Annotated in this window: 38 protein-coding genes and 1 tRNA gene; 24 read left to right on the top strand and 15 right to left on the bottom strand. The window is 60.7% G+C overall.

Annotated elements, in window-relative coordinates; translation table 11 throughout:
- Positions 1 to 126: 126 nt before the first annotated feature.
- Complete coding sequence (locus AC1RO0_RS31280; protein ID WP_498596407.1) at positions 127 to 639, bottom strand: disulfide bond formation protein B; 513 nt, start codon at positions 637 to 639, stop codon at positions 127 to 129.
- A 16-nt stretch (positions 640 to 655) separates the two neighbouring features.
- Complete coding sequence (locus AC1RO0_RS31275) at positions 656 to 1,249, bottom strand: YqaA family protein (RefSeq protein WP_007693662.1); 594 nt, start codon at positions 1,247 to 1,249, stop codon at positions 656 to 658.
- A gap of 1,159 nt (positions 1,250 to 2,408) precedes the next feature.
- Between AC1RO0_RS31275 and AC1RO0_RS31270 the strand changes: the two genes are divergently transcribed.
- Positions 2,409 to 2,597 (top strand): hypothetical protein, encoded by a 189-nt coding sequence (locus AC1RO0_RS31270; RefSeq protein WP_498596406.1) that lies wholly within the window; start codon positions 2,409 to 2,411, stop codon positions 2,595 to 2,597.
- Between the two features lie 114 nt (positions 2,598 to 2,711).
- On the opposite strand, the gene AC1RO0_RS31265 is transcribed toward AC1RO0_RS31270, so the two are convergent.
- The 3 genes from AC1RO0_RS31265 to AC1RO0_RS31255 all read right to left on the bottom strand — a co-directional run bounded on the left by AC1RO0_RS31265 (position 2,712) and on the right by AC1RO0_RS31255 (position 5,791).
- Positions 2,712 to 2,796 (bottom strand) — tRNA-Leu (locus tag AC1RO0_RS31265).
- A gap of 130 nt (positions 2,797 to 2,926) precedes the next feature.
- Positions 2,927 to 4,123, bottom strand: coding sequence for an FkbM family methyltransferase (locus AC1RO0_RS31260; RefSeq protein ID WP_498596405.1), 1,197 nt, complete (start codon positions 4,121 to 4,123; stop codon positions 2,927 to 2,929).
- A 372-nt stretch (positions 4,124 to 4,495) separates the two neighbouring features.
- On the bottom strand, positions 4,496 to 5,791 hold the full coding sequence (locus tag AC1RO0_RS31255; RefSeq protein WP_498596404.1) for an MFS transporter: 1,296 nt from the start codon (positions 5,789 to 5,791) through the stop codon (positions 4,496 to 4,498).
- A gap of 236 nt (positions 5,792 to 6,027) precedes the next feature.
- Here AC1RO0_RS31255 and AC1RO0_RS31250 point away from each other — a divergent pair, with 236 nt between their 5' ends.
- Entirely contained in the window at positions 6,028 to 6,615 is a 588-nt protein-coding gene (locus AC1RO0_RS31250) for a TetR/AcrR family transcriptional regulator (protein ID WP_498596403.1), read from the top strand.
- 7 nt (positions 6,616 to 6,622) lie between these two features.
- Here AC1RO0_RS31250 and AC1RO0_RS31245 read toward each other — a convergent pair whose 3' ends face one another.
- Complete coding sequence (locus AC1RO0_RS31245; RefSeq protein WP_498596402.1) at positions 6,623 to 7,417, bottom strand: class I SAM-dependent methyltransferase; 795 nt, start codon at positions 7,415 to 7,417, stop codon at positions 6,623 to 6,625.
- Positions 7,418 to 7,807: 390 nt separating this feature from the next.
- A complete protein-coding gene (locus AC1RO0_RS31240) occupies positions 7,808 to 8,788 on the bottom strand; it encodes an aldo/keto reductase (protein ID WP_498596401.1) in 981 nt (326 codons plus the stop codon).
- Positions 8,789 to 9,036: 248 nt separating this feature from the next.
- On the opposite strand from AC1RO0_RS31240, the gene lepB reads away from it, so the two are divergent.
- Together lepB and AC1RO0_RS31230 are read left to right on the top strand one after the other, a co-directional pair.
- Positions 9,037 to 9,990 carry a signal peptidase I gene (lepB, locus tag AC1RO0_RS31235; RefSeq protein ID WP_498596400.1) on the top strand — a complete coding sequence of 318 codons (954 nt, stop codon included), beginning with the start codon at positions 9,037 to 9,039 and terminating at the stop codon, positions 9,988 to 9,990.
- Between the two features lie 102 nt (positions 9,991 to 10,092).
- On the top strand, positions 10,093 to 11,739 hold the full coding sequence (locus AC1RO0_RS31230; protein WP_498596399.1) for an AMP-binding protein: 1,647 nt from the start codon (positions 10,093 to 10,095) through the stop codon (positions 11,737 to 11,739).
- Here the strand turns inward: AC1RO0_RS31230 and AC1RO0_RS31225 are convergent.
- A complete protein-coding gene (locus tag AC1RO0_RS31225; protein ID WP_498596398.1) occupies positions 11,736 to 13,007 on the bottom strand; it encodes a GNAT family N-acetyltransferase in 1,272 nt (423 codons plus the stop codon). The genes AC1RO0_RS31230 and AC1RO0_RS31225 overlap by 4 nt on opposite strands.
- Before the next feature lie 2 nt (positions 13,008 to 13,009).
- Positions 13,010 to 14,425: an oligosaccharide flippase family protein gene (locus AC1RO0_RS31220; RefSeq protein ID WP_498596397.1), complete on the bottom strand. Its 1,416-nt coding sequence runs from the start codon at positions 14,423 to 14,425 to the stop codon at positions 13,010 to 13,012.
- Positions 14,426 to 14,684: 259 nt separating this feature from the next.
- Between AC1RO0_RS31220 and AC1RO0_RS31215 the strand changes: the two genes are divergently transcribed.
- Positions 14,685 to 15,314: a glutathione S-transferase family protein gene (locus tag AC1RO0_RS31215; protein ID WP_498596396.1), complete on the top strand. Its 630-nt coding sequence runs from the start codon at positions 14,685 to 14,687 to the stop codon at positions 15,312 to 15,314.
- Between the two features lie 151 nt (positions 15,315 to 15,465).
- Here the strand turns inward: AC1RO0_RS31215 and AC1RO0_RS31210 are convergent, their stop codons facing one another.
- The gene (locus tag AC1RO0_RS31210; protein WP_498596395.1) at positions 15,466 to 15,675 is read right to left on the bottom strand and encodes a 4-oxalocrotonate tautomerase; all 210 of its coding nucleotides are present in this window, start codon (positions 15,673 to 15,675) and stop codon (positions 15,466 to 15,468) included.
- A gap of 124 nt (positions 15,676 to 15,799) precedes the next feature.
- Here AC1RO0_RS31210 and AC1RO0_RS31205 point away from each other — a divergent pair, with 124 nt between their 5' ends.
- Positions 15,800 to 16,693 (top strand): LysR family transcriptional regulator, encoded by an 894-nt coding sequence (locus AC1RO0_RS31205; protein WP_498596394.1) that lies wholly within the window; start codon positions 15,800 to 15,802, stop codon positions 16,691 to 16,693.
- A gap of 115 nt (positions 16,694 to 16,808) precedes the next feature.
- Here the strand turns inward: AC1RO0_RS31205 and secA are convergent, their stop codons facing one another.
- Complete coding sequence (gene secA, locus AC1RO0_RS31200; protein WP_498596393.1) at positions 16,809 to 19,529, bottom strand: preprotein translocase subunit SecA; 2,721 nt, start codon at positions 19,527 to 19,529, stop codon at positions 16,809 to 16,811.
- Positions 19,530 to 19,775: 246 nt separating this feature from the next.
- On the opposite strand from secA, the gene AC1RO0_RS31195 reads away from it, so the two are divergent.
- From AC1RO0_RS31195 to mutT, 4 genes are all read left to right on the top strand, one after another.
- On the top strand, positions 19,776 to 20,678 hold the full coding sequence (locus tag AC1RO0_RS31195) for a peptidylprolyl isomerase (protein ID WP_153368567.1): 903 nt from the start codon (positions 19,776 to 19,778) through the stop codon (positions 20,676 to 20,678).
- 62 nt (positions 20,679 to 20,740) lie between these two features.
- Entirely contained in the window at positions 20,741 to 21,982 is a 1,242-nt protein-coding gene (argJ, locus tag AC1RO0_RS31190) for a bifunctional glutamate N-acetyltransferase/amino-acid acetyltransferase ArgJ (RefSeq protein WP_498596392.1), read from the top strand.
- Positions 21,963 to 22,772: a GNAT family N-acetyltransferase gene (locus tag AC1RO0_RS31185; RefSeq protein ID WP_498596391.1), complete on the top strand. Its 810-nt coding sequence runs from the start codon at positions 21,963 to 21,965 to the stop codon at positions 22,770 to 22,772. Before argJ ends, AC1RO0_RS31185 begins: the two co-directional genes overlap by 20 nt.
- Entirely contained in the window at positions 22,769 to 23,182 is a 414-nt protein-coding gene (gene mutT, locus AC1RO0_RS31180; RefSeq protein ID WP_065696139.1) for an 8-oxo-dGTP diphosphatase MutT, read from the top strand. The genes AC1RO0_RS31185 and mutT overlap by 4 nt, the downstream gene beginning before the upstream one ends.
- A gap of 2 nt (positions 23,183 to 23,184) precedes the next feature.
- Here the strand turns inward: mutT and AC1RO0_RS31175 are convergent, their stop codons facing one another.
- Positions 23,185 to 23,511 carry a hypothetical protein gene (locus AC1RO0_RS31175; protein WP_498596390.1) on the bottom strand — a complete coding sequence of 109 codons (327 nt, stop codon included), beginning with the start codon at positions 23,509 to 23,511 and terminating at the stop codon, positions 23,185 to 23,187.
- A 385-nt stretch (positions 23,512 to 23,896) separates the two neighbouring features.
- Between AC1RO0_RS31175 and AC1RO0_RS31170 the strand changes: the two genes are divergently transcribed.
- Complete coding sequence (locus tag AC1RO0_RS31170; protein ID WP_034522100.1) at positions 23,897 to 24,211, top strand: hypothetical protein; 315 nt, start codon at positions 23,897 to 23,899, stop codon at positions 24,209 to 24,211.
- Between the two features lie 78 nt (positions 24,212 to 24,289).
- Positions 24,290 to 24,472 carry a Flp family type IVb pilin gene (locus AC1RO0_RS31165; protein ID WP_498596389.1) on the top strand — a complete coding sequence of 61 codons (183 nt, stop codon included), beginning with the start codon at positions 24,290 to 24,292 and terminating at the stop codon, positions 24,470 to 24,472.
- A 31-nt stretch (positions 24,473 to 24,503) separates the two neighbouring features.
- Here AC1RO0_RS31165 and AC1RO0_RS31160 read toward each other — a convergent pair whose 3' ends face one another.
- Positions 24,504 to 25,388, bottom strand: coding sequence for a class I SAM-dependent methyltransferase (locus tag AC1RO0_RS31160; RefSeq protein WP_498596388.1), 885 nt, complete (start codon positions 25,386 to 25,388; stop codon positions 24,504 to 24,506).
- Between the two features lie 113 nt (positions 25,389 to 25,501).
- On the opposite strand from AC1RO0_RS31160, the gene AC1RO0_RS31155 reads away from it, so the two are divergent.
- The 5 genes from AC1RO0_RS31155 to AC1RO0_RS31135 are packed head-to-tail and all read left to right on the top strand — an operon-like array spanning position 25,502 to position 28,458.
- Entirely contained in the window at positions 25,502 to 26,278 is a 777-nt protein-coding gene (locus AC1RO0_RS31155; RefSeq protein WP_498596387.1) for a ComF family protein, read from the top strand.
- Between the two features lie 31 nt (positions 26,279 to 26,309).
- Positions 26,310 to 26,567, top strand: coding sequence for a glutaredoxin 3 (gene grxC / locus AC1RO0_RS31150; protein ID WP_498596386.1), 258 nt, complete (start codon positions 26,310 to 26,312; stop codon positions 26,565 to 26,567).
- Positions 26,568 to 26,591: 24 nt separating this feature from the next.
- Entirely contained in the window at positions 26,592 to 27,449 is an 858-nt protein-coding gene (locus AC1RO0_RS31145; RefSeq protein WP_498596385.1) for a carbon-nitrogen hydrolase family protein, read from the top strand.
- A complete protein-coding gene (locus AC1RO0_RS31140; RefSeq protein ID WP_498596384.1) occupies positions 27,446 to 27,874 on the top strand; it encodes a DUF1178 family protein in 429 nt (142 codons plus the stop codon). Before AC1RO0_RS31145 ends, AC1RO0_RS31140 begins: the two co-directional genes overlap by 4 nt.
- Positions 27,874 to 28,458, top strand: coding sequence for a DUF3291 domain-containing protein (locus AC1RO0_RS31135; protein WP_498596383.1), 585 nt, complete (start codon positions 27,874 to 27,876; stop codon positions 28,456 to 28,458). Before AC1RO0_RS31140 ends, AC1RO0_RS31135 begins: the two co-directional genes overlap by 1 nt.
- Before the next feature lie 19 nt (positions 28,459 to 28,477).
- Here the strand turns inward: AC1RO0_RS31135 and ubiG are convergent, their stop codons facing one another.
- Positions 28,478 to 29,224 (bottom strand): bifunctional 2-polyprenyl-6-hydroxyphenol methylase/3-demethylubiquinol 3-O-methyltransferase UbiG, encoded by a 747-nt coding sequence (gene ubiG / locus AC1RO0_RS31130; protein ID WP_037218836.1) that lies wholly within the window; start codon positions 29,222 to 29,224, stop codon positions 28,478 to 28,480.
- Between the two features lie 360 nt (positions 29,225 to 29,584).
- Here ubiG and AC1RO0_RS31125 point away from each other — a divergent pair, with 360 nt between their 5' ends.
- The 7 genes from AC1RO0_RS31125 (at position 29,585) to AC1RO0_RS31095 (ending at position 39,767) form a co-directional block, all read left to right on the top strand.
- Positions 29,585 to 30,859: an aspartate kinase gene (locus AC1RO0_RS31125; RefSeq protein ID WP_498596382.1), complete on the top strand. Its 1,275-nt coding sequence runs from the start codon at positions 29,585 to 29,587 to the stop codon at positions 30,857 to 30,859.
- Positions 30,860 to 30,961: 102 nt separating this feature from the next.
- Positions 30,962 to 33,229 (top strand): phosphoenolpyruvate--protein phosphotransferase, encoded by a 2,268-nt coding sequence (gene ptsP, locus AC1RO0_RS31120; RefSeq protein ID WP_498596381.1) that lies wholly within the window; start codon positions 30,962 to 30,964, stop codon positions 33,227 to 33,229.
- Positions 33,230 to 33,260: 31 nt separating this feature from the next.
- Positions 33,261 to 34,340, top strand: a complete 1,080-nt coding sequence (gene prfA, locus AC1RO0_RS31115) for a peptide chain release factor 1 (protein WP_498596380.1) — start codon at positions 33,261 to 33,263, stop codon at positions 34,338 to 34,340.
- The gene (prmC, locus tag AC1RO0_RS31110; protein WP_498596379.1) at positions 34,337 to 35,212 is read left to right on the top strand and encodes a peptide chain release factor N(5)-glutamine methyltransferase; all 876 of its coding nucleotides are present in this window, start codon (positions 34,337 to 34,339) and stop codon (positions 35,210 to 35,212) included. The genes prfA and prmC overlap by 4 nt, the downstream gene beginning before the upstream one ends.
- Before the next feature lie 346 nt (positions 35,213 to 35,558).
- Positions 35,559 to 36,257, top strand: a complete 699-nt coding sequence (locus tag AC1RO0_RS31105) for a DUF4167 domain-containing protein (RefSeq protein WP_498596378.1) — start codon at positions 35,559 to 35,561, stop codon at positions 36,255 to 36,257.
- Between the two features lie 251 nt (positions 36,258 to 36,508).
- Positions 36,509 to 39,109 carry an ATP-dependent chaperone ClpB gene (gene clpB / locus AC1RO0_RS31100; protein WP_498596377.1) on the top strand — a complete coding sequence of 867 codons (2,601 nt, stop codon included), beginning with the start codon at positions 36,509 to 36,511 and terminating at the stop codon, positions 39,107 to 39,109.
- Between the two features lie 148 nt (positions 39,110 to 39,257).
- Positions 39,258 to 39,767, top strand: a complete 510-nt coding sequence (locus AC1RO0_RS31095; protein WP_498596376.1) for a P-loop nucleotide/nucleoside kinase family protein — start codon at positions 39,258 to 39,260, stop codon at positions 39,765 to 39,767.
- A 39-nt stretch (positions 39,768 to 39,806) separates the two neighbouring features.
- Here AC1RO0_RS31095 and AC1RO0_RS31090 read toward each other — a convergent pair whose 3' ends face one another.
- Positions 39,807 to 41,756: a peptidoglycan DD-metalloendopeptidase family protein gene (locus AC1RO0_RS31090; RefSeq protein ID WP_498596375.1), complete on the bottom strand. Its 1,950-nt coding sequence runs from the start codon at positions 41,754 to 41,756 to the stop codon at positions 39,807 to 39,809.
- Positions 41,757 to 42,181 lie beyond the last annotated feature (425 nt).

Here is a 42,181-nt window from a genome sequence, read left to right as displayed (position 1 = left end):
GGTCTTCCATCCGCCACCGCGAGGCCAATAGTAGCACACACGGTCTGTTCTAAGTTACAAGGGCTAGGGTGAGGGGCCAGGCATCTAGCTGCGGCCCCACTGGCTCTCCTGACTATCTCAGTTTGCTCAACCAGCCTTCTTCACACCAACAAACGCAATCGCCGCCAGGATCACGCTGGCGACCACGTTCCAGCCGGCCATCGAGATGCCGAGGACGCGCAGTGCCGCTTCCGTGCAGGATGGGCCTTTGACGGTGCTGAGCTCGTTCAGGAGGTCGCCGGCATTCTGCGTCAAGCTGCTGGCCGAGGTGGAGCAGGTCGCCGGTCCGGCCCAGAAATGCCATTCGACACCGGCGTGATAGACGCCGATGCCGCCGCCGTACACCATCAGGAGGCCGGCGATCGCCAGCAGCGTGCGGGTGATCCAGGAAGGCAGGCGGAGGACGGCCGTCAGGGCTGCGACGATCGCGACGGGAATGCCGTAGTAATAGGGCTGGCGCTGCTCCAGGCAGAGCGCGCAGGGGATGTAGTGGCCGATATACTGGAAGCCGAGCGCCGAGCCGACGACGATGATCATGCCGATCGCAAGCAACGCCGAATAACCGAGGCCGGCGCGAGAGGAGGTCAAAGTCTGGGACATCAAAGGGGCTCCGTGGTCAGTTTGCCAGAGCAAAATGGAAGATGCCGTAGAGGGCGATGAGAATGCCGGCGGCGGCCATGGTGATCTGGCCGAGGCGCTTCTCGATGAAGTGGCGGATCGATTCGCCGTAGCGACGCAGCAGAAAGGCGAGGAAGAAGAAGCGGGCGCCACGGGCGACGATGGCCGAGATGATGAACAGGCCGAGATCAATGTGAGCGACGCCGGAGAGGATCGTCACCACCTTGATCGGCGGCAGATGCGCAAGGCCGGAGGTGACCAGCAGCAGAACGATCCATTCGTAGGTGACGCCTGCGCTCATCTGGTTGAAGGCGTCGAGCTTGCCGTAGAATTCCAGGATCGGCTTGGCGATGGTCTCGAAGGCGTAGTAGCCGAGCGCCCAGCCAGCGATGCCGCCGAGCACGGAGGCGATGGTCGCCGTCAGTGCATAACGCCAGGCCCGCTCGGGCTTGGCGAGCGACATGGGCAGAAACAGGACGTCCGCGGGGACAAGAAAGACGGAGCTTTCGACGAAGGCGATAACGGCCAACCAGACTTCCGCCGATTTGCGGCCGGCCAGCGACATGGTCCAATCGTAGAGTCTACGTAGCATGGTACCCCCTTTTGCTGCGTTGCACACCTTTAGGGACGAGGATTGTGGCTGTAAATGGCCGCAGGCTTGGGCGGGCAGCACAAAGTCAAAATTTTTCGTGAAGCCGGGGTGATCGGCGTCGCTGCGTTTTTGTTTAGTGTTTTCTTATGTTTCGGGTTCCGAACACTGCGCTAATGACAGTTTTTTCGGTCTCCATGTTCAGTCGATATCTATCTTTGTGGCGAATTTTCCAAAGAAATTAAATATTTCCGGGTAATCCATGTTATGTTGAGGCAATAATTAAAATAATCAGACAAGGAGAATTTAGATGAGGCGGTTTAATTTATTTTTCACCGGACGACAGTACGCGATTTTCTTCATCGAAACATCGGTTCTATCCGCTGGTATTGCTCTCATGCTCATTGCTAATCTTCCTGTGATTCACTGAATTCTGCTGATCGCCGTCCGGATGGGTGGCGCCTGTTGCAGGGCTGATGCCTTTATCACATGTACCCTGCCGTGCTTTGGAACTTTTTCTGCATCCAAGGGTTTATGGTTCGTGATGTGGAGGAGTATCGCTATGAGCAACGATTTCAATAGACCAAATCCAGACCTCGGAACGCCGCCGCTGTCACGTCGCCCGCCCTGGGCATCGTGGCTGGTTATCCTGGCGGCGGCTGTGGTAGCCGCATTGGCGTGGAACTTCTGGCCTCACACGAGTTCGATGGAAGCAACCGCTCCGTCGTCTCAGAGCACAACGACCCAGCCGCCAGCGACGACACAGCCACCGGCAACGTCAACGCCGCCCGCGACGGCACCCGCTCAGCAGTAAGGAAAGCCCGCCAGCAATGGCGGGTTTTCCATCCGCAGGATCCCGGCCGCACCTTGAGGGAGCGCTTCGTTCCTTCAAGGCATGGCCGGGTTCTTGCGTGCATGTTCAATGAGTTACGCTGATATAAAAGTTAATGTGAAATTAAAGTAAAATATTCCTGGAAAACCGTGCTATGACAGCTCTCATAGGAAACGGTTTCCGCTTTTGTGCGGAAGTGAAATCGTCTTCTTCCCTCTTGGCATGCAACGATAGGTGAGAGCCGTCAGCGATGACGGCGGGCGCCATCATGATGCCAGCGGTGAAAGCCCTTGCCCAACCGACCAGCAACTCAAACGGAGGATGCAGATAATGCCAGTCCATATCGCTCCAACCTTGAAAACCCGCAAGGGATTCAAGTGCAAGATCAGTGAAAAGACCGACACAGTGTTTCGCGAGATCACCACAGGCAAAGTCCCTCAACGGCTGGAGAAGGCTGCTCTTCTTAAAGCACTGCGTATAGAGCGGGAACGGCCAACACGCCCGCAGCGCCCGGCTTGAGGACATCTTGAGCGGCCGCCCGAAAGGTACGCTCAGCCAATTGAATGTTCGAATCGGAAAGCCCGCCGCGAGCGGGTTTTTTATTGGGTAAAATTTGGCTGTTCGGCCGGATGGTGGTGCCCCATGCCGGAGTCGAACCAGCACTTCTTTCGAAACTCGATTTTGAGTCGAGCGCGTCTACCAATTCCGCCAATGGGGCATCATGACGTAGCTCCACTAGATGGAGACAGCCATGAAGTCAAGGCGAGAAGATGAGGCATGGCTCAATGAGGTCGGAAAGGGAATCTTGGGGTCGAACGTGTTGTTTTTGCCCCACATGTCGCGAATGATCACCGCGCGGCTCTTACCGCATAACACAATCCCGCGTGAGGGTTGGATAGCTGGGTCTTGTCAAGCACGATGAAGCCGGCCTTAAGCAACGGAGCAATGAGGTCCATCTGGGTCAGCTCCTTGGACCACCATTTGTGCCATTCGATCACCATGGCATCGATGGAGCCGAAAAGTTCGTGCTGCGCCAGCGTCTTGAAAATCCCAAACTCGGATCCCTCGCAATCCATCTTGATAACGAGGTCCATGCCCGCCTTCCTGGCGCGCTCGGCCAGCGGGCCGATGACAGAGGCGGCTTCCTTGATACGGATTGTCTCAGGTTTTCCGGCATCGGCCCCCCTTACAGAGATGCCGATCGTTGCATCGGAGTGGACCAAGACTTCCGTCTGCTCGTCTTTTTCGCCCAGTCCGAATTGGTTTGGCTTGATCTTGGTGGCGGTCTTCGGGTTCAGCGCGAAATTCTTCAGTGCCCTGGCATGAGGTAGCGAGAAAGGCTCGAATGCATACACCTCCCGCACGGTCGGATCCTTCGCCATGAATAGCGATGCTAGGCCGGCATTCATGCCGATGTCGACGACAATCTTGTCGCGCCCGGTGATGAAATTGTATTCGTTGTGAATGAAAATCTCATGCAGGACCTGGAGATCTTCTTCATTGTAGACATAAAATCTGGTTCCGGAAAAATCAGCGATAATATCCTGCGCGGTGACTTGGAAGGTAAAGCCGTTCTTCTCGAAATGCTTGAATTTGTCGGCATGGTCCTTGAATAGTGGATTGGCCATCTCCGGTAGGACGACTTCCAGTATCTGGTTGCCCTGAAGGTCGATCCGCTTCAAGGGGCGATCGACCTTTACGGTGAACGCTCCCGCCCCGGTTGAAACGACTCGGAATTCAAAGACGTCTTCCTCATCCGCATCGAACTGCAGGGCAACGCGCTTATCCGATCGTAGCAGCTCAGCGCCGGTGAGGCGCTTTTGTACCAGAGTCCGAGAGCCGAAACCTGCAACGACATCGATATTGCAGCAAACTGTGTCAACCGGCACGGCCGGGTCGGCCTCGATAGGAAATTCGACGATATAGCGTCCCGGTGAAAGGGTCACATAAGGGCCATAGAGTACCCATCCTGCTTGCCCCTTCTTGACAGACACACGCTCGTTCCCTTGTTCATTCACAACTTGCCCAGTCTTGGAATGGATCAAAACCTGTTTCCTTATTGACGAGGGAGACGGAAGTGGGTGTCCCGCAGGGATGCTGTCGCAACCTTGAGGCGAGCGAGAGGTTGCTATCTAAGATCATGTTTGGCAAGACTAATTTTCGAGGGGCTACAATATTGCCGTGTTCTGTCCGGCTTAGACGCAATATGTCTCCAACCATCTGCAAGGTACGAGACAACGGAAATGATATCCGTTGAAACGCCTTATTTTTCGAATGTCATCAGAGGCAGAATACTAAGGGCGCTTGCTCTATGATCGAGCGCGCAAGTCGGGTGCGCGAGTTATTGCGAGTGTTCCGCAGGGTTGCGGCTCGGCCCATGGCGATAGTTTGTCGCCATGGGCATTTCTCTGTTTGCCTCAGTGCGCCATCGCCGGAGCCCTATCCGTCGAGCCGGGCTTGCTGATGGTCAGCGCCAGGATGGCGGCGAGCACGCAGAAGGCGCCGGCGACGAAGAAGGCGGGGAGGTAGGTGTTGAGTTCGGTGCGGGTCAGGCCGGCGCCATAGGCGGCGGTCGCGGCGCCGAGCTGGTGGGCGGCAAAGACCCAGCCGAAGACCAGGCCGGCCTTTTCGCGGCCGAAACGGTCGGCGGCGATCTTGACGGTCGGCGGCACGGTGGCGATCCAGTCGAGGCCGTAGAAGACGGCGAAGATCGACAGGCCATAGAAGGTGAAGTCGCTAAAGGGCAGGTAGACCAGCGACAGGCCGCGCAGGCCGTAATACCAGAAGAGCAGCCAGCGATTGTCGAAGCGGTCGGAGAGCCAGCCAGAGCCGATGGTGCCGAAGAAATCGAAGATGCCCATGACGGCCAGCACGCTGGCGGCGGCCACCGGCACGATGCCGAAATCACCGCAGAGCGTGACGAAATGCGTCTGGATCAGGCCGTTTGTGGAGAGCCCGCAGATGAAGAAGGTGGCTGCCAGGATCCAGAAGGTCGAGCTCCTAGACGCTTCCTTCAGGATGACGATCGGTGAGGCGAGCGCCGCCTTCAGGCTCTTGGCGGGTGGCGGCGGCGTGACGTGGATCTCGCCGACGAGCGGCAGGTTCATGTCCGACGGGCGGTCGCGCATCAACAGCAGCACGATCAGGGCTGCGACGACGATCATGCCGCAGACGAAGATTACGGTGGTGCGCCAGCCGTAGTGGGTCGTCAGCTCGGCCATCAGCGGCAGGAAGACGAGCTGGCCGGTGGCGGAGCTTGCCGAGAGCATGCCGATGACGAGGCCGCGATGCTTGGTGAACCAGCGCGTGGACACCGTGGCGGCGAGCACCATGGCGGTCAGCCCGGTGCCGAAGCCGACGATGATGCCCCAGCAGAGCAGCAACTGCCAGACTTGCGTCATGAACAGCGAGCCGATGAAGCCGACGCTGATGGTGGCGAGCGCAAAGACGATGACCTTGCGGACGCCGAAATAGTTCATGAAGGCAGCAGCGAAAGGCCCCATCAGGCCGAACAGCACCAGACGGACGGCAAGCGCCGAGGAAATGGACGAGGTGCTCCAGCCGAACTCGTCTTCCAGCGGCTTGATGAGCACGCCGGGGGCGCCCATGGCGCCGGCGGTGACGAGCATGGTGAGGAAAGTGGCGCCGACGACGACCCATCCGTAATGGATGTTGCGGCGGGCCAGCGTCGAGGCGAGAACTGTGGAGACCATGGGATGCGTTCCAGTGGGGTTTCGTGTTTCGGCATTCAAGATCGGCAAAGGTCGGCGGCTGCCAGCCTGAAAAGAGTCGGTGATGTCATATTCGCTCGTATCGCAATGCCCTTCTCCCGGCTTGAACGATTGTGCAAAGGCATTTAGATGATAGCGATCATATTTGTTGCATATTCATGATGGTCATCATATAAATTGTCAATTCATATTTATTGAAGCTCTGATGGAGTTTTTTGATGAGAGTGAGCCGGGAAAAATTCGCCGAGAACCGTGAGAAGATCCTCGCTGTGGCGGGTGAGCTTTTTCGTGAAAAGGGTTTTGACGGCATTGGCGTCGCGGACATCATGAAGGCGGCCGGGCTGACGCATGGCGGCTTCTACGGCCATTTCGAATCGAAGGACGAACTGGCCTGCGAGGCCAGCAAGGCGGTGGTGTCTCGCTCGCTGGAGCGCTGGAAGGAAGTGGTCGACGGTGCGCCGGGCGAGCCGCTGGATGCGCTGCTCACGCATTATCTTTCACATCGCAATGTCGTCGAGCATGCGACCGGCTGCGTCTTCGCAGCATTGACGCAGGAGGTCAGCCGTCACGGTCCGAAAATGCAGTCGACCTTTACCGGCGGCCTGATGGGCATGGCGGCGATCCTCGAGGAGATCACGCCCGGCGAAACGCCGGAAGAGCGCCGCCGCAAGGCACTCGTCAGCCTTTCGGCCATGGTCGGCGCCGTCATCCTGGCGCGGGCAATGGACAATCCCGAGCTATCGCAGGAATTCCTGGCCGCCACCCGGCAGGAGCTGACGCCCGCGCCGGAAAGCGGCAAGGAGTGATGTCAGATTAGTCGCGGAAAGCCAGTAGCCCGTTGGCCTCGACGATCTCCGTGATTTTGCCGTCGGGTGCGACTTCCAACAGTTCGGCCCGCAGCGCCGCCTCGAAATCCGTCAGCTTGTCGCCAAGCGCTTGCGGCGAGGTGGAGGACATCGAGAAGACGCGGCCGACGATGTCCTCGATGTCCCGCTCATATTCCCTGACGATGCCGATGCGCTCGAGATTGCGGAAGGGCGAGGCGAGCAGCATTGTCTCATGCGGCGCCCATGTCTTGCCCTTGCGCAGCAGGCGCTCCTCGTGCCGCTCCGGTGAAAAAGTCTCCGCCAGCTTTTCGACGATGCCGCGCCAGTCGGGCGTCGCCAGTATCGTCTTGTCGTGGAACAGCACGACCGCCCCATCAGGCTCGATCAATTGGTCGAGGGCTGCGAGTGTGGCCGGGCGGTCCATCCAGTGGAACGAACGGCCCATGATGCAGAGGCGCAGCTTGCCGATGTCAGGGGCAAGATCATAGGAAGACCCTTGGCGGACGGTGATCCCGACGCCGGCTTCTTTGGCGCCGGCTTCAGCGGCGGCGAGCATTTCCGGCTCCGGATCCATCGCGGTGACTGTGGCGCCCTCGAGCCGCGCGAAGGCGATGCCGAGCTGGCCGGGGCCGGAGCCGAGGTCAAGCACATGGTCGCCGGCCTTCAGGCCGCTGCGCTCGGCAACGCGGGCGATCAAGGTGTCCGGATAGGGAATGCGATAGCGCAGGTAATAGGCCGCGGTGGATTGGAAACGCCGCGCTTCGAAGGGCATGGTGGTCATGGGTGGATCCTCGGGGTAGGGAGCCTTACCCTGTTATGACCCAACTGTGACCGGGGCGTGAAATAACGTTTGCGCGATTTGCCGCGGGTGCAATTGGCTTTGGAGATTGGGACCGCCAGTGCCGCAACTCCTTCTCCCCTTGGGGAGAAGGTGGCCCGAAGGGTCGGATGAGGGGGCTAACCGCTCTGAACCCATCCGCTTTTGCGCTCCTGGCACCCCCTCATCCGCCTGTCGGCACCTGACCGGGGTTGAGCCACGGGTCTCAACCCGTCCTTCGGACCCCCGAGGGGAGAAGGGGTTGCGCGGCAACGATCCCATCTCATATGCAGGGTGAGGGGCCATGCACAAGGTCGCGGCATCACGGCCCTTAACTGCCCAGCTCCAAAACCCTCACTTGAACCCGGCAACCCCATGCGGGACGTAAGGCGATTCCAGTGCCTCGATCTCTTCCGGCGTCAATTTGACGGCCAGCGAGGCGACGGCGTCAGTGATGTGGCCGGGCTTGGAGGCGCCGACGATCGGGGCGGTGACGGCGCTTTTCTGCAGGATCCAGGCGGTGGCGACTTGGGCGCGGGCAATGCCACGCGCCTTGGCGATCACGCCAACAGCCTCGACGACCTTGCGGTCGGATTCGAGCGCCTGTGTGTAGAGCGTCTTGCCGAACTCGTCCGATTCCGTGCGCGCCGTCGCCTCGTCCCAGTCGCGGGTGAGGCGACCACGGGCGAGCGGGCTCCAGGGGATGACAGCGATTTTCTGGTCTTCGCAGAAAGGCAGCATCTCGCGCTCTTCCTCGCGATAGAGCAGGTTCAGGTGATCCTGCATGCTGACGAATTCGGTCCAGCCGTTGAGACGCGAGGTGTAGATCGCCTTGGCGAACTGCCAGGCATACATCGAGGAGGCGCCGATATAGCGGGCCTTGCCGGCCTTGACGACATCGTGCAGTGCTTCCAGCGTTTCCTCGATCGGCGTCGTGTAGTCCCAGCGATGGATCTGGTAGAGGTCGACATAGTCGGTGCCGAGGCGGCGCAGGCTGTTGTCGATCTCGTCGAAAATCGCCTTGCGCGACAGGCCGGCGCCGTTCGGGCCGGGACGCATGCGGTTGAACACCTTTGTCGCCAGGACGATGTCTTCGCGGCGGGAGAAATCCTTGATGGCGCGGCCGACGATCTCTTCCGACGAGCCGTTGGAATAGGTGTTCGCCGTATCGAGGAAGTTGATGCCGGCCTCGATCGCCTGCCGGAGCAGCGGGCGGCTTTCCTCTTCCTTCAGCGACCAGGCATGGGTGCCTTTATTGGGGTCGCCATAGGTCATGCAGCCCAGGCAGATGCGGGACACTTCAAGACCGGTTTTGCCAAACTTCACGTATTCCATCGATCGTCTCCATCCTGTTCTGGATATCCGATAGGCAGGCGCTCCGCCGCTGCAATGGGGCAGAGTGGATGTACCATCATAATCAGACTAGCGGAGCAAAGCTCCGCCGATTAGCTCAATAATTCGCGATAGGCTTTGAAGCAGCACTAAACAAAGATGGCGCAGTTTGTGGGGATTGCCATGCCAGGGCATTCAAACACAGGCATTGGTTGTGTAATGATGGTGGTTCGAGCAACCGGAGAGCTTCCATGCGTTTCATTCGATTCTTCCGAGATCGCCGCCCGCTTGCCGCCGGGATCATCGGCCTGATCCTGGGGCCTGCTATTGTCATGGCCTATCTCGGCAAGGGGCGCCTGGCCGTCGTCTATCTCCTGCTCTCCAATCTGGCGCTGTTTTTCGCAGTCTTTGCGCTGCCGCAATTGACTTTGATGGCGGCTGCTGCGGTAGCGGCGGCGTGCTTCCATCTGCTTGGCTGCATCCACGGCTATTTGCTGGCGCGAAGAGGAACGGTCGATTGGCAATATCGCTGGTTCTCCCGCTGGTACAATATCTTCCTGTTCTTCTGGCTGCTGCCGATCGTCGTCGCGCTCCTCATCCGCTCCTTCATCGCCCAACCTTTTACGATCCCTTCCGGTTCGATGATGCCGACGTTGACGCCGGGCGACTATGCCTTCGTGACAAAATTCAATTACGGTTATGGGCGCTACTCCTTCCCGTACCGGGCCGACTGGATTCCGCTGAAAATGTTCGGCGCGAAGCCCAAGCGGGGGGACGTCGTCATTTTTGCCTATCCTCCGGCGCCGGAGGTCGACTACGTGAAGCGCGTCATCGGGTTGCCCGGCGATCACATCCAGATGAAGGATGGAATCCTTTTCATCAACGGGCAGGCCGTGCCGCGCGATGCCGAGGGTACGATCACATCGACCTACAGCATGGAATCAGGTGTGCTTCCCGTCTTCGGCGAAGTGCTGGACAACGGTGTCCGCTATCGGACGCTCGATCTCGCGCCGAATTCGCGGGGAGACAATACCGGCGAATACATCGTGCCCGAGGGGAATTATTTCGTCATGGGCGACAATCGCGATAATTCCAACGATAGCCGCTTCGATGTCGGCTTCGTGCCGGAGGCGAATATCTACGGCAAATTCTGGCTGTTGTTTCACCGCGATGGAACGAAGACCGGCTGGTCCCTCGTGCGCTAGGCTTGGCGTCGCGTTCGGCGGGATTGGGCTATCCCAATTGTTTTCTTGAATAGCCAGCTCAGGAAGTGTTAGCTGCACTGCAACATTTTTCCGGAATTCCGCATGCAACTGCCCCCGCTCGACACCTATGAGGCCCTTTATCGTGATTTTCGCTGGGAGATTCCGGCGAAATTCAATATCGGGCGTGCGGTCTGCGACGATTGGGCCGAGCGGGAGCCGGACCGGATTTGCCTCGAACATTTCAGCCCGGATGGCCATCATCTCACCCTGACCTATGGCGAGCTGCGGGATCGGTCCGCCGCCTTCGCCAATGCTTTGACGACGCTTGGTGTTCAGCGTGGCGACCGGGTGGCGCTGCTTTTGCCGCAAAGCTTCGAAACGGTCGTGGCGCATGTGGCGATCTACAAGATGGGGGCAATCGCCCTGCCGTTGGCATTGCTGTTCGGCGTGGAAGCGCTGGAATATCGGCTGAAGGTCGCGGGTGCCTCGACAATTGTCACGAACCGCTTCGGCCTCGATCGGCTGCGGCCGATCCGCGACCGCCTGCCGGAACTAGCCCATGTGATCAGCATCGACGGCGGCGAGGAGGGTGTGACCGGTTTTGCCGATCTGATCGCCGCGCATCCGCCGCTCTTCGAGGTCGCCGATACCGGGCCGGACGATCCGGCCCTGATGATTTTCACCTCCGGCACCACCGGGCCGCCCAAGGGCGCGCTGCATGGCCACCGTGTTCTGCCGGGGCATATTCCCGGCATGCAGTTCGCGCATGAAAGTTTTCCGCAATCAGGCGATAAGCTCTGGACGCCGTCGGACTGGGCCTGGGCGGGCGGTCTTCTGAACGCGCTGCTGCCGAGCCTGATGCTTGGTGTGCCCGTCGTCTCCTCGCCTGCGCAGAAATTCGATGCTCACACGGCCTTCCGCATCATGGCCGAGATGGGCGTGCGCAACGCCTTTATCCCGCCGACGGCGCTGCGGCTGCTGAAGTCTGTCGACAATCCCCGCGCTCTTTATGACCTCAAGCTGCGCACCATCGGCTCTGCCGGCGAGGCGCTCGGGCGCGAGACCTATGAATGGGCGCGGTCGGCGCTGAGCGTTACCGTCAACGAATTCTTCGGACAAACCGAGTGCAATTTCGTTCTGTCCTCAAGCGCCGCTTTCGGCGTCAGCCGTGGCGGGGCGACGGGCAAGCCGGTGCCCGGCCATCGTGTCGCCATCGTCAATGCCGAGGGGCGGGAGGTGCCGGTGGGCGAGAGCGGGCAGATCGCCATAAAGCGGCCTGATCCGGTGATGTTCCTCGGCTACTGGCGGGACGAGAAGGCGACGGCGGCAAAATTCGCCGGCGACTGGATGCTGACCGGCGATCTCGGCCGGCAGGATGCGGATGGCTATATCTCCTTCATCGGCCGCGACGACGATGTCATTACCTCCTCCGGCTATCGCATCGGCCCGAGCGAGATCGAGGACTGCCTCGGCGGTCATCCAGCCGTCCAACTGGCGGCGGCCGTCGGCAAGCCGGATGCCGTGCGCACCGAGATCGTCAAGGCCTATGTGGTGCTGGTGCCGGGCTACGCGCCAAGCAAGGCACTGGCCTCTGAAATCCGTGACTGGGTGAAGACCCGGCTCTCCATGCATGAATATCCGCGCGAGATCGAATTCGTCGACGAACTGCCGCTTACGACCTCGGGCAAGGTGATCCGCCGGTTGCTGCGCGAGCGGGCGGTCGCCGAGACCATTGAGACGAAGGACTAACGCTTCGTCAGCGACAAGATCTTCTGGCGCAGCAGCTTTGCCATGTTACGGGTGCTGCGATACATATGCAGCTGCGCCGCGACCTGCCGCACATCGCGGTCGCCGTTCTGGGTCAGGCCGATGATCAGTGTGCCCATGTCCTCGCGCTCCTGCCAGAAGCGGCTCATGACGGGATGGTCGGGCGCGGCGCAGGAATCGGAGCGGACGATGTTGGCGTCGTCGAGATGCCATTCCGTCAGTTCGCCCAGCAACAGCTTGCCCGGCGAGAAGCGGGCGTATTCCTCGTTGTAGGCGGTCTTCCAGGTATAGGCTTCGCCGCCCATCATCAGCACGATCATCGAAGCGATGGCCCTGCCGTTGAGGTCGATGGTGTGAATACGTACGGCGTCGACGGCGGCAAGGTTGGAAACGGCTTCGCGGGCAAAGGCTGCGTGATGGCGGTCGGTCACCAGCGCGCTGCGCTTCTTGCCCTTCCAGCCGCTCGCCTCCAGCGCCAGAAATTCCTCCATGCGCTGATGGATCTCGCGCGGCTGGCGGGCGACGGAGTAGACGACCTCGCCATGGCTTTCCAGCAGGCGCCATTGGCGGCGCATTTCGCGCAGGTGCGCGTTCGAGATCGTCCGCTTGAGATAGGCAAGCGCATCGTCGCTGCTGTGAAGCATCGGTCGCCGATAGGGGTTGGCAACGGTCAGCGGCAGGTTGCGGCCGATGGCGACGGCCTTTGCCATCTGCGCAAAACGACCGTTCAGGCGGATATCCGGCAGCACCAGCATCGTCGGCAGTTGCAGCTCGCGCTGGATCAGCGCCTCGAAGAGATTGTCGAGCGTTTCGCCGGCCTCCTCGGCATCCACCAGCGGCGTGCCGAGCGGACCGAAGGAATTCGACCAGACGCGGATGATCGAGGGGCCGATGGCAAAACCCGGCTTGTCGACAGTGAAGGGCATCAGCAGGCGCATGCGGCTGCGGGCGCCGCTTTGGTCGCGCATCAGCGCAAGGCGAATGTGCCGGTCCTCGAGGCGAGGCATGGCCGGCGCCAGGAAGCGGCCGGAGAAGAAGACATTCGGCTCCATCGCGCGGTTGGAGAGGAAATCCAGCTCGTCTTGCAGCTCGTAGCCGAGCTTGCCGGGATAGAGGCAGAGTTCACGGCCGGTCCGGCCGACCTCGACGCGGGCCTCGGCCTTGGGCGGTTCGAAATGTAGCGCCGCAAGCGTATGCGTGAGCGCGTTCACTTGGCTGTCGGTGCTTTCGGTGAAGGGAGCGCGCGCCATGGTCAGAGTGCCCCGCTGGTTGCTGGTGTCATCGGTCTGCGGATGAGGGCGAAAAGCACGATGCCGAGCGCGCGGCGCACGGCGATGTGCAGCAGCACGGCCTCGACCGCCATGGCACTCGCCGTGGCGATGGCTGCACCTTCGATCCCGAAATGCGGAATGAGCAGGAGGTTGAGACCGATATTGGCGACGAGCGCGACAGCATAGAGATAGACGCAAAGCATCTGCCGATCCGCCATCATCAACAGTATCTCCGCCGGGCCGACCAATGCCCTCACAAGAACGCCGGCAAGCAGAATGGCGATCACCACCTGGCCCTCTGTGAAGGCGGCGCCGAAGAGCGAGAGCAGGAATTGTCCGGCGGCGAGTACGATGAGCCCGACGGCCAGTGCCGGAAAGAAGGTCCAGCGCGTGGCCTCGGTTGCGTAGGCTGCGAGCTTGGTGCGGTCGTTTTCAGCGATTATCGCGGCGAAGCGCGGCCCGATGGCGGCCTTGACGGCGAAATAGACGAAATGCACCAGCGCCATGATCTTGGCGGCGGCGAAGTAGACGGCGACCTCGCCTGGATCAAGGAAGATGCCGACCACGACGACATCGGAATTGGTCAGCAGATAGCCGACGCCTTCGACCAGGAAGACCGGAAAGGCGACGGCGAGCCAGGCGTTGAACTCGATGGCCTTCGGGCCGTTCGGATAATGACGGCGCAGGCGGAAGGTGACCGCGAGATATTGGCACAGCACGGTTACGAATGCGGCTGTAAGCGCTGCCGTCATGGCGGTGACCGCATCATGTGCGGCGCCGGCGAGGATCGCGGCCAGCATGAAGAGCAGGATCAGTGTCGGGCGGATGAGGAAGGTCGGGCTCAGCGCCATGACCGGCCAGTGATTGGCGCGCGCCGTGCCGTCCAGAACGTCGCCGAGCGCGATCATCGGCACGGCGATGAGGCCGAGGAAGATCGGCATCACATAATAGCTCTCCACCATGCCGCTGAAGGCATGGAGTGCTGCCATGCCGACCAGCGCCAGTCCGCCGGCAACGGAGAGCACGAAGAGGCGCGCGGTGCGGTTCAGGCCGCGAATGGCGTCATGATTGCCGCCGGCATCATATTGCGGCAGGAAACGGATGATGGCGGTCGGAAAGCCGAGGCAGGCGAGATTGCCGAACAGGATCATCAACACCCAGACAAAGACGAAGATACCGTATTCGAAGCGGCCCATCATGCGGGCGAGCGCGATCTGCGAGATGAAGGCGAGGGCGGCGCCGGCGATGCGGATGACGAAGGCGATCAGCGCCATGCGTTGGGAGACGGATTTTTCGTCAGTGCCGGTGAGAAGAGGGGCGAGTTTGCGCAAGTATGGCGACAGCACGGCCCGCAGCCCGGACGGCAGCATTCTCTCTGCTGTTTGAAAGACCGTCATGATCGTTACGCAATACTTTAAATATGAGCCCAACCTCGCGATAGCTTTGGCAGAGGAGGGTTAAGAATAGGTTCTCCCGGCAGGTAAAAATGACATGGCGGGTGCGGCGGGGCAATGTGTTCACCGAATGCACCATCCGGAGGTAGCCGCGATCGACGCACCGGCATGCTCGCTGTCGTTTCTATAGCCTCTGCGCAGGAATCGGGTGGTTTGTGGCGGGTTGGCATGCAGAGTTGACGAAATACGATTGGAGGATCGGATGCTCTCGCTTTACGATTACATGCCATCGCAGAACGGCTGGAAAGCCAGGGTCCTATTTGGGCTGCTGAACATTCCGTACCAGAGCCGCCTGGTGTCGATTTTCGAGGGTGAAGGTCGCACGGATGCCTTTCTCGATCTTAACCCGGCAGGCGGCATTCCCGTTCTTGAACTGGAGGATGGACGAACGATCGCTGAATCAAACGCAATCCTTGCCTATCTTGCCGAAGGCACGCCATTCTTCCCGGCGGAGCGCTATCAGCGCGCCAAGGTCATGCAATGGCTGTTCTTCGAGCAGTATCACGTCGAACCGGTCATCGGTACACTGCGCTTCTGGACATTGACGGGACGGCTTGAGTTAAATCAGGCCATGGTCGCCGCCAAACGCACAGCCGGCGCCCGTGCTCTCGCCGCGCTGGAGCGTGGCCTTGCCAATACACCGTTTCTTGTCGGCAAGGAGTTTTCGATCGCGGATATCGCCGTCTATGCCTATGGCCACCGAGCAGAGGATTGCGGTTTTGCTCTCACCGATTATCCAGCACTTGCCGCCTGGTTTGAGCGTGTGCGGCAGGTCATCGGTTCTGGCTATCCGATCTATCCATACAGCGACGATCCGCATTCTGCTGTCTGAGCGCGCTGAGCTTGCTTGCGAGCCGCTGCTAGTTCGAACTCATTAGGCAGGGTCATTTCCGATCGTTGCACAGACAAAATGCCGCCCGGGGCGGCATTTTGTGGATCAATAGATGGCAATGCCGCTGCAGCTGCTGCGGACGATCATCGCGTCATCGCGCGGTTTTTTGGGGCACATCCTTATCCGATACGAGCTGGCCGCCCTTGGCCCAGTGTTCGCGAGAAATCTCGCTGATCAACACATCCACACTGTCCGTCGGGCAGGCAAGCGTTTCAGCGGTAATCTGGGTGACCTTACGGACGAAATCACGCTTTTGCTCGAGTGTTCGGCCTGGATGCATTTCGAGGTGAATTGTCGGCATTGGAGAGCTCCTGTTTCACTGCCTTCTCGAACTGAGACGGCTGAGGCAAGGGAACTATGACTGCTGGCTTGCCTCCGATAAACGTGCTCTATGTTCATTCATTTAGAACCACTGGGTTTATAATATGGATAAATTATCCGGCATGACTATGTTCGTGCGGGTGGTCGAACATGGCAGCTTCAGCGCCGCGGCCGACGCTGCCGGCGTGTCGCCGACCATGGCGGGCAAGCAAATCCGGGCAATAGAGGCAAGCTTGGGAGCTCGCCTGCTGCACCGGACCACGCGGCGGCAGCAGCTCACCGAAATCGGCCGCCTCTATTACGAACGCTGCAAGCAAGTGTTGGCCGACGTGCAACTAGCTGATGCGAGCGCGAGTGAATTGCAGGCCGAGCCGCGTGGTCTCCTGCGCATCGTCTCTCCCGTTACTTTCGGAAGTCACCGCCTGATGCCGGCACTGTCCGACTTTCTGGCCATGTATCCAGCCGTGAGCGTTGACGTCATGCTGGACAATGGGACGCCGGACCTGTCGCGGGAAGGCTGTGAACTTGCCATCCGGATAGGCAAGGTCGCCGAGGCCGATCTGGTGGCGCGTCCTCTCCAGCCGTATCGAAGAATAATGGCTGCCTCCGCGGCCTATCTGGAGCGGCGAGGCACGCCGGTACACCCAAGGGATCTCTCCACGCATGACTGTCTCGGCCTCTCCTATTGGCGCCGCCGGGACCAGTGGTACTTGTTCGGCCCGGATGGTGAATGGCGGTCGGATGTGAGCGGGCGATTGTCCGCCGACAACGGGGACGCACTGCGCGTAGCGGCCTTGAATGGCGCCGGTATCGTTCTTCAGCCGGAAGTCATGCTTGCTGATGATCTCGCCAGAGGTCACCTTGTGCAGGTTCTGCCCGAATGGACGCCCGTCGCCTCGCCGATGTACTTGCTATACGCCCTGGACCGGCGGCCTACCGCGAAACTGCGCAGCATGATCGATTTCCTGCTGAAACGTTTTGGCGCATCTGCTGAATAGCGATCCCGCTGCATGTCGTTCGGGAGTTTCGGGCGAATAACGCTAGTGTGCACTGCGCATAAAAAATGCCGCCCTGAAGGCGGCATTTTGATTGTTGCTGAGAGGTTGCGAAGCCTCAAACCACTTCGTTGTTCTCGAATGCCCCGTGGCAATGCTTGTACTTCTTGCCGGAGCCGCAGGGGCAGGCCTCGTTGCGGCCGATGCGGCCCCAGGTCGTCGGGTTCTGCGGGTCGCGGTTTTCCGGAGAGACGACGGTTTCGTTGATCATGCCGAGCGGCGCGAACTCGTCTTGGCCGGTGGTGGCGTCGATATGGCTTCCATGCATCGCCGGGGGCTGCGGTTCGGCCGGCTGCTGTACCAGCTCGACGCGCGAAAGCTGCGCGGTGACGGCCTGGCGAAGATTGTTCAACAGGGCCTGGAAAAGCTCGAAGGCTTCGGCCTTGTATTCCTGTAGCGGGTCGCGCTGGGCGTAGCCGCGGAAGCCGATGACGGAGCGCAGGTGATCGAGGTTGACGATGTGCTCGCGCCAGAGATTGTCCAGCGTCTGCAACACGATGGAGCGCTCGACATAGGTCATGATCTCGGGGCCGAAGCGCTCGGCCTTTTCGGCGGCGGCCTTTTCGGCAACTTCCGTCAGACGGGCGCGGATGTCGTCCTCGGCAATGCCTTCTTCCTTGACCCAGTCGTGGATCGGCAGGTCCAGGTCGAAGAAGTTGGCGACGGCGGTCTTCAGGCCGTCGGCATCCCACTGCTCGGCATAGGCGCGTTCGGGAATGTGCTTGGATACCAGATCCTCGATGACGTCGTGGCGCATGTCGCCGACGGTCTCGGTGAGATCGGTCGCATCCATCAGCTCGACGCGCTGCTCGAAGATGACCTTGCGCTGATCGTTCAGCACATCGTCATACTTCAGAACGTTCTTGCGGATGTCGAAGTTGCGGGCTTCGACCTTTTTCTGGGCGCGTTCGAGCGCCTTGTTGATCCAGGGATGGACGATGGCTTCGCCTTCCTTGAGGCCGAGCTTCTGCAGCATGCCGTCCATGCGGTCGGAGCCGAAGATACGCATCAGGTCGTCCTGGAGCGACAGGTAGAACTTTGAGCGGCCGGGGTCGCCCTGACGGCCGGAACGGCCGCGCAGCTGGTTGTCGATGCGGCGGCTTTCATGGCGTTCGCTGGCGATGACGTAGAGACCGCCGGCAGCGATTGACCGCTGCTTGAGCACCTGGATTTCCTCGGCGATCCTGGCGATCGCAGCGTCGCGCTCGGGACCGGGCTCGACCTCATGCAGGTCGCGTTCGACGCGCATTTCGAGGTTGCCGCCGAGCTGGATGTCGGTGCCGCGGCCGGCCATGTTGGTGGCGATCGTTACGGCGCCGGGAACGCCGGCCTGGGCGACGATATAGGCTTCCTGCTCATGGTAGCGGGCGTTCAGGACCTGGAAGTTGGTGAAGCCCTGCTTGCGCATCAGCTCGGCGAGAAGTTCCGACTTTTCGATCGAGGTGGTGCCGACGAGCACCGGCTGGTCGCGCTTATGCGCCTCCAGGATTTCGGCAATGATCGCCTTGAACTTCTCTTCATGCGTACGATAGACCTCGTCGTCCTCGTCGATACGCTGGATCGGCAGGTTGGTCGGCACTTCGATGACGTCGAGGCCGTAGATGTTGCCGAATTCTTCCGCTTCCGTCGATGCCGTGCCGGTCATGCCGGCGAGCTTGCCGTACATGCGGAAGTAGTTCTGGAAGGTGATCTGCGCCAGCGTCTGGTTTTCCGGCTGGATCTGCACCCGTTCCTTGGCTTCCAGGGCCTGATGCTGGCCATCCGAATAACGGCGGCCCGGCATCATGCGGCCGGTGAATTCGTCGATGATGACGACTTCGTCGTTGCGGACGATGTAGTCCTTGTCGCGCTGGAAGAGCTTGTGGGCCTTGAGCGCGTTGTTGATGTGGTGGACGATCGCGACGTTTTCGACGTCGTAGAGCGATTCACCCTTCAGGAGGCCGGCTTCGCGCAGCATGTTTTCCAGCTTCTCTGTGCCGTCTTCAGAGAAGTTGGCCGAGCGCTGCTTTTCGTCGATCTCGTAGTCTTCCTTCGTCAGGCCCGGAATGAAGGCGTCGATGGTGATGTAGAGATCGGAGCGGTCGTCGAGCGGGCCGGAGATGATCAGCGGCGTGCGCGCTTCGTCGACGAGGATCGAGTCCACTTCGTCGACGATCGCGAAATTGTGACCGCGCTGCACCATCTGGCCGCGATCGTACTTCATGTTGTCGCGCAGGTAGTCGAAGCCGAGCTCGTTGTTGGTGGCGTAGGTGATGTCGCAGGCATAGGCGTCACGGCGCTCGTCATCCGACAGGCCATGGACGATGACGCCGGTACGCATGCCAAGGAAACCATAGAGGCGGCCCATGGTGGCGCTGTCGCGCTGCGCCAGGTAATCGTTGACCGTGACGACATGCACGCCCTTGCCGGCAAGCGCGTTCAGATAGACCGGCAGCGTTCCGACCAGCGTCTTGCCTTCACCGGTCTTCATCTCGGCGATGGCGTTGGAATGCAGGATCATGCCGCCGATGAGCTGTACGTCAAAAGGTCGCATGCCAAGGACACGCCGCGAGGCTTCGCGCGCCACGGCGAAGGCCGGAACGAGAATATCGTCGAGCGTCTTGCCGTCGGCAAGCTGCTGGCGAAACTCCACCGTCTTGGCGGCCAGAGCTTCGTCAGACAGCGCACGCATCTGCTCTTCGAGCGCGTTGATCGCAACGACATTCGGCTGGTACGACTTGACCCGGCGGTCGTTGGACGAGCCAAACAACTTGCGGGCAATTCCACCTAGGCTGACCATCTGAATGGTCCTTTCTGAGATTTCATCCTGTCGTTTTCTGCTTCATCCATCTCCGAAAAAAACGGGAGTTCAGCACAAAACGCCCGGAAACTGTTCTGGACGCGAGGTTGCGTGACAGATAAGAGGGGGGTCGATTGATGTCAACGGGAATTGGCCGATACAGAAAGGCCACATTCTCCTGCTGAAGGCTTTTTTCCTGCCGGATTCACAGCTTCGAGCCGGTCGAGACCACCGAAAGGTTATTTTATGTTGAACTACAATAAACTTGCCGCGGTTGCTTTCGCAACATTTGTTACGTTGCATGCGCCGGTTTTTGCCGATGACGCGAAGGATCCGGTTGTCGCCAAGGTCGGCGATGTCGAAATCCATCAGTCCGAACTCGATCTCGCGATCGCCAATCTCGACCCGCAGCTCGGCCAGCTTCCGGACGACCAGAAGAAGGTCGCCGCTCTTTCGGCTTCGATCGACGTGAAGCTGCTCGCCAAGAGCGCCGCTGCCGAAAAGCTCGACCAGACGCCGGACTTCCAGTCGCATATGGCCTATCTGCGCGACCGCGAGCTGCACAATGCCTATTTCAAGGCCCATGTCGCCGACGGCATCACCGACGCCGAAGTCAAGGCTCGCTACGACAAGGAAGTCGCAGCCCTGCCGAAGCAGGAAGAAGTCCATGCCCGCCACATCCTGGTGAAGACCGAGGACGAAGCCAAGGCGATCATCAAGGAACTCGACGCCGGCAAGGATTTCGCCACGCTCGCCAAGGAAAAGTCCACCGACCCGAACAAGGCCGATGGTGGCGATCTCGGCTATTTCGCCCATGGCCGCATGGTCAAGGAATTCGAAGATGCGGCCTTTGCGCTGCCGGTCGGCACCTACACCAAGACCCCGGTCAAGAGCGATTTCGGCTGGCACGTCATCAAGGTCGAAGACAAGCGCGTTGCTCCGCCACCGCCGTTCGACCAGGTGAAGGATCAGGTTCGTCAGCTCGTCATGCGCGACAAGTATCTTGAGCTTCTCAACAAGGCCAAGCAGGACACCAAGGTCGCGATCAGCGACCCGGCGCTCAGCAAGGCCTATGAAGATGCGCAGAAGCAGCAGGATGCAGCACCGGCGGACGACGCCATTGCTCCTGACGCCCAGCCGCAGCAGTAAGTCATAGCAGTCACAACCATCTGGGCCCGGTTTTTCCGGGCCCTTCACTATCAGGTGGCCTCATGTCCGGTTCCGTCTCTCCGCTTGCTCCCAAATCCTTCGTTGCCATGCCGGCCTTGCGCGGCGTCCGCATGATCACGGCATCCGCCGGTATCAAGTACAAGAACCGGACCGATGTCCTGCTCATGGTGTTCGACAAGCCGGCCGCCGTCGCGGGTGTCTTTACCCGCTCGAAGTGCCCGTCGGCTCCCGTCGATTTCTGCCGCTCGAACCTGGCCCATGGCAACGCCCGCGCCGTCGTCGTCAATTCCGGCAATGCCAATGCCTTTACCGGCCTCAAGGGTCGCCAGGCGACCGAGCTTACCGCCAAGTCGGCCGCGGCTGCCGTCGGCTGTGGTGAGAACGAAGTCTACCTCGCCTCGACCGGCGTCATCGGCGAGCCGCTCGACGCGACCAAGTTCGCCGGCGTGCTCGGCACCATGGCGAAGGATGCCACGAACGATTTCTGGTTCGAGGCCGCCAAGGCGATCATGACCACGGATACCTATCCGAAGGTTGCCACCCGCAGCGCCGAGATCGGCGGCGTCAAGGTCACCATCAACGGCATCGCCAAGGGCGCAGGCATGATCGCGCCCGACATGGCGACCATGCTGTCCTTCGTCGTCACCGATGCTGATATTTCCGCTTCCGCTTTGCAGGCGCTGCTCTCCGAGGGCGTCGGCCCGAGCTTCAATTCGATGACCATCGACAGCGATACGTCGACCTCGGACACGCTGATGCTGTTTGCCACCGGTGCTGCCGCTGCCGATGGTCAGGCGCGTATCGAGCGCGCCGACGATCCCAAGCTTGCTGGCTTCCGCGCGGCTCTGAACGAGCTCCTCAAGGACCTCGCCATCCAGGTCGTCCGCGACGGCGAGGGTGCCACCAAGATGCTGGAGATCACGGTCACTGGCGCCGAGAGTGATGCTAGCGCCAAGCGTATCGCTCTCTCGATCGCCAATTCGCCGCTGGTCAAGACCGCTGCCGCCGGCGAGGACGCCAATTGGGGTCGCGTCGTCATGGCTGTCGGCAAGGCCGGCGAGGTGGCCGACCGCGACAAGCTCGCCATCTGGTTCGGCGATGTCCGCGTTGCCGTCAACGGCGAGCGTGACGCCACCTATTCCGAGGAAGCCGCTTCCAACGTGATGAAGCAGCAGGATATTCCCGTGAAAGTCGACCTTGGTATAGGCAATGGCCGGGCAACGGTCTGGACCTGTGACCTCACCAAGGAATATGTTGCCATCAATGGCGACTACCGGAGCTGATATTGAACTGATGCATGCGCTGTCCACGATGAACAAACTGCCTTTGGTGCGCAGGCTCGAAGCCGTTGGTTTCCGGGCCTGGCCTGCTTCGTCCGTGCAGTATGACGGTAGCTGGCAGGTGCGGCTGACGGCGGGCCATCCGTCGAAGCGGCTGAATTGCGTCGTGCCGCTCGACCCCTCCGACCATCGCGATCTGGAGATCCGTCTGACGAAGGCGCAGCGCAAGTTCGAAGCCTATGGCCGGCTGATGGTGGTGCGCGAAACGCCGCTGGCCTCGCCGATGTTGATCGAGTTGTTGCAGAGCAAGGGCTGGATCCGGTTCGACGAGACCATCGTCATGATCGCCGATCTCGTCGATCTCGAGCTGCCGGATGCGCTCGACCATCTGCCGAGCCATGATGTCGGCCGCTATGTCGACGCCAGCCTGCTGGTCGATCGCGCCGATCCCGCGCTCAAACCCGCTTTGGCGGAAGTGGTAAGCGGCATTAAGCCGCCCTCGGGTCTTTTCGTGATTGAGAATGACGATGCCGGGCCGGTGGCGACGACGCTCTGCGTGCAGGACAATGATCTTGCCGGTATCCTGTCGGTTTCGGTTTCGGCCGAACATCGGCGCAAGGGGCTGGGTGTCGAGATCCTGACGTCGGCGCTGCGCTGGGCGCGCATGCGCAGTGCCCGGACGGCCTGGCTTCAGGTCGGCGCCTCCAACGACCCGGCGCTGGCGCTTTATGCCCGTTTCGGTTTCCGCGAGGCCTATCGTTATTGTTACTGGCGTTCCCCGGGGGAAGCATGAGCGAAGCCGGCCGCAAGATCATTCTCGTCGCCGCCTGCGCGCTGATCGACACCGATGGCCGCATTCTTCTGGCGCAACGGCCGGAAGGCAAATCGCTGGCCGGTCTCTGGGAATTTCCCGGCGGCAAGGTCGAGCCTGGTGAAACGCCGGAGGAAACGCTGATCCGCGAGCTTGAGGAAGAGCTGGGCATCCAGACCAAGGTCGCCTGCCTCGCGCCGCTGACTTTTGCCAGCCACACCTACGAGACCTTCCACCTGCTGATGCCGCTTTATATATGCCGGCGCTACGAGGGCATCCCCCATGGCCGCGAAGGCCAGGCGATCAAATGGGTACGGCCGCAGGCGCTGCGCGACTACCCGATGCCGCCGGCCGACGAGCCGCTGATCCCGTTCCTGCAGGATCTACTGTAGGTTCAGATTTCCTTGAAGCGGAAGTTTGACTTCGAGAGCTGATCGAGACTGTTCGGCGCTGATGCCTTATGAGAAGGATCCGCCGTCGAGGTTTTGTACAGTAGCTGCACCAACAGGTCTGTTTGTTGTGCTGATTGCCGGCTGATTGTTTCCAAATGCTCAAGCATCAATGCGAAGGCGATGATGAAAACGCCACCGAAAGCGGCCGACAAGGCGCCGGGCAACACCTCGATAAAGCCGGCTACATTTCCGATGAGGAGCATCAGGATGGCGGCTATGATCGCGAGCGCGATAATCAGGCCGCCGACGGCTTTCAGCAAACTTACCATATATTAGCCTCCACAACTTATGGTAAGTATACCCAGTTCGCACGTCGCATCAAGGTTCAAGGTCGCAGACGCAATTATTTAGTGCGTCCAGTTTTTCCTGCTGTTTTCAGGTGTGGGTGTCAAGGAAATCGGTCGCCCCATCGTAAGGCGGATCGTTCAGCGAGTTTACGACATCCAATTTGGTGCGTTTAAAGATATCGCTCGCCAGATATGGTTAACGGAAATTAGCCTTTTAATATCAGGATACTAACCCGAATCCGGTGTTGTCCCGCGATTCGACATGCTTCTATTTCACCTGTGGATATTAAGGGATCGTTTATGACCTTCTGGCATTCAATGGTCGCAATCAAGCAGTTGTTGTTTGCGTTAAAGAAGGCTTGACATCATGGACGACGATTTCTGGAAAGCTGTTCAGGAAAAAGAACAGTCCTATTCCACGTCGCGTAGGACGGGCGCGTTGAACATCGCTTTGCTGTTTGGAACAGCGGCGGTCGCGCTGTCGCTTATCCTGACGCCAATGCTGTCCGACAAGTCCAAGTCCAACGTGCTTGCCAGCGCGCCTGATCTCGACACTATGACGACCGGCTCCATTCAGCGAACGGAAGACGGTAAGCGTTACACCATCCGCCGCAGTGTCCTGCAACAGGAACCCGGTTCAGTCTGCATCGTCCAAGGCTATGGTGCCGATGGCGGTTGCTGATTGCTATAGAGGTTAAGCCTATCGGGTGCATGAACGCGCCGGATTCGCTCGTTTTCAAAAGCTAGGAGCTTGAAGCGTATGCGTTCCGTTCGACGTTTTTTCAATGACAGGACCGGTGCCACGGTCGTCGAATACGGCCTGATCGCGGCTCTCTTGTCGGTGGCGATCGTTAGCGGCCTCGGCGCTTTCGGCGGCAGCCTGACGTCCGTGTTCAACCTTGTCTCCAACACGCTGAACGGCCCGGTAACGCCGGCGAACTGAAGCGGTCAGCTCCAGTTCGGTTCCGATCCATCTATTGTTTGAGCTTGTGCTCCTCGACCTTCAGGGCGTCGGCGAGCCGTGCCTTGGCCGAGCCCGGTCGCAACGGCTTCTGCTGGCTTTCGTGCGGCGTCCAGCCGGATGCATAGATGATCGTGAAGGTCGCCCTTATTCTCCCGTCGGGATCGGAATAGCGCTCGGCATAAAGCTCGGCCGCGCGCAGGAAGAAGGCGCGTGTCAGCGGCTTGCGGCTGCGGTCGGCAAGCGGGTTGGTCATGCCCATGGCGCGCAGGTCGCGCATCAGGGCGAAGAGATTGTCGTAGCGCACCGTATAGCTCTCGGCGTCGATCACCGGCAGGGTAAAGCCGGCGCGCTGCAACAGGCCGCCGACATCGCGGACTTCCGCAAAGGGTATGACACGCGGGCTGGCGCCGCCGGTAAGCTCGATCTCGGTGGCAAGCAGCACGTCGCGTAGTTCCTGCAGCGTGCCCAGGCCGGGGATTGCGGCCAGAAACAGGCCATCAGCCTTCAGCGCGCGGCGCACTTGGATAAAGACGCCGGGCGTGTCGTTGGTGACATGCAGGCTGAGCGGCGACAGCACCAGATTGACGGATTCAGGCGCCAGCGGCAGCTCCTCCAGCGGCGCCTTGATCAGCTCCTCGCCGGGGGCGGCAAAGCCGGCCTCGCCTTCGATGCGCCTGATGTGGCCGATCTTGCCGGTCGCAAACGCTTCGCGCGCCGCAATGCCGGTCGCGCCATGTAGTTCGATCGCCTCGTCGAAATGCCGCTCGATCACGGAGAGCCGCTCTGCCAATTCACGGGCGGCGATCTCAAGCAGGAAGGCGGCCTTCGTGTCCCCTTGTTTCAGCGCCCGGTGCCTGCGGGCGGCGAGCAGCGATTGGTCGAACACGATGTCCATGGCGGTTTCCTGCAATCTGATCTCATCGGCGCAGCCTTGCGACCCCGCATGTTTTCCCTTCGCAAAGCCTGCGGGAAAAAGCTAGTGTCAATCATATAGGCATTATGGGGCGTATGGGCATCATCGGGGATGAAATCACGCTGTCGAGATTGCGGGCCGGCCTGGCAAAACCGTGGCTGGCGCTCGCCGATCTCGTCTATCCGCCCGCCTGTCCCGGCTGCGGCGCTTCGACGGGCGCGCATCGCAGCCTTTGCCCCGCCTGCTGGTCCGGCGTCCGTTTCATCGAGCGGCCTTATTGCGAGGTGCTGGGCAGCCCGTTTACCCATGATCTCGGTTCGGGGATACTGAGTGCCGAGGCGATTGCCGATCCACCCGTCTTCGACCGGCTACGCTCTGCGGCCATTCACGACGGCGTCGTCCGCGATCTCGTGCTTGGACTGAAATATCGCGACCGCACGGATCTGGCACCGATGATGGCCGGCTGGATGCTGCGAGCCAGCGACGGCACGGTTGCCGCCTGTGATGTCATCATTCCGGTGCCGCTGCATCGGGCACGACTCTTTTCGCGCAAGTACAATCAGGCGGCAGAGCTTGCGCGGCATCTCGCCCGGCTCTCCGGCAAACCGCTGCTGGCGGCGACGCTGCTGCGCATCAAGCGGACGAGTCAGCAAGTCGGTCTTGGCGCGAAGGCGCGGCAGGACAATGTGCGCGGCGCTTTCGCCATTCCCGAGGGTCGCGCCGGAGATATTTTCGGCCGTCGCGTCGTGCTGATCGACGATGTCTATACGACCGGCGCAACGGTGGCCGCTGCAACACGGGTGCTGAAAAAAGCCGGTGCCTCGGATGTAACGGTTTTGACCTTTGCAAGGGCTGTCGACAATCTTATATGACAGGTAACCTGTAATTTTCCCGGAGTGGATCATGGCATCCGTTGTCATCTATACGCGTGAATTCTGCGGCTACTGCGCCCGAGCGAAATCCCTGCTCGAGTCCAAGGGCGTCGACTATGTCGAACACAACGCCACCTATTCGCCCGAGCTGCGCCAGGAGATGATCGCGAAGGCCAAGGGCCACTCGACTTTCCCGCAGATCTTCATCAATGGCGAGCATGTCGGCGGATGCGACGATATCCATGCGCTCGATCGGGCCGGCAAGCTCGATCCGCTGCTGGCCGCCTGAACCGGATCGCACTCGGAGACAATGATGACCTTCAAGGCTGCCGCCATTCAGATGTGTTCCGGTGTCGATCCGGTGAAGAACGCCGCCGACATGGCGCGGCTGGTTCGCGAGGCGGCGGCGCAGGGGGCCGTCTATGTGCAGACGCCGGAAATGACCGGCGCGGTGCAGAAGGATCGGCCCGGTCTGCGCGCCGTGCTGCGCGACGAGGCCAATGACATCATCGTCAAGACGGCATCAGACCTCGCCAAGGAACTCGGCATCCATGTGCATGTCGGCTCGACGGCGATCCCGCTCGACGACGGTAAGATCGCCAATCGCGGCTTTCTCTTCGGTCCGGACGGCAAGCTCATTAGCCGCTACGACAAGATCCACATGTTCGATGTCGATCTCGATAATGGCGAGAGCTGGCGCGAAAGTGCTGTCTATCGGCCCGGCTCCGAGGCGCGCATTGTGTCGCTGCCCTTCGCCGAGCTTGGCTTTTCCATCTGCTATGACGTGCGCTTTCCGCAGCTCTTCCGTGCCCAGGCTGTTGCCGGCGCCGAGGTGATGACGGTGCCGGCCGCCTTTACCCGTCAGACCGGCGAGGCGCATTGGGAAATTCTGCTCCGGGCGCGCGCCATTGAAAACGGCATGTTCGTTATCGCTGCCGCCCAGGCCGGCGTTCACGAGGACGGCCGCGAGACCTTTGGTCATTCGATGATCATCGATCCCTGGGGCAAGGTACTGGCATCGGCCGGTGGTACGGGCGAGGCGGTTCTCGTCGCCGAGATCGACGTCGCGGCGGTTAAATCCGCCCATGACAAGATCCCCAATCTTAAGAATGCGCGTGAATTCTCGCTGGAGAAGATTGCGACGCCGGCGGTTGGAGGCGTCGCTGCTTGATCCGTTATTCGCTGAGATGTGACAAGGCCCATGAGTTCGAGGGCTGGTTTTCGGAAAGCGCCGATTTCGACCGTCAGGTCGCAAGCGGTTTCCTGACTTGCCCCGTCTGCAATTCGGGTGCGATCTCCAAACTCCTGATGGCGCCGTCGGTTTCTACCGCGCGCAAGAAGGACGAGTTGCAGACACTTGCCATGGACGCTGCCCGCAAGGAGGCGATGATCAAGCTCAAGGAGGCCGTCGACAGCATCAAGGCTAATGCCGAGGATGTCGGCGCGAAATTTCCGGAAGAGGCCCGCAAAATCCATTATGGCGAGGCCGACGCCCGCGGGATCATCGGCAAGGCGACGCCCGATGAGGCGCAGGCGCTGGTCGAGGAAGGCATTGATATCGCTGCCATCCCTGTTCTGCCGGACGATATCAACTGATGCCGCATGGCGGCAAGCATCTCGCAATGTATAATTTCGGGCTGCATGTCGCATCCTATGAAAGCGATGCGGTCGAAGGATTTCGCCTGCGGGAGGCTGCCAATTTCGAGGCCGCCGCCCGCGCCCATGGCTTTGTCGGCCGCTCCGGCTATGAGGGTGTGCCGGGACCGGAATGCTGGGGCTGCCAAGTCTTCCCACGTTTCATCGAGGGCAGCGGCTTTGCGACGGCGCCGTCCTCGCTTTCGCTCTGGACCGATATCGAATCCCTGATGGCGTTCAGCTATAGCGGCGTCCATGCCGATGCGCTGAAGCATGCGCGGCATTGGAACGTGAAGCAACGCTGGCCGGCGCTGGTCCTGTGGTGGGTGGATGCTGGTATCGTTCCCGAATGGAAAGAGGGAACCGAGCGGCTGGAACGGCTTCACGATGGAGGGCCGAGTGCTGAGGCTTTCACCTTCAAGCAGCCCTATGATACGGATGGGCACCTTGCGACGATCGATCGAGAGAAGGTCAAAGAGATCGCGGCGTTGAATGCCATCGGCCAGCGCGATCTATTGGCGCATGTCCTGACGCTGAAAGCCTGATCCGGCAGGAGGGCGGTTCTCAGCCCGCCCGCTTTGCCAGCAGCATGTAGTTCACATCCATGTCCTTCGACAGGTTCCACCGGTCCTGTAGCGGCGAATAGAAGACGCCGGTGCGGGCGATGATGTCGAGGCCGTCGGCGGCGAGCGGCTTTTCGATCTCTTCCGGCCGGACGAGCTTTTCATATTGATGCGTGCCGCGCGGCAGCCAGCGCAGGACGTTTTCGGCAGCGAAGATGGCGAGTGCTGCTGCCTTCATTGTGCGGTTGATGGTGGCGACGTACATCAGGCCGCCGGGGCGCACCATCTTGGCGCAGGTCGTCAGGAAAAACTCGACGTCGGCGACGTGCTCGACCACTTCCATGTTGAGCACGATATCGAAGGTCTCGCCGGCCTCGGCAAGCTGCTCGGCGGTCACGGCGCGATAATCGACGGGAACGCCGGAGGCTTTCGCATGCGTCGAGGCGATGCCGATGTTCTTTTCGGACGGATCGGCGCCGACGACCGAGGCGCCCATGCGCGCGACAGGCTCCGACAGCAATCCACCGCCGCAGCCGATATCGAGTACGCGCAGGCCCTCCAGCGGCCGGGCGCTCTTCGGATCGCGGCCGAAATTTTCGCAGGCGTGGTCGCGGATATAGGCAAGGCGCACCGGATTGAACTTGTGCAGCGGCTTGAACTTGCCGGTCGGGCTCCACCATTCCGCCGCCATGGCGGAAAAGCGATCCACTTCGCTCTGGTCGATCGTGCTTTTCGCCGCTTCGCTCATGGTTCCGCTCCTTGGTCTGGGTGGCACTTCGGTAGATGTGAAGTCGGACGATCGCGAGCCGATGTCAAGGGCTGGACGACTTTGAGGTCGCCGCGACCGGCTGTGTTCTTGTCGCAACCTTCGCCAACATGGAAACCCTCCCCAAGGAAGGCGCAATCCTCGGCAGGCTCTGGTCGAGTATCAAAGTGGAGTATTAAAGAGAACTATTACGCTACGCCATGCTATTGCACCCGCCTGCCAAACTCGCTAAGAGACGCCCCCATTGAGATTAGGCTTTTCCGGCTCTTGCACCGGAAGGGCTGTTTTGCATGCCGGGCTCATCGCGTTTCGGCCGCCCGGCGCTGATACTGGTAGAGGCACATGGCACGCATCGTGATGAAATTCGGCGGAACATCCGTCGCGGATCTGGACCGTATCAAGAATGTCGCGCGCCATGTGAAACGTGAAGTCGACGCGGGCCATGAGGTCGCGGTCGTCGTTTCCGCCATGTCCGGCAAGACCAATGAGCTGGTCGGCTGGGTGCAGAACATGCCGAAGGTCGCCGGCGCCAATCATTCCATCTATGATGCGCGCGAATACGACGCCATCGTCGCTTCCGGCGAGCAGGTGACCTCCGGTCTCCTGGCGATCGCGCTGCAGGCGATGGGCATCAATGCGCGCTCCTGGCAGGGCTGGCAGATCCCGATCCGCACCGACAACGCCCATGGCGCGGCCCGCATCCTCGAGATCGAGGGCGAGGAAATTATTCGCCGCATGCAGGAAGGCCAGGTGGCTGTCGTCGCCGGCTTCCAGGGCCTTGGTCCGGACAATCGTCTTTCGACGCTCGGTCGCGGCGGCTCCGATACCTCTGCCGTGGCGATCGCCGCCGCGGTGAAGGCCGATCGCTGCGATATCTATACCGATGTCGACGGCGTCTACACGACCGATCCGCGCATCGAGCCGAAGGCGCGTCGTCTGAAGAAGATCGCCTTCGAAGAAATGCTTGAAATGGCCTCGCTCGGCGCCAAGGTGCTGCAGGTGCGCTCGGTCGAGCTGGCCATGGTCTTTAAGGTCCGCACCTTCGTGCGCTCCTCATTTGAAGATCCCGATGCTCCGGGCATGGGCGATCTGTTGAACCCGCCCGGAACGCTGATTTGTGACGAGGAAGAAATCGTGGAACAGGAAGTAGTCACCGGCATTGCCTATGCCAAGGATGAAGCCCAGATCTCGCTGCGCCGTCTTGCCGACCGGCCGGGCGTCTCCGCCGCGATCTTCGGGCCTTTGGCTGAAAGCCATATCAACGTCGACATGATCGTCCAGAACATTTCCGAGGACGGTTCCAAGACCGACATGACCTTTACGGTTCCCTCGGGCGATGTCGAAAAGGCGCTGCGCGTTCTCGGCGAGAACAAGGACAAGATCGGCTACGACGTCGTCCAAAACGAATCAGGTCTCGTCAAGGTTTCGGTCATCGGCATCGGCATGCGCTCGCATGCTGGTGTTGCCGCGACCGCTTTCCAGGCACTTGCCGAAAAAGGCATCAACATCAAGGCTATTACGACGTCGGAAATCAAGATTTCCATCCTGATCGACGGTCCTTATGCAGAACTCGCAGTCAGGACTTTGCATTCCTGCTACGGTCTGGATAAGAGTTGATAAAGGACTGCTGACAACGGACCGTGACGGAGGTGAGTTTCGGCCGGCCCTGACGTGGGCAAGACTGGCGGCAATATCTTGATTTCGGGAGCTAGAGACGCAATGAGAGACCTATCCGGCGGTCCACGCGTTCTGCTCAAGCGGCTGCGCGAACTGATGGCGGAGCCGCTGGAGCCGCAGGAGCGTCTTGACCGGATCGTCCGCCAGATCGCCAGCAACATGGTCGCCGAGGTCTGCTCGGTCTACGTGCTGCGCGCCGACGGCGTGCTCGAACTCTACGCCACCGAAGGTCTGAACAAGGAAGCCGTCCACCTTTCCCAATTGAAGATGGGCCAGGGTCTGGTCGGTACGATCGCCGCTTCCGCCCAGCCGCTCAATCTCTCGGACGCGCAATCGCATCCCGCCTTCCGCTACCTGCCGGAAACCGGCGAAGAGGTCTACCACTCCTTCCTCGGCGTGCCGATCCTGCGCACCGGCCGCTCGCTCGGCGTTCTCGTTGTGCAGAACAAGGCGAGCCGCAACTATCGCGAAGAAGAGCTGGAAGCGCTCGAGACGACGGCGATGGTGCTGGCCGAGATGATCGCCACCGGCGAGCTGAAAAAGATCACCAAGCCGGGCCTCGAGCTGGATCTCACCCGCTCGGTCACCATCGACGGCGACAGCTACAATGAAGGCGTCGGTCTCGGCTATGTCGTGCTGCACGAGCCGCGCATCGTCGTCACCAATCTCTTGAACGAAGATACCGACAAGGAGATCGGCCGGCTGGCGGAAGCGCTCGGTTCGCTGCGCATCTCCATCGACGACATGCTGTCGCGCCGCGACGTCTCCATGGAGGGCGAGCACCGCGAGGTTCTGGAAACCTACCGCATGTTCGCCCATGACCAGGGCTGGGTGCGCAAGCTCGAAGAGGCGATCCGCAACGGCCTGACCGCGGAAGCCGCGGTCGAGAAGGTGCAGAGCGATACGAAGGCGCGGATGATGCGCCTGACCGATCCCTATCTGCGTGAGCGCATGCATGATTTCGAGGATCTGGCCAACCGGTTGCTCCGGCAGCTCACCGGCTATTCCGGCCGCACGGCCGCTGACGGCTTCCCGAACGATGCGGTGATTTTTGCGCGCGCCATGGGCGCCGCCGAGCTGCTCGATTATCCCCGCGCCAATATTCGCGGCCTGGTGCTGGAAGAGGGCGCGGTTACCAGCCACGTCGTCATCGTCGCCCGCGCCATGGGCATTGCGGTCGTTGGCCAGGCGGCGGGTGTCGTGGCTCTCGCTGAAAACGGCGATTCCGTCATTATCGATGGTGATGGCGGCCATGTGCATCTGCGACCAATGGCCGATCACCAGCGGTCCTATGAAGAAAAGGTGCGTTTCCGCGCCCGCCGGCAGGAACAATTCCGGGCGCTGCGTTCGGTCGAGCCGGTCACCAAGGACGGGCAGCGCATTTCGTTGTTGATGAATGCCGGTCTGCTAGTCGATCTGCCGCAGCTTGCCGAATCCGGCGCGGAAGGTATCGGCCTGTTCCGCACCGAGCTGCAATTCATGATCGCCTCGACCATGCCGAAGGCGGAGGAGCAGGAAGCCTTCTATCGCAGCGTGCTGAAGCAGGCGGGCGGGCGTGTCGTTACCTTCAGGACGCTCGATATCGGTGGCGACAAGGTCGTGCCCTATTTCCGCGCGCATGAGGAAGAAAACCCGGCGCTCGGCTGGCGCGCCATTCGCCTGTCGCTCGACCGGCCCGGCCTGTTGCGCACGCAGTTGCGCGCCATGCTGAAGGCGGCCGCCGACGGCGAATTGAAGATGATGGTGCCGATGGTCACCGAGGTCTCGGAGATCGAGGCGGTGCGCGAGCTCCTGCAGAAGGAAGTGCAGCATCTGTCGCGCTTCGGCCATGCCCTGCCGCGCAAGCTGCAATTCGGCGCCATGCTGGAAGTGCCGGCGCTGCTCTGGCAGCTCGACGAGCTGATGGCGGCGGTCGATTTCGTCTCGGTCGGCTCCAACGACCTCTTCCAGTTCTCGATGGCGGTCGATCGTGGCAATGCACGCGTGTCGGACCGTTTCGATCCGCTTGGGCGTCCGTTCCTGCGCATCCTGCGCGACATCGTGCGTGCCGGCGAACGCAACAAGACGCCGGTGACGCTCTGCGGCGAACTTGCCGGCAAGACGATTTCGGCCATGGCGCTGCTGGGCCTCGGCTTCCGCTCGGTGTCGATGTCGCCGGCCTCCATCGGCCCGGTCAAGGCGATGCTGCTGGGTCTCGATCTCCAGGCCTTGTCGAAGGTCATGGAAGAGGCGCTGGACGACAAGCGTCCGACAGCGTCGATGCGAGAGATCCTTGCCGGCTTCGCCGAGAGCCACAATATTCCGTTGTAGACAGAACAAATAAGAAGAATTGGAGTGTGGGGTGGCAAACCTTCCCATTGAAAAAATGCGTGAATTGGAACGCCGTTTCGGCGAGATCGAGGCGCGTATGTCTGCCGGTCCGGCGGCGGATGTCTATGTGAAGCTTGCTTCCGAATATTCCGAATTGCAGCCTGTCGTCGCCAAGATCCGCGACTATGAGAAGGCGATCGCAGAGGCTTCGGATCTGGAAGCCATGCTTGCCGACAAAACGGTCGACCGCGAGATGCGCGATCTCGCCGACATGGAATTGCCCGAGGTCAAGGAACGGATCGAGGTCCTGGAGCAGGACATCCAGATCCTGCTGCTGCCGAAGGATGCCGCCGACGAGAAGAGCGCGATCCTCGAAATCCGCGCCGGAACCGGCGGCTCGGAAGCCGCCCTGTTCGGCGGCGATCTCTTCCGCATGTATGAGCGCTTCGCCGCAAACAATGGTTGGAAAGTCGAAATCCTCTCGGCCAGCGACGGCGAAGCTGGCGGCTACAAGGAAGTCATCGCGACGATCAGCGGCAAGGGTGTGTTCTCGCGGCTGAAATTCGAATCCGGCGTGCATCGCGTGCAGCGTGTCCCGGCAACCGAGGCGGGCGGGCGCATCCATACATCGGCGGCAACCGTCGCCGTGTTGCCGGAAGCCGAGGAAATCGATATCGAAGTTCGCGCCGAGGATATCCGCATCGATACCATGCGCTCTTCCGGCGCCGGCGGCCAGCACGTCAACACCACGGACTCGGCGGTGCGCATCACGCATCTTCCTTCGGGGATCGTGGTGACGAGTTCGGAAAAGTCGCAGCACCAGAACCGTGCCAAGGCGATGCAGGTGCTGCGCTCACGCCTTTTCGACATGGAGCGCCAGCGCGCCGACAACGAGCGGTCCGCCGATCGCAAGAGCCAGGTCGGCTCCGGCGACCGCTCCGAGCGCATCCGCACCTATAATTTCCCGCAGGGGCGTGTCACCGACCATCGCATCAACCTGACGCTCTACAAGCTCGACCGAATGATGGAAGGCGAGATCGACGAAGTGGTCGATGCGCTTCGCGCGGACTATCAGGCGAGCCAGCTCGCCCAGCTCGGCGAACAGGCATGAGCGGCGAACCGGGAGCAACCGTCGCTGGACTGTTCCAGGAGGTGCGCGCCCGCTTCATCGAGGCCGATCTCGATGATCCCGCCACCGAGGCCCGCATTCTCGTCGGCGGTCTTCTTCAGCTTTCATCGACGGAGTTGGTCACGCGCGGCGCTGAGGCCGTGGCGCCGGACCGCGTGGAGGCCGCGCGGGCAGCGATTGCACGCCGGCTTAATCACGAGCCGGTGCATCGCATTCTCGGCGAGCGAGAGTTCTATGGCCTGCCCATGACGCTGTCGCCCGCGACGCTGGAGCCGCGTCCCGACACGGAAATTCTGGTCGATACCGTGCTGCCACATGCGCGGCGGCTTGCAACGGAACACGAAACTATCCACATATTGGACATCGGAACGGGAACCGGAGCCATCTGTCTCGCGCTTCTTCATGAGTGCCCGGAGGCAATGGGCATCGGTTCCGATATTTCCGGTGAAGCTTTGGAAACGGCGCAGGCGAATGCGATGCGCAATGGTTTGGCGGCACGCTTCGACACGGTGCAGGGAAGCTGGTTTGAGGCCATCCACGGTCGATTTCACGTTATTGTCTCAAATCCGCCCTATATTGAGTCCAGTGTCATTTCCACTCTCGCTCCAGAAGTAAAGAATTTCGATCCTCCGGCAGCTCTAGACGGCGGCCTTGATGGGCTGGATGCCTACAGAGCAATCGCAAAGGATGCGGCGCGGTTTCTACACCGAGATGGTATTGTCGGTGTGGAGATCGGTTATGATCAGCGCAAGACGGTGACTTCGGTTTTTGAAGGAGCAGGATTTTTCCTAATCGAAGCAGCCCGGGACTATGGACACAACGACCGGGTGCTCGTGTTTCAATATCATCATTAACGCGACAATTTGCAGCAGGTTCACGGGACCTTGTTGTTATCGCAAAGAAAAGGCTTGGATTTCCTGAGGAAGCGATATAGGTTGCGCTCACGCGTTGGGCGGCTGGGAATAGGCGAGACGATTCGCCTGTCTTGGACAGCCTCGGGGATCCGCTCTCTGATAAGAGTGTCAAAGGTTGAAGATAACCCAATGCGTGATCAGTTAATCTGACGTAGTCGAGCGGCAGACCGGCGCTTAAGGCGCAGTTTGCTTGCGGCACGCAGGCTCTGGCTTGGAGGTTTCCAGCCACGGCGGCAGGTGCCGTTTATAATTTCATCCCAACTAAGAAAATTCAGGTGAAGGATCTATGAGGCCAGGACAGCAGAATAAGCGCGGTCGGGGGCGTGGTAACAACAACGGCGGCGGCGGCGGAAACAATAACAACAATAATAATTTCAACCGCAAGGGCTCAAACCCGCTGACCAGGACTTACGACAGCTCCGGTCCCGATGTGAAAATCCGTGGAACCGCGCAGCATATCGCCGAGAAGTACGCGACGCTTGCTCGCGATGCGCAGAGCTCCGGCGACCGCGTCATGGCGGAAAACTACCTCCAGCACGCTGAACATTACAATCGGATCATTGCCAGCGCCCAGGCGCAGATGCAGGAACGTTTTCAGCGCGACGAACAGCATAACCCCAACGATCGTGACAATGCCGACCGCGACATGGATGACATGGATGCGAACGACAATGACATGGATGATCAGCCGCAGATGGCGCCGCCTCCGGTGCGCGTCCGTGCTCCTGCTCCAGTTGTGGTTGCCGCGCCCGAGCCCGAGGTTATCGACGGCACCGGTCCGCAGCCGGTGATCGAAGGCATTCCGGCCGAAGTTGCGATCGAGGAAGAAACACCCGTCGCTGCCGGCGAACGCCAGCCCCGCCGTCGCAATGCCGGCAATCGTCCCCGTCGTCAGCCGCGCCGCAATGCCGATGCCGAAGGCCAGGGCGAAGGCGAAGCTGCTTCGGGCGAAGCCCCCGCACTGGTGGATGCTGCTACGGAATAAGGACTGTTCATATATGCACGGGTCGCTGCCGCAAAGGCGGAGCCAGTCATGTGTCTTCAAAAACCCCGGCTCACGCCGGGGTTTTTTCGTTTCCGTCGCCCTTTAAACTTCTCAAATCCCCTCCCATATTCTCCCCTGTTGCCTTGCCGCAAATCTCAATCGGCGGCGGGCGGGGTCTGCCTTTTCAGGGGGCTCAATCTCAAACATCGGTCTGTGCCAGTCTGGGCAGAGCGATTCATGGAGGTCTACAAATGAATATTGAAAAATACTCCGAGCGCGTGCGCGGCTTTTTGCAGTCCGCGCAGACCAATGCCTTGTCGCAAGGAAACCAGCAATTCACGCCTGAGCATGTGCTAAAGGTGCTTTTGGACGACGACCAGGGCATGGCGTCTTCGTTGATCGAACGCGCCGGCGGCGACGCCAAGGCTGCGCGTCTCGCCAATGACGCCGCCCTTGCCAAGCTGCCGAAAGTGTCCGGCGGCGATGGCCAGGTCTATCTCTCGCAGCCGCTTGCCAAGGTCTTCACCACGGCCGAAGAGGCCGCGAAGAAGGCCGGCGACAGTTTTGTCACGGTCGAGCGCCTGTTGCAGGCGCTGGCGATCGAGTCGTCCGCGTCGACCTCGGCTACGCTGAAGAAGGCTGGCGTTACGCCGACCGGGCTCAATCAGGTCATCAATGATATCCGCAAAGGCCGCACCGCTGATTCCGCCAATGCGGAACAGGGCTTCGATTCCCTGAAGAAATATGCCCGCGACCTCACCGCCGAGGCCCGCGAGGGCAAGCTTGACCCGGTGATCGGACGCGACGACGAAATCCGCCGCACCATCCAGGTCCTCTCCCGCCGCACGAAGAACAACCCCGTGCTGATCGGCGAACCCGGCGTTGGCAAGACGGCGATCGTCGAAGGTCTGGCCTTGCGCATCGTCAATGGCGACGTACCGGAATCGCTGAAGGACAAGAAGCTGATGGCGCTCGACATGGGTGCCCTGATTGCCGGCGCGAAGTTTCGCGGCGAGTTCGAGGAGCGCCTGAAGGCTGTGCTCAACGAGGTGCAGTCGGAAAACGGCGAGATCATCCTGTTCATCGACGAGATGCACACGCTGGTTGGAGCCGGCAAGGCCGATGGCGCCATGGACGCCTCGAACCTTTTGAAGCCCGCGCTTGCCCGCGGCGAGCTGCATTGCGTCGGCGCGACCACGCTTGACGAATACCGTAAGCATGTCGAGAAGGATCCGGCGCTTGCCCGCCGTTTCCAGCCCGTCATGGTCGAAGAGCCGACGGTCGAGGACACGATCTCGATCCTGCGCGGTCTGAAGGAGAAATACGAGCAGCACCACAAGGTCCGCATCGCCGATGCCGCCCTGGTGGCCGCCGCGACGCTGTCGAACCGCTATATCACCGACCGCTTCCTGCCGGACAAGGCCATCGACCTGATGGACGAGGCCGCCGCGCGCCTGCGAATGCAGGTGGACTCGAAGCCGGAAGAGCTCGACGAGCTCGATCGTCGCATCATCCAGCTGAAGATCGAGCGTGAGGCGCTGAAGAAGGAAACCGACCAGGCTTCGGCCGACCGGCTGAAACGGCTGGAGACCGAGCTGACGTCGCTGGAAGAGGAAGCCGATGCGCTGACCGCGCGCTGGCAGGCCGAAAAGCAGAAGCTGGGTCTTGCCGCCGATCTGAAGAAAAAGCTCGACGAGGCCCGCAACGAATTGGCCATTGCCCAGCGTAAGGGTGAGTTCCAGCGCGCCGGCGAGCTCGCCTATGGTGTGATCCCGAACCTGGAAAAGGATCTCCAGACTGCCGAAGAGCAGGATGGCGGTCGCGATTCCATGGTGCAGGAAGTGGTCACCGCCGACAACATCGCCCATATCGTCTCCCGCTGGACCGGGATTCCGGTGGACAAGATGCTAGAAGGCGAGCGCGACAAGCTGCTGCGGATGGAAGACGAGCTGGCAAAGTGGGTCGTCGGCCAGGGCGATGCCGTCCAGGCGGTGTCGCGCGCCGTTCGCCGTTCGCGCGCCGGCCTGCAGGATCCGAACCGGCCGATCGGCTCGTTCATTTTCCTCGGCCCGACCGGCGTCGGCAAGACGGAGCTCACCAAGGCGCTCGCCCGCTTCCTCTTCGACGATGATACGGCGTTGGTCCGCATGGACATGTCGGAATATATGGAGAAGCACTCCGTCGCCCGGCTGATCGGCGCCCCTCCCGGCTATGTCGGCTATGAAGAAGGCGGCGCACTCACCGAAGCCGTCCGCCGCAGGCCCTATCAGGTCGTGCTGTTCGACGAGATCGAGAAGGCGCATCCCGATGTCTTCAACATCCTGCTCCAGGTTCTGGATGACGGGCGGTTAACGGACGGGCAGGGCCGTACGGTCGATTTCCGCAACACCATGATCATCATGACCTCGAACCTCGGTGCCGAATACCTGACCCAGCTCAAGGAAGGTGACGACAGCGAAGAGGTGCGCGAGCAGGTGATGGATGTGGTGCGGGCGCATTTCCGGCCGGAATTCCTGAACCGCGTCGACGAGATTATCCTGTTCCATCGCCTGAAGCGCGAAGAGATGGGGGCGATCGTCGATATCCAGCTCGAGCGGCTGTTGCAGCTGCTGTCCGAACGCAAGATCGCGCTCGAACTCGATGACGATGCCCGCAACTGGCTCGCCAATAGGGGGTATGATCCGGTCTATGGCGCGAGACCGCTGAAGCGGGTGATCCAGAAATACGTCCAGGATCCGCTCGCCGAGCAGATTCTCTCCGGTCAGTTGCCGGATGGATCGCGCGTGCTGGTCACCAGCGGCTCCGACAGATTGCTGTTCCGCCCGCGTGGGGTGGTTAGCGAAGCGGCTTAAGCGACGCCGTCATGATTTGACTCTGTGAATGGCGGCTCTCGGGCCGCCATTTTTCGTCCGGGGCAGGCGCCGAAATCACCTTGCCGCCGCAAGGCTCTTCGGTGAAGCTGGCGTGGCGTTGGAGAATCGCGCGGGAAGGGACATCATCATGCTTGTTATCTTCGGCGGCTTGCCGGGCAGCGGTAAGACCACGACTGCGCAGGCCTTGGCGAAACGGTTGAAGGCTGTGTATGTCCGGGTCGATACGATCGAACACGCATTGCGAAATTCCGACGTTCTGAAAGCGGGTGAAGGACCTGCCGGTTATATGATTGCCTATGGTGTCGCCGAGGACAATCTCAAGTTGGGACAGACGGTTGTCGCGGATTCGGTCAATTCCATCCGTATCACGCGTGATGCCTGGCTGTCGGTCGCAAAGCGGGCCGGCACGCGCGCGGTCGAAGTGGAAGTCGTCTGTTCGGACAAGGTCGAGCATCGCCGGCGTGCTGAAACACGCGTGACGGATATCGAAGGATTGGTAAAGCCGACATGGGACAAGACCATCAGCCGGCATTATGAGGACTGGGGCACCCGCCCGATCGTCGTCGATACCGCTCATAAGGCCGTGGATGATCTCATCGCCGAGCTGATGGTCCGGCTGGAGCATGGCCAGAACTGAAATCTCTGGTTGCTGTCGCAACGCTTAAACGCCTGAAGGTTAGTCCTTGCTTGCAACCTGCTTCGACTTTTCGTCGCTCAGGAGCGTATCGATGCGCTTGCGCTCGTCCTGGAATTTGGCGAGTGCGACGCCGTCCAGCGTCTTGCCGCCGGGAAGGCGGATGCGCAGGGGGTCGACCTTGGTGCCGTTGACGATCAGCTCGTAATGCAGGTGCGGTCCGGTGGCCAGGCCCGTCGATCCGATGAAGCCGATGACCTGGCCCTGCACCACCTTGGCGCCGGGGACCACGCCCTTGGCGATGGCGCTCTGGTGGTTGTAGGAGGAGACATAGCCATTGGCATGGCGGATCAACGTCTGATTGCCGAAGCCGCCTGAATCCCAGCCGGCCTTTTCGACGATGCCGTTGCCGGCAGAGATGATCGGCGTGCCGCGAGGGGCTGCCCAGTCGACGCCGGTATGCATGCGCGCGAAGCCGAGGATCGGATGGCGCCGCATGCCGAAACCGGATTTGAAGATGCCGGTGGGCACGGGATTGCGCAGCAGGAACTGCCGGATGCTCTTGCCGCTTTCATCGAAGTAGTCGATCGAATGATCGTCCGGATCCTCGAAGCGATAGAAGCGGGTAACCGTGTCGCCGAATTTGGCGTTGACGTAGAGCAGTTCGGAATCGGCCGTCGCCTGGCCATTTGCGTCGGTGACTGAGAAGAAGGCTTCCAGCGAATCCGTCGGCTTCAGCTGCGCCTGGAAATCGACATTGCTGGCGAGCAGTTTGACGATCTGCGCCACCATTTCCCTGGACATGCCGTAGGAAAGGGCCGCGCGATAGATGCCGTCATAGACGCTCGGCAGGTCGCGGCCGGCGGCAACCACGGGCGCATCATTGTCGAAGGCGGTGGCAATGGCATCGAGCATCGGCGGCTCGCTGCCGGCAACGAAATCGCCGTGGTCGTTCTCGGCGACGGTCAGGACATGCTTGGTGCCGCGATAGATGCTGGCGCGAATGATCCTTGCCTGCTCGCCCTTCTGCAGGATGCCGATGCGCAGCACATCGCCGCCGGAAAGATTGGAGGCGCCGAACAACGGCACGATCTTCGCCGTGATGTCATCCGCATCCGCTTTCAGATAGCCGGCATTGGTGAGCGCCGTTGCGATCGGCGTGTTTTCCCGGACCGGGATGATGTCGTCGGCAAATTCCTGCGTCTGCGGCGTGACCGCCTCGGGCGCGGAGACCGACATATTCTCCTCGACGATGCGGGCCGCAAGCCCGGCGGTCAGGTCGACATCGGTGTCATCGGTCGCAAAACGGCGCGGGTCGATATAATAGAGCGCGGAAAGCTGGGTGTTGCCGTCAGTGAGTACGGAGCCGTTGGAGCGGACATTCTCCTCGACCTCGTCCAGCGACATCGAGCCGGCGAGCGGGAAGGGCACATCCTTGGCCGGGAAGGGCACAGTCTTCAGGCTGACCTCGGATTCGACGTCGGAACCATAGATCGCGCCGGTGCGATTGGCCGGCGGCGGAATATTCTCGTCGGCGGAAAAGATCGCCAGGGGATCGAAGGCCGGATAGCTCTCCGTCGCGACGCGATTGGTGGCAAGCGCGATCTTCACATGCGCGAAGGGCTGGCGACGCACCACTTCCTTGTCGCCGTCACGCACCACCGTCGAGACTTCCATGATGCTCCGGTCGGAAGGCTTGGAAGCGATGGCGGTCGACACAAGACGGCCGCCACGGACGACCTGATCCTCGACGGCATCATGGTTACTGCTATCCGATGTTGCGTAGGCTTCGGCGGGAATGGCGAGCTGCTGGCGCCCATCGAGTGCGGCAAACAGCGCAACGCCCATCAATATGCTGGAGGTGATGCCTGTGAGGAAGGTGCCCGAAAGCCAACGCAGGGAAACCTCGCGCCGGTCCGGCGCCCGCCTCCCATCGGCCAGGATTGGCGGCTCGTTTCCGAGCGATCGGAGCATCATCTTGTCCGTCATCATGCCAATCGAGATCCGGTTCCTTCATGCGAGCCGTGTAGCTGGGGGCGAAGATGTGCATATTTATGACGGACGAGTCAAATGAGGCGCATCTGGTCTGTGGACTGTTTCGGTGCTTTGGAAGCCCCGGTTTCAATGCCAAGGTCGGCCTTATCTGGTGTCGACGGGGTGGGGATCAAGGGCCGCTCATTGTCATACTCTGCGATCTCCCTCCTATAATGTCGTCGTTCCAGCGTGGTCTGGCGGCGCTATCGGGGTTTTTGGGGCCTATTCTGAGCCGGCTTTGGCAAGCTTCATAAAACCATCATAAGAATCAATCGCTTGTTCTTTTTCTGACTTTTTTCAAAATCCAGTGTTGACTAAGTTCTGGGGTGGGGTTTATAAGCCCACTCACTGAACGAGGGCGGCGGCGCTGCTAGCGACGAAGT

The organism is Rhizobium sp. GW821-FHT14E12 (assembly GCF_058803745.1).
Note: the sequence above shows the minus strand (reverse complement) of the source record. Positions and strands in the feature narration are given on the sequence as shown.

What these genes read in the sequence shown, in the direction of transcription:
- AC1RO0_RS31275 (WP_007693662.1), bottom strand. Translation starts at nt 1,249, where the DNA reads ATGCTACGTAGACTCTACGATTGGACCATGTCGCTGGCCGGCCGCAAA.
- AC1RO0_RS31090 (WP_498596375.1), bottom strand. Translation starts at nt 41,756, where the DNA reads ATGATGACGGACAAGATGATGCTCCGATCGCTCGGAAACGAGCCGCCA.
- AC1RO0_RS31215 (WP_498596396.1), top strand. Translation starts at nt 14,685, where the DNA reads ATGCTCTCGCTTTACGATTACATGCCATCGCAGAACGGCTGGAAAGCC.
- ubiG (WP_037218836.1), bottom strand. Translation starts at nt 29,224, where the DNA reads ATGAGCGAAGCGGCGAAAAGCACGATCGACCAGAGCGAAGTGGATCGC.
- AC1RO0_RS31230 (WP_498596399.1), top strand. Translation starts at nt 10,093, where the DNA reads ATGCAACTGCCCCCGCTCGACACCTATGAGGCCCTTTATCGTGATTTT.
- AC1RO0_RS31125 (WP_498596382.1), top strand. Translation starts at nt 29,585, where the DNA reads ATGGCACGCATCGTGATGAAATTCGGCGGAACATCCGTCGCGGATCTG.
- AC1RO0_RS31220 (WP_498596397.1), bottom strand. Translation starts at nt 14,425, where the DNA reads ATGACGGTCTTTCAAACAGCAGAGAGAATGCTGCCGTCCGGGCTGCGG.
- AC1RO0_RS31165 (WP_498596389.1), top strand. Translation starts at nt 24,290, where the DNA reads ATGCGTTCCGTTCGACGTTTTTTCAATGACAGGACCGGTGCCACGGTC.
- clpB (WP_498596377.1), top strand. Translation starts at nt 36,509, where the DNA reads ATGAATATTGAAAAATACTCCGAGCGCGTGCGCGGCTTTTTGCAGTCC.
- argJ (WP_498596392.1), top strand. Translation starts at nt 20,741, where the DNA reads ATGTCCGGTTCCGTCTCTCCGCTTGCTCCCAAATCCTTCGTTGCCATG.
- AC1RO0_RS31105 (WP_498596378.1), top strand. Translation starts at nt 35,559, where the DNA reads ATGAGGCCAGGACAGCAGAATAAGCGCGGTCGGGGGCGTGGTAACAAC.
- AC1RO0_RS31245 (WP_498596402.1), bottom strand. Translation starts at nt 7,417, where the DNA reads ATGACCACCATGCCCTTCGAAGCGCGGCGTTTCCAATCCACCGCGGCC.
- AC1RO0_RS31255 (WP_498596404.1), bottom strand. Translation starts at nt 5,791, where the DNA reads ATGGTCTCCACAGTTCTCGCCTCGACGCTGGCCCGCCGCAACATCCAT.
- secA (WP_498596393.1), bottom strand. Translation starts at nt 19,529, where the DNA reads ATGGTCAGCCTAGGTGGAATTGCCCGCAAGTTGTTTGGCTCGTCCAAC.
- AC1RO0_RS31145 (WP_498596385.1), top strand. Translation starts at nt 26,592, where the DNA reads ATGACCTTCAAGGCTGCCGCCATTCAGATGTGTTCCGGTGTCGATCCG.
- AC1RO0_RS31225 (WP_498596398.1), bottom strand. Translation starts at nt 13,007, where the DNA reads ATGGCGCGCGCTCCCTTCACCGAAAGCACCGACAGCCAAGTGAACGCG.
- AC1RO0_RS31250 (WP_498596403.1), top strand. Translation starts at nt 6,028, where the DNA reads ATGAGAGTGAGCCGGGAAAAATTCGCCGAGAACCGTGAGAAGATCCTC.
- AC1RO0_RS31195 (WP_153368567.1), top strand. Translation starts at nt 19,776, where the DNA reads ATGTTGAACTACAATAAACTTGCCGCGGTTGCTTTCGCAACATTTGTT.
- grxC (WP_498596386.1), top strand. Translation starts at nt 26,310, where the DNA reads ATGGCATCCGTTGTCATCTATACGCGTGAATTCTGCGGCTACTGCGCC.
- lepB (WP_498596400.1), top strand. Translation starts at nt 9,037, where the DNA reads ATGCGTTTCATTCGATTCTTCCGAGATCGCCGCCCGCTTGCCGCCGGG.
- AC1RO0_RS31205 (WP_498596394.1), top strand. Translation starts at nt 15,800, where the DNA reads ATGGATAAATTATCCGGCATGACTATGTTCGTGCGGGTGGTCGAACAT.
- AC1RO0_RS31155 (WP_498596387.1), top strand. Translation starts at nt 25,502, where the DNA reads ATGGGCATCATCGGGGATGAAATCACGCTGTCGAGATTGCGGGCCGGC.
- AC1RO0_RS31210 (WP_498596395.1), bottom strand. Translation starts at nt 15,675, where the DNA reads ATGCCGACAATTCACCTCGAAATGCATCCAGGCCGAACACTCGAGCAA.
- prmC (WP_498596379.1), top strand. Translation starts at nt 34,337, where the DNA reads ATGAGCGGCGAACCGGGAGCAACCGTCGCTGGACTGTTCCAGGAGGTG.
- AC1RO0_RS31170 (WP_034522100.1), top strand. Translation starts at nt 23,897, where the DNA reads ATGGACGACGATTTCTGGAAAGCTGTTCAGGAAAAAGAACAGTCCTAT.
- AC1RO0_RS31175 (WP_498596390.1), bottom strand. Translation starts at nt 23,511, where the DNA reads ATGGTAAGTTTGCTGAAAGCCGTCGGCGGCCTGATTATCGCGCTCGCG.
- AC1RO0_RS31185 (WP_498596391.1), top strand. Translation starts at nt 21,963, where the DNA reads ATGGCGACTACCGGAGCTGATATTGAACTGATGCATGCGCTGTCCACG.
- ptsP (WP_498596381.1), top strand. Translation starts at nt 30,962, where the DNA reads ATGAGAGACCTATCCGGCGGTCCACGCGTTCTGCTCAAGCGGCTGCGC.
- AC1RO0_RS31280 (WP_498596407.1), bottom strand. Translation starts at nt 639, where the DNA reads ATGTCCCAGACTTTGACCTCCTCTCGCGCCGGCCTCGGTTATTCGGCG.
- AC1RO0_RS31160 (WP_498596388.1), bottom strand. Translation starts at nt 25,388, where the DNA reads ATGGACATCGTGTTCGACCAATCGCTGCTCGCCGCCCGCAGGCACCGG.
- AC1RO0_RS31240 (WP_498596401.1), bottom strand. Translation starts at nt 8,788, where the DNA reads ATGGAATACGTGAAGTTTGGCAAAACCGGTCTTGAAGTGTCCCGCATC.
- mutT (WP_065696139.1), top strand. Translation starts at nt 22,769, where the DNA reads ATGAGCGAAGCCGGCCGCAAGATCATTCTCGTCGCCGCCTGCGCGCTG.
- AC1RO0_RS31135 (WP_498596383.1), top strand. Translation starts at nt 27,874, where the DNA reads ATGCCGCATGGCGGCAAGCATCTCGCAATGTATAATTTCGGGCTGCAT.
- AC1RO0_RS31095 (WP_498596376.1), top strand. Translation starts at nt 39,258, where the DNA reads ATGCTTGTTATCTTCGGCGGCTTGCCGGGCAGCGGTAAGACCACGACT.
- AC1RO0_RS31270 (WP_498596406.1), top strand. Translation starts at nt 2,409, where the DNA reads ATGCCAGTCCATATCGCTCCAACCTTGAAAACCCGCAAGGGATTCAAG.